At 61.4% G+C, this 57,671-nt stretch carries 50 protein-coding genes, 4 pseudogenes and 2 riboswitches (1 of these 56 running past the window's edge); of the genes and pseudogenes, 20 read left to right on the top strand and 34 right to left on the bottom strand.

All coding sequences use genetic code 11. The features are described from left to right. Window positions 1–35, bottom strand: partial view of a hypothetical protein gene (locus CXY74_RS17335; protein WP_146070133.1) — the 5' end (the start) only. 184 nt of this gene lie to the left of the window's left edge; the window shows 35 of its 219 coding nt (coding positions 1–35); its start codon is at window positions 33–35; its stop codon lies off the left edge, out of view. A gap of 22 nt (window positions 36–57) precedes the next feature. Then, window positions 58–360: pseudogene (locus CXY74_RS18405) on the bottom strand (hypothetical protein); the annotation flags it as partial. Between the two features lie 389 nt (window positions 361–749). Between CXY74_RS18405 and CXY74_RS11815 the strand changes: the two are divergent. After that, window positions 750–2,177 carry an amidase gene (locus CXY74_RS11815; protein ID WP_104200617.1) on the top strand — a complete coding sequence of 476 codons (1,428 nt, stop codon included), beginning with the start codon at window positions 750–752 and terminating at the stop codon, window positions 2,175–2,177. Between the two features lie 16 nt (window positions 2,178–2,193). Here the strand turns inward: CXY74_RS11815 and CXY74_RS11810 are convergent, their stop codons facing one another. Next, on the bottom strand, window positions 2,194–3,153 hold the full coding sequence (locus CXY74_RS11810) for an Lrp/AsnC family transcriptional regulator (protein ID WP_104200616.1): 960 nt from the start codon (window positions 3,151–3,153) through the stop codon (window positions 2,194–2,196). Between the two features lie 105 nt (window positions 3,154–3,258). Here CXY74_RS11810 and CXY74_RS11805 point away from each other — a divergent pair, with 105 nt between their 5' ends. The 8 genes from CXY74_RS11805 (at window position 3,259) to CXY74_RS11775 (ending at window position 10,470) form a co-directional block, all read left to right on the top strand. Next, on the top strand, window positions 3,259–4,014 hold the full coding sequence (locus CXY74_RS11805; protein WP_104200615.1) for a DUF5058 family protein: 756 nt from the start codon (window positions 3,259–3,261) through the stop codon (window positions 4,012–4,014). Between the two features lie 23 nt (window positions 4,015–4,037). After that, entirely contained in the window at window positions 4,038–4,763 is a 726-nt protein-coding gene (locus CXY74_RS11800; RefSeq protein ID WP_104200614.1) for a hypothetical protein, read from the top strand. Further along, window positions 4,760–5,998, top strand: a complete 1,239-nt coding sequence (locus CXY74_RS11795; protein ID WP_104200613.1) for an amidohydrolase — start codon at window positions 4,760–4,762, stop codon at window positions 5,996–5,998. The genes CXY74_RS11800 and CXY74_RS11795 overlap by 4 nt, the downstream gene beginning before the upstream one ends. Continuing rightward, a complete protein-coding gene (locus CXY74_RS11790; protein WP_104200612.1) occupies window positions 5,995–7,251 on the top strand; it encodes a Zn-dependent hydrolase in 1,257 nt (418 codons plus the stop codon). Before CXY74_RS11795 ends, CXY74_RS11790 begins: the two co-directional genes overlap by 4 nt. Window positions 7,252–7,355: 104 nt before the next feature. Beyond that, window positions 7,356–7,619, top strand: a complete 264-nt coding sequence (locus tag CXY74_RS17740) for a hypothetical protein (RefSeq protein ID WP_199183218.1) — start codon at window positions 7,356–7,358, stop codon at window positions 7,617–7,619. Window positions 7,620–7,670: 51 nt separating this feature from the next. Beyond that, a riboswitch (TPP riboswitch) is annotated at window positions 7,671–7,780 on the top strand. A gap of 39 nt (window positions 7,781–7,819) precedes the next feature. Beyond that, window positions 7,820–8,881, top strand: a complete 1,062-nt coding sequence (locus CXY74_RS11785; RefSeq protein WP_104200611.1) for an ABC transporter substrate-binding protein — start codon at window positions 7,820–7,822, stop codon at window positions 8,879–8,881. Continuing rightward, entirely contained in the window at window positions 8,871–9,683 is an 813-nt protein-coding gene (locus CXY74_RS11780; RefSeq protein ID WP_104200610.1) for an ABC transporter permease, read from the top strand. The genes CXY74_RS11785 and CXY74_RS11780 overlap by 11 nt, the downstream gene beginning before the upstream one ends. Further along, window positions 9,676–10,470 carry an ABC transporter ATP-binding protein gene (locus CXY74_RS11775; RefSeq protein ID WP_104200609.1) on the top strand — a complete coding sequence of 265 codons (795 nt, stop codon included), beginning with the start codon at window positions 9,676–9,678 and terminating at the stop codon, window positions 10,468–10,470. Before CXY74_RS11780 ends, CXY74_RS11775 begins: the two co-directional genes overlap by 8 nt. Here CXY74_RS11775 and CXY74_RS11770 read toward each other — a convergent pair. The 4 genes and pseudogenes from CXY74_RS11770 to CXY74_RS17595 all read right to left on the bottom strand — a co-directional run bounded on the left by CXY74_RS11770 (window position 10,467) and on the right by CXY74_RS17595 (window position 13,095). Then, entirely contained in the window at window positions 10,467–11,783 is a 1,317-nt protein-coding gene (locus CXY74_RS11770) for an LLM class flavin-dependent oxidoreductase (protein WP_104200608.1), read from the bottom strand. The genes CXY74_RS11775 and CXY74_RS11770 overlap by 4 nt on opposite strands. A gap of 13 nt (window positions 11,784–11,796) precedes the next feature. Further along, on the bottom strand, window positions 11,797–12,561 hold the full coding sequence (locus CXY74_RS11765) for a 3-oxoacyl-ACP reductase (RefSeq protein ID WP_104200824.1): 765 nt from the start codon (window positions 12,559–12,561) through the stop codon (window positions 11,797–11,799). 56 nt (window positions 12,562–12,617) lie between these two features. After that, window positions 12,618–12,718, bottom strand: a riboswitch (TPP riboswitch). 80 nt (window positions 12,719–12,798) lie between these two features. Further along, a pseudogene (locus CXY74_RS18400) lies at window positions 12,799–12,917 on the bottom strand (Tn3 family transposase); the annotation flags it as partial. A gap of 37 nt (window positions 12,918–12,954) precedes the next feature. Then, window positions 12,955–13,095, bottom strand: a complete 141-nt coding sequence (locus CXY74_RS17595; protein WP_158252358.1) for a hypothetical protein — start codon at window positions 13,093–13,095, stop codon at window positions 12,955–12,957. A gap of 294 nt (window positions 13,096–13,389) precedes the next feature. Between CXY74_RS17595 and CXY74_RS11760 the strand changes: the two genes are divergently transcribed. Next, window positions 13,390–14,424 (top strand): substrate-binding domain-containing protein, encoded by a 1,035-nt coding sequence (locus CXY74_RS11760; protein ID WP_304481669.1) that lies wholly within the window; start codon window positions 13,390–13,392, stop codon window positions 14,422–14,424. Window positions 14,425–14,504: 80 nt separating this feature from the next. On the opposite strand, the gene CXY74_RS11755 is transcribed toward CXY74_RS11760, so the two are convergent. The 8 genes and pseudogenes from CXY74_RS11755 to CXY74_RS11720 form a co-directional block, all read right to left on the bottom strand. Beyond that, a complete protein-coding gene (locus CXY74_RS11755; RefSeq protein ID WP_255409539.1) occupies window positions 14,505–14,867 on the bottom strand; it encodes an acetamidase/formamidase family protein in 363 nt (120 codons plus the stop codon). A gap of 57 nt (window positions 14,868–14,924) precedes the next feature. Next, window positions 14,925–16,181 carry a formamidase gene (gene fmdA, locus CXY74_RS11750; RefSeq protein WP_104126755.1) on the bottom strand — a complete coding sequence of 419 codons (1,257 nt, stop codon included), beginning with the start codon at window positions 16,179–16,181 and terminating at the stop codon, window positions 14,925–14,927. 36 nt (window positions 16,182–16,217) lie between these two features. After that, complete coding sequence (locus CXY74_RS11745) at window positions 16,218–16,451, bottom strand: zinc ribbon domain-containing protein (protein ID WP_233193384.1); 234 nt, start codon at window positions 16,449–16,451, stop codon at window positions 16,218–16,220. Window positions 16,452–16,517: 66 nt separating this feature from the next. Then, a complete protein-coding gene (locus tag CXY74_RS11740) occupies window positions 16,518–17,168 on the bottom strand; it encodes an AmiS/UreI family transporter (protein WP_104200605.1) in 651 nt (216 codons plus the stop codon). A gap of 432 nt (window positions 17,169–17,600) precedes the next feature. After that, window positions 17,601–18,512 (bottom strand): carbohydrate ABC transporter permease, encoded by a 912-nt coding sequence (locus CXY74_RS11735; protein ID WP_233193362.1) that lies wholly within the window; start codon window positions 18,510–18,512, stop codon window positions 17,601–17,603. 9 nt (window positions 18,513–18,521) lie between these two features. Next, window positions 18,522–19,463, bottom strand: a complete 942-nt coding sequence (locus CXY74_RS11730; protein WP_104200604.1) for a carbohydrate ABC transporter permease — start codon at window positions 19,461–19,463, stop codon at window positions 18,522–18,524. Next, window positions 19,463–20,767 carry a sugar ABC transporter substrate-binding protein gene (locus CXY74_RS11725; RefSeq protein ID WP_104200603.1) on the bottom strand — a complete coding sequence of 435 codons (1,305 nt, stop codon included), beginning with the start codon at window positions 20,765–20,767 and terminating at the stop codon, window positions 19,463–19,465. The genes CXY74_RS11730 and CXY74_RS11725 overlap by 1 nt, the downstream gene beginning before the upstream one ends. 331 nt (window positions 20,768–21,098) lie before the next feature. After that, a pseudogene (locus CXY74_RS11720) lies at window positions 21,099–22,497 on the bottom strand (IS3 family transposase). A gap of 350 nt (window positions 22,498–22,847) precedes the next feature. Between CXY74_RS11720 and CXY74_RS11715 the strand changes: the two are divergent. Next, on the top strand, window positions 22,848–24,077 hold the full coding sequence (locus CXY74_RS11715) for an IS110 family transposase (RefSeq protein WP_104200602.1): 1,230 nt from the start codon (window positions 22,848–22,850) through the stop codon (window positions 24,075–24,077). A 57-nt stretch (window positions 24,078–24,134) separates the two neighbouring features. Next, the gene (locus CXY74_RS11710; RefSeq protein ID WP_104200601.1) at window positions 24,135–24,482 is read left to right on the top strand and encodes a YnfA family protein; all 348 of its coding nucleotides are present in this window, start codon (window positions 24,135–24,137) and stop codon (window positions 24,480–24,482) included. A gap of 3 nt (window positions 24,483–24,485) precedes the next feature. On the opposite strand, the gene CXY74_RS17330 is transcribed toward CXY74_RS11710, so the two are convergent. Next, the gene (locus CXY74_RS17330) at window positions 24,486–24,845 is read right to left on the bottom strand and encodes a hypothetical protein (RefSeq protein WP_146070132.1); all 360 of its coding nucleotides are present in this window, start codon (window positions 24,843–24,845) and stop codon (window positions 24,486–24,488) included. Between the two features lie 313 nt (window positions 24,846–25,158). Further along, on the bottom strand, window positions 25,159–25,653 hold the full coding sequence (locus tag CXY74_RS11705) for a hypothetical protein (protein ID WP_146070131.1): 495 nt from the start codon (window positions 25,651–25,653) through the stop codon (window positions 25,159–25,161). Between the two features lie 534 nt (window positions 25,654–26,187). Between CXY74_RS11705 and CXY74_RS11700 the strand changes: the two genes are divergently transcribed. After that, complete coding sequence (locus CXY74_RS11700) at window positions 26,188–27,240, top strand: TerC family protein (protein ID WP_104200599.1); 1,053 nt, start codon at window positions 26,188–26,190, stop codon at window positions 27,238–27,240. A gap of 617 nt (window positions 27,241–27,857) precedes the next feature. On the opposite strand, the gene CXY74_RS11695 is transcribed toward CXY74_RS11700, so the two are convergent. Continuing rightward, on the bottom strand, window positions 27,858–28,931 hold the full coding sequence (locus tag CXY74_RS11695) for an aromatic acid exporter family protein (RefSeq protein ID WP_255409538.1): 1,074 nt from the start codon (window positions 28,929–28,931) through the stop codon (window positions 27,858–27,860). 409 nt (window positions 28,932–29,340) lie between these two features. On the opposite strand from CXY74_RS11695, the gene CXY74_RS11690 reads away from it, so the two are divergent. After that, the gene (locus CXY74_RS11690; protein ID WP_104200597.1) at window positions 29,341–29,673 is read left to right on the top strand and encodes a hypothetical protein; all 333 of its coding nucleotides are present in this window, start codon (window positions 29,341–29,343) and stop codon (window positions 29,671–29,673) included. A gap of 207 nt (window positions 29,674–29,880) precedes the next feature. Further along, window positions 29,881–30,024, top strand: a complete 144-nt coding sequence (locus tag CXY74_RS17735; RefSeq protein ID WP_199183216.1) for a GPGG-motif small membrane protein — start codon at window positions 29,881–29,883, stop codon at window positions 30,022–30,024. A 382-nt stretch (window positions 30,025–30,406) separates the two neighbouring features. Here the strand turns inward: CXY74_RS17735 and CXY74_RS11685 are convergent, their stop codons facing one another. After that, window positions 30,407–31,516, bottom strand: a complete 1,110-nt coding sequence (locus CXY74_RS11685; RefSeq protein ID WP_104200596.1) for a tartrate dehydrogenase — start codon at window positions 31,514–31,516, stop codon at window positions 30,407–30,409. 46 nt (window positions 31,517–31,562) lie between these two features. Here CXY74_RS11685 and CXY74_RS11680 point away from each other — a divergent pair, with 46 nt between their 5' ends. Beyond that, window positions 31,563–32,342, top strand: coding sequence for an IclR family transcriptional regulator (locus tag CXY74_RS11680; protein ID WP_104200595.1), 780 nt, complete (start codon window positions 31,563–31,565; stop codon window positions 32,340–32,342). On the opposite strand, the gene CXY74_RS11675 is transcribed toward CXY74_RS11680, so the two are convergent. Continuing rightward, window positions 32,326–33,750: a GntP family permease gene (locus CXY74_RS11675; RefSeq protein WP_104200594.1), complete on the bottom strand. Its 1,425-nt coding sequence runs from the start codon at window positions 33,748–33,750 to the stop codon at window positions 32,326–32,328. The two genes, CXY74_RS11680 and CXY74_RS11675, sit on opposite strands and share 17 nt — an antisense overlap. A 491-nt stretch (window positions 33,751–34,241) precedes the next feature. On the opposite strand from CXY74_RS11675, the gene CXY74_RS11670 reads away from it, so the two are divergent. Together CXY74_RS11670 and CXY74_RS11665 are read left to right on the top strand one after the other, a co-directional pair. After that, a complete protein-coding gene (locus CXY74_RS11670) occupies window positions 34,242–35,486 on the top strand; it encodes an amidohydrolase family protein (RefSeq protein WP_104200593.1) in 1,245 nt (414 codons plus the stop codon). 102 nt (window positions 35,487–35,588) lie between these two features. Further along, window positions 35,589–36,800: a hypothetical protein gene (locus tag CXY74_RS11665; RefSeq protein WP_199183215.1), complete on the top strand. Its 1,212-nt coding sequence runs from the start codon at window positions 35,589–35,591 to the stop codon at window positions 36,798–36,800. A 34-nt stretch (window positions 36,801–36,834) separates the two neighbouring features. Here CXY74_RS11665 and CXY74_RS18025 read toward each other — a convergent pair. The 4 genes and pseudogenes from CXY74_RS18025 to CXY74_RS11640 form a co-directional block, all read right to left on the bottom strand. Continuing rightward, window positions 36,835–37,347 (bottom strand): annotated as a pseudogene (locus CXY74_RS18025) (hypothetical protein); the annotation flags it as partial. A gap of 309 nt (window positions 37,348–37,656) precedes the next feature. Further along, window positions 37,657–38,658 carry an alcohol dehydrogenase catalytic domain-containing protein gene (locus CXY74_RS11655; RefSeq protein WP_104200590.1) on the bottom strand — a complete coding sequence of 334 codons (1,002 nt, stop codon included), beginning with the start codon at window positions 38,656–38,658 and terminating at the stop codon, window positions 37,657–37,659. Between the two features lie 650 nt (window positions 38,659–39,308). Then, entirely contained in the window at window positions 39,309–39,587 is a 279-nt protein-coding gene (locus tag CXY74_RS11650; RefSeq protein ID WP_104200589.1) for an AlpA family transcriptional regulator, read from the bottom strand. Between the two features lie 1,026 nt (window positions 39,588–40,613). After that, window positions 40,614–40,937: a hypothetical protein gene (locus CXY74_RS11640; protein WP_104200587.1), complete on the bottom strand. Its 324-nt coding sequence runs from the start codon at window positions 40,935–40,937 to the stop codon at window positions 40,614–40,616. Window positions 40,938–41,689: 752 nt separating this feature from the next. On the opposite strand from CXY74_RS11640, the gene CXY74_RS11635 reads away from it, so the two are divergent. Together CXY74_RS11635 and CXY74_RS11630 are read left to right on the top strand one after the other, a co-directional pair. Beyond that, complete coding sequence (locus tag CXY74_RS11635) at window positions 41,690–42,856, top strand: hypothetical protein (protein ID WP_104200586.1); 1,167 nt, start codon at window positions 41,690–41,692, stop codon at window positions 42,854–42,856. Between the two features lies 1 nt (window position 42,857). Next, entirely contained in the window at window positions 42,858–43,316 is a 459-nt protein-coding gene (locus tag CXY74_RS11630) for a hypothetical protein (RefSeq protein ID WP_104200585.1), read from the top strand. A 340-nt stretch (window positions 43,317–43,656) separates the two neighbouring features. On the opposite strand, the gene CXY74_RS17325 is transcribed toward CXY74_RS11630, so the two are convergent. From CXY74_RS17325 to CXY74_RS11580, 10 genes are all read right to left on the bottom strand, one after another. Beyond that, on the bottom strand, window positions 43,657–44,109 hold the full coding sequence (locus CXY74_RS17325; RefSeq protein WP_146070129.1) for a hypothetical protein: 453 nt from the start codon (window positions 44,107–44,109) through the stop codon (window positions 43,657–43,659). Further along, the gene (locus tag CXY74_RS11620; protein ID WP_146070128.1) at window positions 44,106–44,393 is read right to left on the bottom strand and encodes a hypothetical protein; all 288 of its coding nucleotides are present in this window, start codon (window positions 44,391–44,393) and stop codon (window positions 44,106–44,108) included. Before CXY74_RS11620 ends, CXY74_RS17325 begins: the two co-directional genes overlap by 4 nt. A 714-nt stretch (window positions 44,394–45,107) precedes the next feature. Next, a complete protein-coding gene (locus CXY74_RS11615) occupies window positions 45,108–47,612 on the bottom strand; it encodes a helicase C-terminal domain-containing protein (RefSeq protein ID WP_104200582.1) in 2,505 nt (834 codons plus the stop codon). Between the two features lie 1,954 nt (window positions 47,613–49,566). Then, the gene (locus CXY74_RS11605; RefSeq protein WP_158252357.1) at window positions 49,567–50,028 is read right to left on the bottom strand and encodes an SRPBCC domain-containing protein; all 462 of its coding nucleotides are present in this window, start codon (window positions 50,026–50,028) and stop codon (window positions 49,567–49,569) included. A 286-nt stretch (window positions 50,029–50,314) separates the two neighbouring features. Continuing rightward, window positions 50,315–51,541 carry a hypothetical protein gene (locus tag CXY74_RS11600; protein ID WP_104200579.1) on the bottom strand — a complete coding sequence of 409 codons (1,227 nt, stop codon included), beginning with the start codon at window positions 51,539–51,541 and terminating at the stop codon, window positions 50,315–50,317. An 8-nt stretch (window positions 51,542–51,549) separates the two neighbouring features. Continuing rightward, window positions 51,550–51,816 (bottom strand): hypothetical protein, encoded by a 267-nt coding sequence (locus CXY74_RS11595; protein ID WP_104200578.1) that lies wholly within the window; start codon window positions 51,814–51,816, stop codon window positions 51,550–51,552. 75 nt (window positions 51,817–51,891) lie between these two features. Beyond that, on the bottom strand, window positions 51,892–52,278 hold the full coding sequence (locus CXY74_RS11590) for a sulfate permease (RefSeq protein WP_104200577.1): 387 nt from the start codon (window positions 52,276–52,278) through the stop codon (window positions 51,892–51,894). A gap of 310 nt (window positions 52,279–52,588) precedes the next feature. Next, complete coding sequence (locus CXY74_RS17320; RefSeq protein ID WP_146070127.1) at window positions 52,589–52,837, bottom strand: hypothetical protein; 249 nt, start codon at window positions 52,835–52,837, stop codon at window positions 52,589–52,591. Between the two features lie 205 nt (window positions 52,838–53,042). Then, window positions 53,043–56,549, bottom strand: a complete 3,507-nt coding sequence (gene mobF, locus CXY74_RS11585; protein WP_104200822.1) for a MobF family relaxase — start codon at window positions 56,547–56,549, stop codon at window positions 53,043–53,045. A 765-nt stretch (window positions 56,550–57,314) separates the two neighbouring features. After that, window positions 57,315–57,581 (bottom strand): hypothetical protein, encoded by a 267-nt coding sequence (locus tag CXY74_RS11580; protein WP_104200576.1) that lies wholly within the window; start codon window positions 57,579–57,581, stop codon window positions 57,315–57,317. Window positions 57,582–57,671: the final 90 nt, after the last annotated feature.

Here is a 57,671-nt window from a genome sequence, read left to right as displayed (position 1 = left end):
TCGCCGGTGACCGGCCGTGACGATGACGATGCCAACGAGGAAGCAAGCGGCCAAGCTGGTGTGACCGCTCGGATAGCTGAGTCCGCCCGGTTCGAGCAGCAAGATGTGCGGGAGTGACGGGATATCGGGCCGCGCCCGGTGCACGAGCAACTTGATCACGTCGGCGCCCACGGTAGGAATTAGCACCACCAGCAGGAAGTAGATCACCGCGCCGGGTCGCCGGGTCGCGACCAGCACCGACAGGGCTGCCAGCAGAACAAGAACCGCTCCCACGGCCGGGCTGAACAGCCAGTCAAGACCGAGGGCCACCGCGTCCAGTGGCGCGGTGTGAACCGCATTCACGTGCCGGAGCGCATCCATCTCCACGACCGTCCACCCCCGCCGACACACTCAGCACCAGCCCGCTGATGATGACGGCGAGGATGACTCCGGCTGCGGGAATAGCGGTCCGGGCGAAGGCGGTGTGGTCGGAGATTCGTGCTCAGCCTCTAGAGTCACCCCTGGCGTCACAGGACCTTCTAAGAATCGTCCCTGCCGGAATTTTTCCGTCTGAGCGCCTCGACAAGATACAGCAGCGGGTGTTCCCCACCTGACCCGGCCGACCCCTCGATGACGAAATCGGTCAAAAACGTGGCTATCTCCATCTAATCGGCCGTATTCACGGACTTCCGTTCACTATTTCGGCTGCCGACCACGAGACTTCTACGCACCCGGGATATCCGGTCTACCGGCCAGGCAGGGGATAAACCGTGAACGACCAGATCACCGAGCTGTCAGCATCCGCGCTTGCACTGGCCATTCGCCGACGCGAGATCTCGGCCACCGAAGCCCTGGACGCGCACCTCGCCCAGATCGACCGGGTCAACCCTCGCATCAACGCCATCGTCACCCAGGACCGTGAGGCGGCCCGTCACCTCGCGGTGGCCGCCGACGCCCGCACCCTGAGCGGTGATGATCTGCCTCCACTGCACGGCGTTCCAATGACGCATAAGGACACTCATTCGACAGCCGGCCTGCGCACGACCTTCGGGTCGCCACTGTTCGCCGACCACGTTCCCGACCACGACGATCTGATTATCGAACGATTCAAGGCCGCTGGCGTCGTCACCACCGGTAAATCCAACGTGCCGGAGTTCGCAGCCGGGTCACACACCTTCAACGAGGTTTTCGGAACGACCACCAACCCGTACGACCCGTCGCTCAGCGCGGGCGGCAGCAGCGGAGGGGCCGCCGCCGCTCTGGCCGCGCGCATCCAGTCCATTAGCGACGGCAGCGACATGGGCGGCTCGCTACGCATTCCCGCCTCCTTCTGCAACGTGGTGGGATTCCGGCCGTCGCTCGGGGTGATCCCCCTGCAGCCGAGCCTCAACGCCTGGAGCTGGCTTTCTCGGAGCGGTCCGCTGGCCCGAGAGGTGACCGACATTGCCCTGGCTATGTCGGTGCTTTCCGGGCCAGACGCCGACGCACCGTACCCCAACCCGGTGCCGGCACGCCGGTTTCTGGAGCCGCTGCAGCGCGATCTCACCGGGCTCGTCATCGGCTGGTCCGACGATTTCGGTCTGGGTATCCCGGTTGAGAAAGAAGTTCTGCGCGTGCTGCACCAGCAACTGCAGGTGTTCGAAGACCTCGGCGCGACCGTGGAGCAGGCCGCGCCTGATCTGCGTGACGCCGACGAAGTGTTCAGCACAGTGCGCGCGTTCGACTTCGCCTTGTCCTATGGCGATCTCGTGGCCCGGCATAGCGACAAGATTAAACCCGAGGTGCGCTGGAATGTCGAGCGCGGCCTTGCTCTGAACGGAGCCGACGTCGTCTCGGCCGCGCTGGCCCGCACCCGCTTAGCGCAGAAGACCCGCGTCTTCTTCGCCCGCTACGACGTTTTCGCGAGTCCGGCTGCCCAGCTGCTTCCCTTCGATGCCGCCCTGCGGTATCCGACCGAGATCGACGGCGTGCCGTTTGACAACTACCTCGAGTGGATGCGCTCCGCCTGCGTCGTTTCTGCGACCGGGCTTCCCGCGCTTTGCGTACCAGCGGGCTTCAGCGAGTCCGGCCTGCCGGTCGGATTGCAGCTGGTCATGGACCACGGTCAGGACGTCGAGCTGTTGCGGGTGGGCTACTGCTTCGAACAGGTCACGCGGTATGCGTGGCAGGCTCCTGCTCTGCGGGACACCGGTAGCTGAGATGCGTCATAGGCGTTCAGATTCGCGCGGGCTGCAGCACTCGTCCGCCTCGTTTGAAAGCCTCGAGCAGCAGACTGACGTCAATCGATTTGGTGTGAGCAACCCAGGGCGCGGTCGTCACGCAGGCATAGAGGGCGGCTTGGTCCTTCGCGGTGACATTCGCTACGACCTGGTAGTCGCCGGCGACCGCGGCTGCGTACCTCACCAGCGGCGAGGCCGCGAGGTCTCGGCCGACCGCCTCGACGTTCTTCGGGTCGCTGCGGATCCACAAAAACGCTTCGACCGGAAGCCCGACACTCGCCGGTTCAACGACCGCCCGAATGTAAACATGGTTGTTCTGCAGCAGCCATTCCGTGCGGCGGCGCGCCGTGGCGTTGGACACACCAGTCAGGCGGGCCAACCGTTCGCAGGACACCCGACCGTCTTGGCAAAGCGCCTCCACGATCTCGTTGTCGACCCGGCTCAGCCGCTGCGGCTCCTGCAGACTCCACGTGTCCGTCGTTACACCGGCCCGCAAGGCATCCGCTTCGACCTCCGTCAGCAAGTCAGGCTGCCAACCGCGGATGGTGCGGAAATAGTGCATCACGGGGTAGCTGACTGCGCGCACCAAGCCGACCGTACCGGGGATCTCGTCCGTGAGCAGCGCTGGCATCAGCTCGGCCTCGGTCAGTACTTCGACGACACAATCCACGCCGCCGGTCATCGTGTACGAGAAGGTCGAATCCCGACGCTGCGCCAGTGCGTTCGCAGTCGCGCGAGTGGTGCCCGGAGCGGTCTGCACGCGGATGATCACCGATGTGGATTGTGGGCGAAGTCCGGCAACCTGCACCAGCCGGGCTTCGATCAGTTCACAGCCTCGGCGGGCGACAGTGCGCTCCGGTTCGCCGAGCACGTCGGCGATTTGGCTCCAAGATCTGCGCCCGTCGAACTGCAGCGCGGCCGCGATCCGCCGCTCCAGGGGATCCAGTAGCCGCACAATCCACCTTTGCTCGTACGCCGTTCCTTGACAATACAAGGAGTTCCTTAGCGCCGAACCTATCATCACGCACCGCCCCACCCGCATTCCAGCTCTGGAGCACTTATGATTCCGCCCCTGCCCGGTGACCCTGGCTCAACCGACATCCTCGCCATCGCCAACCTGCCAATCCTGTGGATTTTAGCTGTCGGCGTGTTCGCCGCCATCATCCTGCAAACGGTCGTGTACGTACGTGCGGCCCGGATCGCCGCGCCGGCGGCCGGCATCAGCTCGGCCGAGCTGAAAACCTCTTTTCGCGCCGGCGCCGTGGCCGCCATTGGCCCCTCCCTGGCGGTAGTGCTCGTCAGCGTGGCCCTACTCAGCCTGTTCGGAACCCCGGCTGTGCTGGTGCGCGTCGGTCTGGTCGGGTCGGCTGCCACTGAGACTGCCTCGGCCAGTATTGCCGCGACCACCATGGGAGCAGCCCTTGGCGACGCGAGTTACACCCAGAGCGTGTTCGCCGTCGCATTTATGGCGATGAGCCTCTCCGGCGCCATGTGGATGATCGCCACCCTGGTGCTGACCCCGCTGCTCAGACGCGGCGACTCTCGGCTGCGCAGCGTCAACCCCGCCCTGATGGCCATCATTCCCGCTGCGGCTCTCCTCGGAGCATTCGCGAGCCTCGGTATCGGAGAGCTCGGCAAAACTCCCGTGCACATCCTGACCGTTCTCACCTCCGCCGCGGTGATGGGGACGTGCCTGTTCCTAGCGCACCGTTTCAACGTGGCCTGGCTGCGCGAATGGGGGCTTGGCTTTTCCATCGTGATCGGGCTCTTCGTTGCGTACACCCTCCACACCACCGGCCTCATGTCGGGCGCCTGACTCCAACCTCAAGAAAGGCCAGCATGTCCTCCACAACAGTGATCTCCACGCCGTCCGCCGTTTTGGCGACCTTCGACCGCACGACGAGCCGCTGGGGTCGGCTCACCATGATCGCCGCACTGGTCATGTCGCTCGCCGCGCCGCTCTACCTGGTGCTGTTCGCCGACCTTGGCATCACGCAGACACAGGTCTGGATCGCCTTTCTGGCCGTTGCCGCGGTGTTCTCGGTGCTGTGGGTGGTCGAGCCGATCACCTACTACCCGATCCTTGGCCCGGCGGCGATGTACCAGGCGTTCATGATCGGTAACATCGCCAACAAGCTGCTTCCCTCTGCCCTGGTCGCCCAGGCGGCCATCGGCGCTAAGGCTGGCACCAAGCGCGGCGAATTCTCAGCCCTGATGGCCATCTGCGGCGCGGCAATGGTGCACGTGTTCTTCATGCTGGTGTTCGTCGGCCTACTGGGTTCCTGGCTTGTCACCATCGTGCCAGCCGACGTCACCGACGTTGCGCGCCTGTACATCTTCCCCAGCATCATCGGCGGGGTCATCGTGCAGCTCGTAGTGTCATTGAAACAACCGCGCGTCACGCTTATCGCCATCGGCACAGCCGGATTCGTCTTCTTCGTGCTCGTGCCCGCCATCCCCACCATCGCAAACCTCGCCACCGGAATCACCGTCGTCACCACCGCCGTGCTGGCCTGGTTCTTACGCAGCAAACCCCGTTCCGACTCCACGAAAGAGATCTCATGACCGTGACCCTCCTCCCGACTGATGACACCACGACCCGCACGATGCAGGAGCTGTACCGGCATCTACACGCGCATCCGGAACTGTCCATGCAGGAGACCGAGACCTGTGCGTTCCTCACGCGGCGCCTTGACGACCTCGGACTCGAGACCTTCCGCTGCGGCGGGACCGGCGTCGTCGGTATCCTGCGCAACGGCGCCGGTCCCACGGTCGCCTACCGCGCCGACACCGACGGCCTGCCGATCCAGGAAGAGACCGGACTCGACTACGCGAGCACCGCCCGCGCTACCCTAGCCGACGGCACCGACGTGCCCACGATGCACGGGTGTGGCCACGACACTCACATGACAGTCGCGCTGACACTGGCCGAGCACCTCGTCACCCACCCGTCCGCTTGGGCAGGCACCGTCGTGTTCATCTTCCAGCCAGGGGAAGAGACCGGGGCGGGAGCGGTAGCCATGCTCGCTGACGGACTGTGGGATCGCGCCCCCCGCCCCGAGATCGTTTACGGCCAGCACGTATGGCCCGGCCTTGCCGGCACCGTCGACATCAGCAGCGGCGTAGCGATGGCCATGGCCGATTCCTGGAAGGTGACCGTGCACGGCCGTCAGGCCCACGGCTCCCAGCCCGATCAGTCGATCGACCCGATCGTGCTCGGTGCTCACATGATTGTGCGTCTGCAGACCGTCGTGTCGCGAGAGGTGCACCCGATGAAAGCCGCCGTGGTCACGGTCGGCACCTTTCACGGCGGACTCAAGGAAAACATCATCCCCGCCACTGCCGAGTTCACTGTCAACGTGCGCACCTTTGACGTCGAGGTGCGCACCCGTGTACTGGACTCGCTGCGCCGCATCATCGCGGCCGAAGCACAGGCATCCGGAGCCCCCGAACCTGTGATCGAGGTGCTCTCCACATTTCCCCGCTGCTACAACGACCCGGCAGCGACCCAACAGCTGATCGCTGAGCTCGGCGGCGCCCTCGGAACGAACTGCGTCATCGAGGTGCCGCCGGTGATGGGAAGTGAGGACTTCGGACTGCTCGCCGAGGCCATTGGCGTGCCCTCGGTGTATTGGATGTTCGGCGGCTATTCCCAGCAGACCATCGACGCAACCGAATCGGTCGCCGGCAACCACTCCCCTCACTTCGCCCCGGACTCCGAGCCGGCCTTGGCAGCCGGGCTCACCGCCGCCCTCACCGCAGTCCTGTCGCGGGTCGGCACGCCGGGCGGCGCCGCATGAATACCGCAACAGCCCGACTCTCGGTCAACGGGCCCCGACTGGTCGCTGACCTCAAGGCCCTCGGCAACATCGGCCGCGGGCCGGGCGGTGGCCTGGATCGCACGTCCTTCTCGGCTGCGGATGGCGAGGCCCGCGCATGGTTGCTCGGGCGCTGCGCCGAGGCCGGTCTCAGCGTGAAAGTGGACGGCATCGGCAACATCGTCATCTCGCCCGACTATGACGACCACACCGAGGACCGGCCCGCCGTGTGGTCCGGGTCGCACATCGACACCGTGCCCAACGGGGGCGCCTTCGACGGGGCGCTCGGCGTGCTCGCCGCGCTGGAATGCCTGCGCCGCATCCAAGAGGAACGCCCAGCGCTGGACCGACCGGTGCGGGCGGTCATGTTCACCGACGAGGAGGGCAACTATGCCCATCTGTTCGGGTCGAGCGCACTCGCGCGAGGATTTTCCCGCACCGAGCTGGAGTCGCTCACCGGTCGAAACGGCGACCGGTTCGCCGACACATTCGCGGCCGCCGGCGGCAACCTCGATGCGGCCACGGCGACCAAGTTAGACCCCGCCGCGCTGCACGCTACGGTGGAGTTGCATATCGAGCAGGGTCCGACGCTCGAGCAGCTCGGGCACGACATCGGCGTGGTCACCGGCATCGTGGCGCTCGGCGGCGGCGTGGTGTCGTTCCGGGGCCGGGCCGACCATGCCGGGACCACCCCGATGGACCGGCGCCGCGACGCCCTCACTGCCGCCGGCGCGCTGCTCGTGGCGTTGCCTGAAGTGGCTTCACGCGTGAGCGAGCGCGCCGTCGTCACCTCGGGAATCGTGACGGTGGAGCCGGGGAGCGCCAACGTGATCCCCGGGCTGTCCCGGGTCACGGTGGATTTCCGGGAAGCGGAGGCGGATCTGGTGAAAACGCTGCAGACAACCATCGTGGATGTGGCCCGGGAGATTGCCCTGCACTACGAGCTCGCAGTGGAGTTCGATTTTGAGGTCACGATCCCGCCGGTTCGGCTCGACGCCAACATCCAGGCGACCATCGCGGCCGCGGCCGCGGCGCGTGGGTTGTTGTCTAGCTCGCTGCCATCTGGGGCCGGCCATGACTCGCAAAACATGGCTCAGCTGGCGCCGACGGGCATGATCTTCGTTCCAAGCATCGATGGACGCAGCCACTGCCCCGAGGAAAACACTGCCTGGATCGACGTGGAGAACGGTGCGAACGTGCTGCTCGAGACCCTGCTGAGCCTCGCCCGCGATTGACGGTCCCGCCCTCGCTCGCATCAGATATTGAAACCCACCTGACAGCGCCCTCCTGCCTGGCTCGGGAGGTCTGGAGGCAGTCTTGCCAGTTTTCGCCACTGGCAATGAAGGGTTTGAGCGAGGGCGACGCCTACGTGATCCGCAACGCCGGCGGGCGCGCCCCTGACAATGCCATCCGCTCGAACCGCGAAACATCCCGGTCCGGGCTATATCTACGACGTCGCATCCGGGCGCCTGATCGAGGTACCGGCGGCCACGGCAGCAGGATCGGCACAGTAGCGGACATCACTGCGCCTGATCGAAGTTCTGGTGGTGACCTCGTCGGAGTCGTGGTAGTCATGTTCGAAGGCTTGGTACGCACGCGTTAGGTGTGAACCGACACATGGTTCGTCCAGGCTTGGCTGTTTCTTGGTTACACTCATCTTGAACACGGGAGTCCGGTGAGCCGGGCTGAGAGGAAGATTATCAATCTTCGACCGTCGAACCTGATCTGGATCATGCCAGCGCAGGGAGGCAATTTTCTCACATCCCGTGCCCTGATATTTCTGCAATCAAGGAGGGCACGACAATGCAACTATCTCTATCCAAAAGTGCGCCGTCGCGGTGGGTGACGGTGGTCGCGCTGGCTCTTGCCGCGGCGACAGTTCTGAGCGGCTGCGCCTCAGGCTCGGCGACAGGCACCGACTCGTCTACCGCGTTGACTCCGGTAGCCTTCGCCTTGGACTGGACACCGAATACCAATCACACCGGGCTGTATGTCGCTCTTGAGAAGGGCTACTTCACGCAGGCGGGGCTTGAGGTGAGGGTGCTTCCCTACGGCCAGTCATCTCCCGACGCACTCATCAACGCCGGGTCAGCTGACTTCGGTATCAGCTTCCAGCACGCGGCCACCTTCGCGGCGGCAGCGGGTGTGCGTAACATCTCGGTGATGTCGGTGCTGCAGCACGACGCTACGGCGATCGGGGTCCTGGCCAGCCGCGACGACATTCGCAGCCCCAAGGACCTCGACGGCAAGACCCTCGGCATGGCAGATCCCAGCGCAATTTTTCCCACCGAAGCTTCGGACGTGATCAAGCACGATGGTGGAACGGGTGAGTTCAGGAAAATCACGCTGGGCACCTCCGCCTATGAGGCCCTCTATGCCGGCAAAGTTGACTTCACCTCGGCATTCATCACCTGGGAGGGTATCGATGCCGCTCTTCGTGGCACCCCGATGAAGTTCTTCGCTCTGCAGGATTATGGCGTACCGGACCAATACTCAGTGATCGTCGAGGCAAACCGGGCCTGGACGGCCAAGCACCCCGCCGCCACTGCTCAGTTCGTTCAGGCCCTGCAACAGGGCTACCAGTACGCCGCCGATAATCCAGATGCCGCGGCGAAGATTTTGATCGATGCCAATCCCGGCGTCTTCGAAAACACGGAACTCGTTTACCAAAGCCAGAAAAAACTGAGCGCTTCCTACCTCAAAGATGCCAACGGTAAAGTGGGCACTCAGTCGGCAGACACCTGGCAGCAGCTGGCCGATTTCCTCTACGGTGCCGGCCTCTTGGCCGACGAAGACGGCAAACCGCTCACGGCATCGCTAGACACGTCGACATTGTTCACCGAGCAATACCTCAGTGAAAAATAGCATCACCGTGAAGCCGGCTCCAGCGCCCCGCATAAGGTTACTCCCGGCGCTCGCGCCTCCCGCCGCGCTCCTGGCCGCGCTCGTGATCACCTGGCAGGTGGCGGTAACGGCAGGCGGAGTGCAACCGGCGATCTTGCCCTCCCCGCAGCGCATTTTTCAGCAGGGCTGGGAGGCCCGCACCGCGATCTGGGAGAATACGCTCCCCACCCTGCACGAAACGTTTCTCGGCTTCGCCGTCTCACTGACCGTCGCTTGGACGCTGGCGATCCTGATCGATTTTTCGCCCGGGCTGCGGCGAGCATTGGTACCACTGCTGGTGGCATCCCAAGCCATACCCCTCATCGCGATCGCGCCGCTGATGGTCATCTGGTTCGGGTTTGGAATGCTGCCCAAAGTCATCGTCATCGCCCTGGTGACATTCTTTCCGGTCGCGGTCGGACTGATTGACGGTTTCAACCGCACCGATCGAGACGCGATCAATCTGCTGCGCAGCATGGGGGCCAACCGGTGGAAGCAGTTCGTGTACGTGCGTCTTCCCTCGGCGCTTCCCTCGTTCTTCACAGCCCTCCGAATCGGAATCGCCTACGCCGTCACCGGTGCCATTTTTGCCGAGTATGTCGGCGCCGAGCGAGGCCTGGGCATTTATATGGCGATGATGAAGAACTCGTTTCGCACCGATCTTGTGTTGGCTGCCGTTGCGGTGACCGCGTTCGTGAGCGTGTGCCTGTTTCTGTTGACCTATGTCGCCGAACGGGCGATCATCCCCTGGCACTCGAAGGAACGTAGGAGCCGGCATGGTTGAGGCAACGCCCCCGAAGATCGAACTGCGCGGAATATGCAAGTCGTTTCCGCTCGGCCACGGGCAGGTACGGTCGGTCCTCGACGACGTCGCCTTCTCGGCGCAGCCGGGCGAATTCGTTGCCGTGATCGGTCCGAGCGGATGCGGCAAAAGCACCATGTTCAACATCATGGCCGGCCTAGAGACGGCCAGTTCCGGCGAGGTCTTAGTCGACGGGGATGTCGTCACCGGTCAACATGAACACTTCGCATACATGCCGCAGAAGGATTTGTTGTTCCCATGGCGCAGCATTCTGGAGAACACATCCCTCGGCCTCGAGGTGGCGGGGGAAACTAAGAAGATCGCCCGAGCACGGGCGGCCAGTCTCTTTGCGGCCTTCGGCCTGTCTGGTTTTGAAGATGCACATCCTTTCGAACTCTCCGGGGGCATGCGCCAGCGCGCGGCCTTGCTGCGCACCGTGGTGCAGGGCAGAGATGTCCTGCTGCTGGACGAACCCTTCGGGGCTCTGGACTCCCTCACCCGCACGGAGATGCAGTCCTGGTTGCAGGGGGTGTGGTCCCAAAACGCCTGGACTGCGGTGCTGATCACCCACGACATCCGTGAGGCGATCTACCTCGCCGACCGGGTGGTCGTTCTCAGTGCTCGGCCGGCATCCGTGCGGCTGAACCTGACCATCGACCTGCCACGGCCGCGCGCGCTGTCGATGACCACCTCCGCAGAGTTCGCCGGATACGAACGCACACTCCTGACGACCCTGCACGAGGAAACCCGCTCGTCCAAAGCACCCTAAACGTCAGCGCCGACCGTGGGGCGTTGTAGTCCCAGATGCCCACGCAAGGTATCGGCGGTATAGCGGGTGCGGAACAGACCGCGCCGTTGCAACACAGGGATCACCCGGTCCACGAACTCGTCCAAGGATTCCGGCAGCAGCGGCGGCATGACATTGAAGCCGTCTGCGGCACCGGAATGAAACCACAACTCGATTTGGTCGGCGATCTGCTCCGGCGTTCCGACCATGGTGCAATGCCCACCGCCGGCGGCAAGCCGGCCCAGTAACTGCCTGACCGTGGGCTGCTCAGCCTGAATAATTCGTAGGATGGTCGCATACCGGCCCTGCGGCCCGGTGAAGCCTGCCAGCGGCGGCAAAGGCGGCACCGGCGCATCCAAATCCCAGTTACTGCAATCCTGTTGCACGAACGTTCCCAGCTGCGCGAGCGACTGCTCGGTCGGCAGGAGGGCGTCGACCTCCGCCTGCTTCGCCTCCGCCTGCGCTCGTGTGGACCCGACATACGTGACGAGTCCGGGCATGATCAACACTGCATCCGGATCGCGGCCGGCTACGGCAATGCGCCTCTTCACGTCTTGGTAATACTCCTGCCCGCTGGTGAGGTCATAGGCCACCGCATAGATCCCTTCGGCATAACGGGCGGCGAGCGCCCGGCCAGGGTCGGAGGCGCCGGCCTGGAACAATACCGGTCGACCTTGCGGCGGGCGCGGCACCGTCAGCGGGCCGTCCACCCGGAAGTGTTCGCCGGAGTGGCCGATCGCTCGCACCCGGGTCGGGTCAGCATAGAGACCTCCGCGGTCCAGGACCAGAGCATCGTCCTCCCACGAATCCCACAATTTCAGTGCCACCTCGATGAACTCCCCTGCCCGGCTGTAGCGCTGATCATGGGAGGGCAGCACGTCCATTCCATGGTTGCGGGCTTCGGCGTCAAACATAGAGGTCACCACGTTCCAGCCAATGCGTCCTTTACTGATGTGATCCAACGATGCAAGCATGCGTGCCGCGTGGAAGGGCGTGTAAAAGGTCGCCGAGACGGTGCTGACCAGCCCGATGCGGCTCGTCGCCCGCGCCATCGCGGCCATCGCGGTCAACGGCTCAAGAAACCACCGCGGTCCGGTACTCAGATCGCCGACGGCGTGCCCGTCGGCGAAGAACACGGCGTCAAAGAAGCCACGTTCAGCGCTTTGGGCGAGCCGTTCATAGAAACTGATGTCTCCCAACTGGTCGGCGGGCGACTGCGGCCGCCGCCAGGCGGCACCGTGGTGGCCACAACCCATGAGGAATGCATTGAAGTGAAGCTGGCGCGGAGCTGGCATGACCGGCGCGCCCCTAGTTCATCACCAGGCCGCCGTCGACCACCAGGTTCTGCCCGGTGACCGACCGCGCCCAGGGGGAGGCAAAAAAAAGTACCGCATCGGCAAATTCGGCGGGGGTTGTCACCCTGCGCAGCGGGGTGGACGCGGCAATGAAGTCGAACACGTCCTCGGGGGTGGCTGCGCTGGCATCCGTGGTGCGCAACAGCCCGCCGGAGACCATGTTCACAGCGATGTTGTGCGGGCCAAGGTCTGAGGCAAGGGTGCGAGTCAATGAGAGCAGTGCAGCTTTGGAGGCCGTGTAGTCGTGATAGGGCACCACCGGGTTTTGGAACAGGTTCGTGCCGATGTTGATAATGCGGCCGAACCCGGCCTCGCGCATGCCGGCCAGCGCCTGCTGGGTCGTGTTCAGGGCACCGCGGACACTGCCAGAGAACTGCGCCTCGAACTCGCCCCAGCTGATGTCGGCAGCGCCGGAGCGGGCATCGCCGTTGAAGCGAAAATCGGCCAACGCGTTATTGACCACCGTCGTCACTGGGGACCCGAAATGTGCCTGAGCCTGCGTGAATATTGCCGCGACCTGGGCTCGGTCGGTGACGTCGGCCCGCACAGCAAAAGCGTGTTCAGGGCCATAGCTGGCAGCCAGGGCCTCCGCCGCTGCGGCACTGTTGCGATAGTTGATGACTACCCGAGCGCCCTGAGCCGCGAAAGCGTGCACGATGCTTGTACCCAAGCCGCGTGCACCGCCGGTGACCAGGACAATCTGTTCTGCTATTTGCATGATTTTCTTCACCTTAGGTAAGGCGAAAGGACGAGATCCGGCACCACTCTGGTACACGAAATTCACCGTGACATCCCTTCGCTAGTTCGAACTAGATCAGGTTCAACGGGTGTCATCTCAGCCGACCGTCATCCAGTCGGCACCCCGTGTCGCTGGGACTGAGTATACGCAACCGCCGGTACCGGTAAATTCGCGTACCGAGCCTGAACTCATCAACTGCCGCGCTGGCCGACCTTGTCGATAGCGCTTTTCCTCGAAGGACCGGTCGCGGATCTCTCCGAAGCGGTCGAAGAACACAGCTTGGGCTAAGTCTTTCGGGGCTCGCCCTTGTTCAGTCCCGCTGTGATTTTGCGGCGAAAGTTTGGGATGGCGGAAGCTAGTGAGAGGGCATCCCTAAATAGTTGGGCGGTTCTGGCCGTTTCCCTCGACGAGGTGCGCCAGCAGGCGGATGAGCTCTCGGTTCTCCTTCGATGACAGATGGGAGGTCACCTCGGCCATCGGCGACGCCGTGTGGTCGAAGAGATATGACAGCACGCGCCACTGGTTGAGGCTAATCCCGTGTCCTCGAAGTCGACGTTCAATGTGCCCTGTAAACAGCTGGTTTGCTTGAGAAACCAGCTGGATGTTCGGTCCGTCCACGGGTAGAGTCGCGCCGTCGGAGGGTGACGCTTGCACTTTCTTCCTTTCCGACCGGAACGAACAACGTTCAGTAGGCTACTTTTTACTCAATACCTAGTCGAAGTTATCCATTTGCACGCGAACAAGGGTGTTCCCTTGGCAAAGTAAAAGCGCCGACACCGACACAGCGCTCCGGTCCTCGATGACACGATACGAATCGGGTTGGCCGTTCCGCTGCAAGGGCCGGCTGGAATATTCGGGCCGTCGTGCGAGGCCATAGCCGAATTATGCGTTTCCCAGCTGAACAAGACGGGGCTGCTCGGCCGTCGAGTGGAGATCGAGACCATCGATGCGGGGGCGCCGCCCCCCGAGATCGCCCAGACCGTGGCGAAGCTGATCGATCGTGGGCGTATCCAAGCGCTGACGGGCTGGCACATCTCATCCGTGAGAAGTCATCTCGTTCCGGTTTTGGCGGGCCGTATCCCGTACGTCTACACCTCGTTGTACGAGGGCGGGGAGCGTCATCCCGGAGTCTTCTGCTCGGGAGAGACTCCCCCGATGCAGATCGCGCCCGCCCTGTCCTGGCTGCATGATCAGCTCGGAGTGCGTCGCTGGTTCATCGTGGGTGATGACTATGTGTGGCCGCGTCGTTCGGCGACCGCGGCGATGAGCTACGCGAGGGCGCTGGGCTTGCAGGTGGTCGGCTCGCAGTTCGTTCAATTGGGCACGGAGGACTTCGCACCCCTGGTCAGGCGGCTCAGCCGTTCCGGAGCAGACGGCGTGCTCATGTTTCTGGTCGGGCAAGATGCCGTTGCTTTCAATCGCGCCTTCGCACGCGAACACATGCAGCACCGCGTCATCCGCTTTTCACCGCTCATAGAGGAGAACATGCTGATCGCGTCCGGCCCCGGTGCGATCGACGAGATGTACGTCTCCGCTGGCTATTTTCGCTCGCTGTCAACGGCAGGCTCGCTCGATCTTGTCGGCGAGTACACCGACAACTTCGGAGCGGATGCGCCTCCGCTAAACAACCAAGCTGAGTCCTGCTACGAGGGCATCACCATTTTGGCGAGCCTGATTCGTGCCGCGCAGTGCCTCGACGTGTACTGCCTGACCGCGGTGTCGGAGGGGGTCGGTTACGACGGTCCACGGGGAGCCGTCGAGTTGAGGCGCGGCCATCTTCAGCAGAAGGTGCACTTGGCGCGGGCCACCGTGGCAGATTTCGACGTGATCACGACCCTCTGAGAGGGCCGCGATCACATCGAGCGGATGGTTCGGCGCCGATCCATCCGGTGTTGTGCGGGATCGGCCTTGCGTCGATTCGCTCAGGAGGAGGCGACGGCCACCTGTCCTCGGTCGGTGTAGATCGGTCCGTCACCGTTTGGACGCACATCGAAATCGAAGATCTCGGTCGGAAGGAACACCGAACAAGCCGCATTCGGTATGTCGACGACGCCACCGATGCGACCCTCGATGGGGGACGTGCCGAGGATCAGGTACGCCTGCTCTCCGGTGTAACCCCACTTGGTCAGGTATTCGATCGCGTTCAGACAGGCGTTGCGGTAGGCCTCGGCGGCGTCCATGTACAGGTTTGTGTTGTCACGGTGATCGACCGAGATTCCCACGAATGTCAGCCACTCAGAGTACAGCGGCGCGACGCGCCCAGGTCGACCGGGAGTCGAGCCGATACGGCTGAAGAGCGGCGTCAGCCTCCAGCTGCTGCTCGCCGGATCACCCGGCGCACCTCACCGGTTGGCCGCTCGCGGTGCACCGATTCCCGGATTGACCTGGAACGGCCCGGCGGCTGACGGCTGCACATCGAAATCGAAGATCGATGTGGGGATGTATACCGTCGAGCAGGAGTTCGGAATGTCGACCACGCCCGACAACCGGCCTTCAATGGGTGCGGCGCCGAGCAGCAGGTAGACCTGTTCTGGCGAGTACCCGAACTTAGTGAGGTAGTCGATGGCGTGCAGGCAGGCCCGCTGGTACGACAGGTGCGAGTCCAGATAGCGCTGTTCGCCGTCGAGCGTCACCGAGGTTCCGGAGAAGGCCAGCCACTGGCTGAACTGCGGTTCCACATTGCCCGGCATGAAGATGGCGTTCTCGCTCACCCCGTACGTCTCCATGCCGCCCTTGATGATGTCCACGCGCAGCTCGATGAAACCGCCCATCTCGATAGCCCCGCAGAATGTGATCTCACCGTCGCCTTGAGAGAAGTGCAGGTCACCGAGAGAAAGGTTGGCGCCGTCCACGAACACCGGGTAGAAAATCCGGCTGCCCTTGGACAGGTTCTTGATGTCCTGGTTGCCCCCGTTTTCGCGTGGTGGTGCGGTGCGGGCGGCCTCTCCGGCTACCCGTGCGAACTCCGAGGGAGCGAGGGACCCCAGAACGGCGTGCTCGGCCTCCGGCGGAAGCGCAAGGGGCGGCACGCGGTGCGGGTTGGTGGCGATCAGGTCACCTTCTCGCTTGTTCCAGGTGGCCAGCAGCTTCGCTGACGGTGCCGTACCCATCAGCCCGGGATGGATGAGCCCGGTGAACGACACATTCGGGATGTGTCGTGAAGTTGCGGTCTGACCGGTGAAATCCCAAATGGCCTTGTACGCGTCGGGAAACTGATCGGTGAGAAAACCGCCGCCGTTGTTCCGCGCGAAAATTCCGGTGTATCCCCAGCCCTGCCCTGCGAGCGGTCCGGTGTCTTCCATGGGGATGGGTCCCACATCGAGAATGTCCACTACCAGCAGGTCTCCCGGTTGGGCGCCTTCCACGGCGAACGGGCCGCTGAGCTTGTGCACGGTCAGCAGCGGCGCGTTGAGAATGTCGTCGGCCGAGTCATCGTTCACGATGGCGCCGTCGAACCATTCGCGGCAATCCACCCGAAACGACGTGCCAGGCTTCACTGTGGCGACCGGCGGGATTTCGGGATGCCAGCGGTTGTGCCCCACCTTCTCCTGGTCCTCAAATTTTTTCGAAGAATCTAGCGGAAACAGCAGCTCGGGCATCTTGTTCTCCTTCTTCGGGTGCGTGCGAACGTGTACTTACGGTCGGGGAAGCTTTTTATGTAGCGGGTTCAACGTGTATTTCTGCGCGGGACCAGAACGCCGTCCGGGGGCGGGAGAGTTCACGACCGCGGGCTCGTGCGCGCTGCGGTTGGTGTCGTCTATGAGTCGAAATGCAGCCGAACTGGCCGTCGAGATCCCGGGCGCGCTCATGCGGCGCCGGGCGGTGCAGGCGCACGTCGGGCAGCTCACCAAATCGGGCACAGAACGCATCTCAAAGACGAGGTCGAAGTCCGCGCAGTCGGGGCACCGGTACTCGTAGGTGGGCATGGTTCCCTTTCAGGTCACGATCAATGCGGGAGCAGATGCCGCAGGCGCCGCAGGCGCCGCAGGCGCCGCCGCGACTCTCGCCCACCGTCCGATGACCATCGCCATCACGAGCGCGATCCCGCCAAGGGCTGCCATGCCGAGGGCCAGGGCAGTGTTCGACTCGTAACGGCCCAGCAGCAGAAAAAAGGCCGGAATGGTGGCCGTGAGGTGGCTGATCAAAATCGCGAACCACCCAGTCGTACGGGCCAAGGACTCTTTTCCCAGACCGAGCAGCAGGAAAAAGAAGAACCACAACACGGCCCAGATCCACCAGATCACGCCGAAAACCGCGTCGCCGAGCGTGAACTGAATGACGCCGATCACCAGCGCGCACGCCGACACGAACAAGGAGAACCAACCGAGCCCTTCTCCGCTCACGCCGGTCACCTGCAGAATGCCGACGTAGAGATACGTGAACCCAAAAAGATAGAGCCCCGCAGCCCCGAGGACGATCGCCGGATCATTATTCGCTTGGATCAGAATGATCGTTGGAAGCACGACCTGCATGCCACCGACAAAAAAGTTGAGAATGGCAGCCGACTTGCCGGGAATCACGCCGATGAGCATGAGCCCGTTGATAAAAAGAATGACCCCCACGTACAGCAGCCCAACATTACTCATAATCGGCGCCCTCCAACCTCAGTCATCAACGGCTGCATGGCCCGAATGTAGCGGAACGGACAGGATGGTGTCAACGATCTTGGTGACGCACCCTGCTGCAGCGGCGCGCTGAATGCAGGCGACCAACCGTGTTCTTAGAGCGCTAAAGAAACCCGGACAGTAGGACCTCGGCCCCACAAAGAGGATGAGCCCGACGGCATAAAGAGAGGACACCAGAACTACAGCGTCTTTCGCCTCAGACGCAGCGGATGGCGGAGCCACAGACCCGGTAACAGCGCAACGACCGCAGCCAACACGACGAACGGCAGCGAACTACCGAATACCGGTTGACACGCGCACAGCGCAAGCGACGCAACCGTCACGATGCGTCTTTGCGCGGCAGGCACAGCCCATGGTGCAGCCAACGGGGCAGGGTGCAGAGATAGGTCAGCATCAACGAATACCGCTGCGGGCGAAGCCCTGCACGAAGTAACGCTGAAAGGACAGGAAAAGCACGACCATTGGAAGGACTGAGATCAGCGCCAGGGCCATTGTGGCATTGTAATTGGGCGCCGTCTGGTTTTGGAGGTACAGAAGTCCAATCGGGAGAGTGAATAGCTGATTGTCATTCAATGCGATCAGGGGCCACGCGAAGTCGTTCCAGCTTCCCATCAGGGTGAGCAGGATGAGAACCGCGATCAGCGGCTTACTCAATGGCAGCACCACCTGCAGGAAAATGCGGATTTGCCCGCTGCCATCTATTTTCGCAGCCTCGATGATCTCGTCCGGAATTCCGATGAAGAACTGTCTGGCGAGGAATATCCCGAATGCCGCTGCGGCCCCTGGCAGGATCACACCCCAGTAGCTGCCATAAATACCTAAGTCGGAAACCAGTCGGAATTGAGCAACCATGATCGCCTGGACGGGGATCATCATCGTGGCGAGGGTTAAGAGGAAGAGTACGTTTCGCCCGCGGAATCTCAATCGTGCGAATGCATAGCCGGCGAGCAAATTGACCACCACGGTGAGGAAGGTGATGAAAAGGCCGATGACCACTGAGTTGCCGAACCAGGTTGCTACCGGGTACAGCTCGAATACTCTCTGGAAGTTTTCGGTGGTCCAGGCACTTGGCCAGAACCGTAGTGTGGGTTCGAACGCCTCCCCACGTGGGGAGAACGCCACCACCACCATCCAATACAGCGGGAAGACCATGATGATCGCGACCACGATAGCGATGATACTTCGCCATACGATTCCCTTGCGATCGCCGATCACCGCGGCACTACTTCTGCTTTTCCGTCGAGGCTCGCGATCGCCGCTCATCGTTGTCGCCAATTTGTTTGGAATGGCTACCGTTTGTGTCATGGGATGTCCTTATCCGACCTGGTCGCGCGTGCGACTCGTTTTCCACTGCACAAAGGTAAAAAGGAGCGTGATAATAAGGATGACAATGCCGATCGCGGCACCGTAGCCCTGTTCCCTGATCTGAAAGCCGTTGCGGTAGGCGTAGGTCACCAGCACGGAGGTAGAATTGCCCGGCCCGCCCCCAGTCATCACGAAGATGAGGTCGAAAACCTGGAACGAGGCGATCACGTTCATGATCAGCAAGAAGAACGTACTCGGACCGACTAGGGGTACGGTGATAGAGCGAAGCTGCTGCCAGCGGCTGGCGCCGTCGATGCGTGCCGCCTCATAAAGTTGTGGCTCGATCCCCTGCAGACCGGCCAGATAGATGATCATGTTGAAGCCGATCCGCAGCCAGATCGCCACAATAACAACCGAGATCAACGCCGGCAAACCGTCGGACTGCCAAGCCACCGGATACAGGCCCACCGCGGAAAGCACCTTGTTGATGATGCCGTTTGATTGGTAGAAGATGATTCCCGCGATCATCCCCGAGGCAACCCCGGAAATAACCATCGGCAGTACGATAACCGTGCGAAAAACGCCACGCGCAGGCAGCACAGAATTCATCAGCACGGCCAGGCAGAGGCCACCAACCATCGTGATTGGCACGGTCAAAATGGTGAAGACAATAGTATTCCCGAAGCTCTGCCAGAAAACTGGGTCGCCGACGAGCTTGGCGTAGTTCTTCAGACCAACCCACTCCGGGGAGCCAAATCCCCGACTGTCCTGAAACGACAACTGCAAAGCCCACAGGATGGGTAGGAACAGAAAAATTGCCATGAGGGTGAGGTTGGGCGCCAGAAAGCCCCAGCCGATGAGAGACTCCCGTAGGCGTGAGGCGCGCCGCGCCGCGCGCGGACGTGGCGACAACGGAGCGCTGTCCCGTCCACGTGCGGTGAGCGACGTCATTACTTGCTGGCCTCTTCGATGGCACGGGTCAAGTTGCTCAGCGTGTCCCCCGTGGACTGGCCACCGACGAATGCAGCTTCAAGCTGATCCTGCAGGGCTGTTGAGATCGCCGCCATTGCGGGCGAAGTCAGCTGCGTGACATCGCTGGGTTCGATGGTGCTGGCTTGTTCAACGAAGACGGGCATCACGTCGGGTCGCACAATGAACGTAACTGCATCTGCTGCCAGGTCTGTTCGGGTCGGGAGTTCATTGGTGGCTGCGCAAAACGCCGACATACTATCGGCCTGCACCATGAACGCAAGGAACTTTGCGGCAAGTTCCGGATTTTTCGTATCCTTTGTCGCGACTAGCGCGTTACCCCCAAGATCTGTAGCTCCGCGCTCATCACGCGGCATCGGAATTGCAGTCCAATTGAACTTGGCGAGGGTTTCCATGTCCGGCACCAAGAATGAACCAGCGAAAACCATCGCAGCAGTGCCCTCTTGGAAGGTGGTGTCCGCGTACACGGACGACTTCGTTGAACTCGTCGGAGGGACCCACTGGTTGTCATAAAAGCTCTTCGTGTAGTCAAGAGCCTTCTTGCCGGCGGGCGAATCGATCGCCGGTGTCGTTCCATCCTTCTCGAAAAGGGCGCCGTTGGCCTGGAACACCCAACTCAACCATCGCGGAGCGCCTCCTAATTGCCAGTTATAGACGAACGGATATTTATCTGCTGGCAATGCAGTCCGAAGTTGCTTCGCAACATCCGAAAACTCGTTCCACGTCCACGCATCAGCCTGAGTCGTCGGCAACGAAGCGACATCGATTCCGGCTTCCGTCAACATGTCAGTGTTCACGAGAAGAGCAGAGACGTCGGTCTGATGAGGAACACCGTAAGGCTTATTCTCGAACGACACGGCCTGCCACATCGCAGGAATAAAGTTATTCTGCTCATCCGCCAGATACGGACTCAGGTCTAGCAACTGGTCCTGGCTTGAATAAACGCCCAGGTTCCCGTAGTCGACTCGAAAGATGTCGGGAGCGTTTCCGGACGAAAGCTTGGCGTCAATCCCCGAAAACATCTGAGCATAAGGAACGACATTCAACTTGACTGTCACGCCGTCGTTCTCGGTCTCGAACTGCTTGATCAAGGCTTTGAAAGCGACTGCTTCGCTGTCTCCCGCCCACGTGGTGAAGGTCAGCTCGTTAGAGCCTGCTTCTCCCCCACCGCCTCCACCGCTCCCGAAACCAACACACCCGGAAAGAACGGTGACCGCCACGACTACCGCCCCCACTGCAAGCGAACGTTTTCTGTTGAGTTTCACGCTGTAATCCTTCCGTCATTGCAAGGCCGAGCAGACAAGTTTTACTGTGCCTCAGTTTTTCACGAATATGCAGGACCATGACTTTTTTCATGAAGAACTTTCAATATCTGCCCGAATCTGCGAGTTTCATCCAGTGAATGGGATCGTCAAACTTCCGGTATCGAGCGTCGATACGTCATCACAGGGACTTGACCAAAGATCGTTCCGATCAACAGCACGTCGCCGGCGCGGTGTGAGTCTATGAGTTCTGCTGAAGAATTGAGGCGTTCTTTCGTCACAGAATGACGGCACCGTCGCGGAAGTTGTCAAGGTGGATGAGACCAGTGGGAGTTTAGGCGGCGAGTTCGAGGCGTTCCTTTTCGGTGGGTTTGTCGGCTGGTTTGTCGATCCATGCCGTCTCGGGAATGGAGAGAATCTGAGGCGCCTGGGTCGTGCTGAATCGCTCGGGGAAGCGTGCGCGGGCCGCGTCCAGCGTCGCTGCTCGTCGGATGGCTTTCGCTGCTGCGAGGCCGTAGTGGACGTCCGCTGGCGTGTTCAGGCCAATCCCGGAGTGGCGATGTTCGTGGTTGTAGCCGTCGACGAATGAGGCCATGAACGTCTTTGCGTCGGCGAGGGAGCCGAAGCGTTCGGGGAACGTCGGAGCGAATTTGAGGGTCGTGAACCACGCCTCGCTGTAGGGATTGTCGTTACTTACGCGCGGCCTCGAATGCGACTTGGTGACCTCTAGATCCGACAGCAACGCCGCGACGGTCTTGGACGTCATCGACGTGCCGCGGTCAGCGTGCACGACCTGCGGGACGCGGTGAATGCCGAAGATTTCCTTCATCATCTCCACCGCCAGCTCGTCCGATTCCGACGCGTGAACATACGCGCCGACAATGTAGCGGGAGTAAATATCGATCATCACGTAGGCATCGCAGTACTTCCCCTTGACCGGGCCAGCGAGTTTCGTAATATCCCAGCTGAGCACCTGGCCGGGTCCCGTGGCGGTCAGCTCCGGGATCGCCCGGGCCGGATGGCGTGCCAGACGGCGGCGGTCCTTGACCCGCTGGTTCTCGTCCAGCACCCGATACATCGTTGAAATGGAGCACAAGTACCTATCTGCGTCGAGCAGCTGCGCGTAGATCCGGATCGGCGGCAGGTCCACGAACGGCTTCGAGTTGACGACGTCGAGAATCTGCCGGCGGTCGACATCATCGATCTTGTTCGCCGGAATGGGCGCCGGCCCGACCACCGGACTGCGTGGTTTCCGGGTGGCGGTCGCTCGAGGGATCCCGACCAGGTCGGCCGCGACGCGAGTGGAGATCCCTCGGCTGGCCAGTTCGCGGTACGCGGTCATTACGGCAACGCACGCGGTGTTTCGTCCCGCGAGCTCTTCGAAAGACTTTCGAGTAGCTCGTGCATTTTTGACATGATCTCCAACGCCACCCCGTCGTTTCCAACCGCTGCTCGGTCTTGCTCAACTGGCGGCGCAGCCGGGCGATTTCAGCTTGCTCCGGCGTTAATCGGCCAATCTTCTCCCCGGGCTTTTTCCCCGCAAGGACACCCGCGTCACGAAGCTTGCGCCACTCCGTGATCTGCGAGGAGTACAACCCCTCGGTGCGCAGATACGCACCGCCCTCATAGTTCTTGATAGCCGTGTCATACGCGGCGAGGTGGGCAAGCTTCTGCGCTGGGGTGAACGACCTTCTCAAGGTCGGACCACCAGCTCGGGGTCCGGGACTACTCATATAACTATCGTCGCGCACGGCGATGAAAGACGGACTGAACATGGTGATGATTCCTGATTCTCGCCCTACGTCAAACGGCGGACTTGCTATTAGGCACTGGCCTCACCCAACCCTGACGGTAATGATGAGAAGAGTCTTGAGGCTGCGTGACCCTAACCCTGACTGACGTCCTTCCAAGGATTGCCTTTTACGTGATCTGTCCACGGTCTCAAGGCTGCTCACGGTGCGCTGACCAGGCGGACATGACTTTATAGGAGCCTGAAGCGAATTCCCATTACCGTCTTGTCTGCCCACCTGGCCAACGTGCCCATCTTTTACCCAGATGGACGCAACGGAAGGGCAACTTCATCATGGCAACAGACCCACCGAATGTCATCGTCGGCGTCGACACCCACTCCGATACTCACTTTGTCGCCATCATCGACGAGCACGGCAAACACATAGCTGCGGAAGAATTCCTGGCAGTCGATTCCGGATACCGGAAGATCCTCGCGTTCATCACCCGCTTCGGTCTGATCATCGGCGTGGGCGTCGAAGGAACCGGCAGTTACGGGGCGGAAGTGAGTCGAGTTCTGCGAACAGCAGGACTCCCTGTTCACGAAGTCAACCGACCCAACCGTCAAGCACGGCGTCTACATGGAAAATCGGATCCCTTAGACGCCTACCAAGCAGCGGAATCGGTCTTGGCCGAACGGGGCACGTCGACGCCGAAAACCAAAGACGGCCCCGTTGAATGCCTCCGCGTCCTCCGTGCCGCCCGCAGTTCAGCGATGAAGGCCCGCACAATTGCCATCAACCAGATCAAGGGGATACTCGTCTCCGCTCCGGAGCACGTGCGCAGTCGGTTCCGCCCGCTGACCACCGCGCAACTCATCTTGGCGTTGGAGCGTTCCCGTCCAATGGGAAACCTCACGGACCCTGAGATCGCAACGGCCCTCACTTTGAAGAAACTCGCTGCCCGATACCGATTTCTTGAGCAGGAGATTCTGGATACCGATCAAGCGCTGGCAGAGATCCTCCGGGACTGCGCGCCGCTGTTGCGGGACGTTCCCGGTGTTGGCATCGAAGTGGCCAGCCAACTCCTCGTCACCGTGGGCGACAACCCCGAACGCATCGCCACGGAAGCCCAGTTCGCAGCACTTGTCGGCGTCGCCCCCATCCCAGCGTCATCTGGCAAGACGAGCCGGCATCGCCTCAGCCGTGGCGGTGACAGAGCCGCCAACGCGGCAATCCACCACGTCGTCGTCTCACGCCTCGCGACCGACTCTCGGACGAGAGACTATGCGGCCCGACGAACGGCTCAAGGCAAGACCAAAAAGGAAATCATGCGCTGCCTGAAACGATACGTCGCCCGGGAGCTCTATCGTCAACTCACCAACCCACAAGCGGCGCCCTCGATCACCGACCTACGCACCGCGCGCGAAGACCTCCACATCACCCTCCGCGAAGCGGCCGGACACTTCAACACCTGGCCCGGCACCCTCTCCCGAATCGAACGAGGACTCAGCCGAGACGACAACCTCGCGAGCCAATTCCGGGACTGGCTCCACGAGCAAAAAGCCGTCCAAAATATCAATTGACAACTATAGGAGCATCACGTAGGGCAACGCCCCTCCAGCCTGTGAGACAGTGAGGGCATGACTGCACTGCGAATCGTTGTCCTGTTTCTTCTTGCAGCGATCGCCGAGATCGGTGGAGCCTGGCTAATCTGGCAGACCATTCGCGAATCCAAACCCTGGTGGTTCGCTGGGCTCGGAGTACTCGCGCTGGCCGGATACGGATTCGTCGCGGCCTTTCAACCCGACGCGAACTTCGGCCGTGTTCTCGCGGCGTACGGCGGCATCTTCGTGGCCGGATCCCTTGCTTGGGGAGTGTTCATCGACGGGTTCAAACCCACCGTGTGGGACTTCATCGGCTCAACCATCTGCCTGATCGGCGCGGCCATCATCATGGCCGCACCCGCAGCGTCAGCACCGACCGAATAACACTCACAGTTTTTGCCTACGAGCGAGGGGCGCCGCGTTCCGAGCGTGCTCGGCGATTTTGAAGCTTTTTCCTCTGCTGTGTTGAGGTAAAACTCCCCGCGGGTTTGCACGGGTTTGATGCGGTCTCCGCTGGTCCCCACCACGAGAATTCCGGCGATGGAAGCCGGGATCGAGTTGGTACCGGAGACGACGGCGTTCACGTAATCCAGCAGCATTGACGCTAATGAGGGTGATGAAGTCGCTCACGAGGCTGATGAGGAGTGTGCCGTAAGGAAATTCACCGACGGTACTCATAATCAGCTTGCGGATGGCACTTGCCCTGGCGACGATGATGACAACGAAGGTGATGACGACGGTAAGCATCGCGACAAAGACCCCGAACTATGTCGAAACGGCGGATGCAAACGAGGCGACCGCAGCTTCGAAACGATCGAATATGAAAACCTCTTGTGGCTCTTTAAGTTTCAGGACTTCAAAAGTCGAAGCACATTTCTCGATATAACCAAGAACCTTCGCTGGCGACCTCTCGTGGCATCGCCGATCGCCCACACGCCACTCGTGATCGGACAGATTGCGGACTTCAAGATCGTCAGCTGCGCACGGTGTCTGTTGGGGATACGACACAGAAGCCCCTTCATTGTTAGCGATGCGGACCGGCCACACCTCGCCCAATTTCTCAATGTTGCGAGTAGTGCTTGTCATCATGGCTCTTTTTCATTTGGAAGGTGGGGACTGCGCGCGGACCGCGGCCGGAACGGAGCGAAGCGGTCAGCTTTTCGTGATGAGCTCCATCCGGCCTGCAACCGGACGCTGCTGCCCCCTCTGCCTGGCTGTCAGAATCAGCACGACGGGCCGTGTCACCCAAAATCAGCACCGCACCGCCGATACCGACTGCGACAAATCGTGCCATCTGCACGGGAGCCCAATGCTTCCAACCCGTCGTAGCCACAGAAATACGTTCCTTCGGACCCTTCACTGTTGCAGCCGCACCGTTCAGCTCGACCGCACCCATGAGCGAACCACCGAACCAGGCGGCCAATTCGATGTCATGCAGGTTTCGAACGGGGGTATTACGTTGCGGCATGTGCCCCTCAGAATCGTCGGTGTGTAACGCAGTCACCAATGAGACGTTTCCTCGTCCACAAATGTCATGAAAATTCAGAAAAAACACCCCGAAGGTTTTCGCGGCGACACCATGGTGTGCACGTGGACTTCGCTGAGCGTCGAAGCACTGTCACAGAGCGCGCACTGTCGCCAGCGCGAGGGATGTGCCCGTACAGCATACGTACGCAGGACACCGGGACGGTTCAGGCGAGTGCATCACCCGCGGCCACTCGTTCGTGTAGCAGATGAGCGCCGATACTGTTTTCCGGGGGACGAGGCTCCGTCTCGGCGACGGTCACTGTGCGGGTTCGAACGATTGAATGATGCGTGTGGGCATGGCGCTCCCTAGACATGGTGAGTGAATCCGCTGACGGGGCCGAGGGCAGCATGTAGAACCGATGTGATTCGTCGTCGGTTGGTGGCAGAAAGTTCATTGACCTATCGACTTTGCTGCTGATGTCTGGTATACTACACCCAGGAGGGGAGTAATCCTCACAAGCTTCGTCGTCAATTCGATCCCGTCATCGGGGTTCGGCGGAGTTGGCCCGACCAGGCTGGACCAGACCTCCGAGTGAATATGCCTCGGAAGGCAGTGTCCGCAATGACTGTTCCTCTCTGGGCCTGGCTGACTGTTCTTGGTGTCATCATGGCCATGCTCGCCATCGACCTCATCGCCCATCGCTCGGCGCACATCATCGGTGTGAAGGAGGCCGCGGGGTGGTCGATCTTCTGGGTCGCGTCCGGCGTCACCTTCGGCGCAATCATTTGGTGGCTATTCGGCGCCGAATTTGGCCAGCAATACTTCGCTGGCTTCGTGATCGAGAAGTCACTCGCGGTTGACAACGTATTCATCTGGGCGATCATCTTCACCGCATTCGCCGTACCACCGCAGTTTCAACACCGCGTCTTGTTTCTCGGCGTGCTCGGAGCGCTGGTCTTCCGCGGGATCTTCATCGCAGCAGGCGCCGCCCTGATCGAGAACTTCAGCTGGGTGCTCTACATCTTCGGCGCGTTCCTGGTCTTCACCGGCATTCAGATGCTCCGCCACCGGAATCAAAACTTCGACCCCGAGAAATCACGCACCTACACCTGGTTCCGCGGGCACGTGCCGATGACCGATGTCTTTTACGAACAGCGACTCCTCATTAGGAAAGGCGGGATTCTTCTGGCGACCCCGTTGCTCGCCGTACTCGTGCTCGTCGAGGTCACCGACATCGTCTTCGCTGTCGACTCTATTCCCGCGATATTCGCCGTGACCTCCGAACCGTTCCTCGTCTTCACCGCCAACGCGTTCGCGATCCTCGGGCTCCGGGCGATGTACTTTCTCCTCGCCGACCTGATGCACCGCTTCGTCTATCTGAAGATCGGTCTCGCCGTACTCCTCGTCTGGGTTGGGGTGAAAATGCTGCTGCTTGAAGTCTTTTACATCCCCACCACGGTATCGCTTCTCGTCATAGCCTCCATCTTGACCGTGTCGATCGTCGCCAGCCTTGTCGCTACCCGCGGTCAATCCCGGCGTTCGGTCGAGGTGACAAGCGCCGGACCGTTTCGGATGGCAACTGACGACGAACTCGCCCGCGTCGAGTCCGTGTGGCGCAAATCGCGCGTCAGAACCAGTAATGAAAGCGGCGCCGATCGTGACCGACGAAAGTAAGAGCCTTTTGTCACCAGTTGCATGTGCTCCTTGCCGACGACGTCCCGGACGCGAAGAGGAAGATGCACCCACACTCCGCCGCTACCCCGCGCGAAAACGGGCAGGTTGGTATCGCGTTTTGTGGCAACGAATGGGGTTCACTACCGACGCGGCCATCGTGCACCGGTAGGCCCTTCACCGCTAGGCGGCGATCAACGAGCTGAACAGTCTCGCCGCGTCACTATCCCGCACGACGGGACGCACTCACACCAGGCCGAACTCTTTTATCGGTGGTCACGGCATCGCGCTCACCGCGAAAAATGCATTGCTGCAGCCTTGGACAGGGTGTGGGCCGCTATGTCCTCTTGGAAGCCATGCCCGCATTCCTTACCGAGGCTTGATGATCGAATTCGCCCGATTGGAAGGTTCGATCTTCACCGCTCCGCAGTAACGCTTCGAGACGGATGTCCCGGTAGCTGCGCAGGCAGTCGGCCTGGCTGTGGCCTGGGACTGCCCGACACGCTTGGATACGCAGCGGGTGAGCGCCCACGAACGTGCGCTCACCTAAATTCTGCTAACCAGCCTCGCGAAGCAATCATGGGTAGGTGTCCACTCGACGGGGTCAGGGCCAGGACGGGCTAAACGACGGGCGAGGGAGGCTCTTCAGAATCCCTTTCGGTCCCAGGGCGAAGCGCGACCAAAATGCGCTTCAGATCGATGACGATCGCGGCCGTGGGGCTGAGCGATGTCGCCCCGGCACCCAACTCTTGCATGCCGCGCAGAATCGCCTCGACTGCCGCTTCGGCGGCATCAAAGGGTGCGGTATCACGCGGGCCGTCGTCCGTGGCACGCAAAGTATCCGCGACCGCGTGCAGGGCATCGCTCAGAACCGGACGCAGCTCGGGTGGCAGCTCAAGGGGAATCGGTTTACCCCAGATCATGCCCGCAAAAACCTCAGTCAGGTTGCGCACGTGAAAAGTGACGTTCTCTAGAGCCGCGAGGTCCTCATAATCGACGACAAGATTTCTGCGGTTAAACCGAGCGCGGGGGTTACCCTTACGACTCTCGTCGGCGTATTGCACAGCTGACCTGACATCTCGGGCCGCGTCGGTAAGTGCGTTGCCCTTGGTCGCCCAGAGTTCACGCTCCGGAGGCCAACTCTCGACCAAGGCCACGCCGATATCGCTGAGGTGCGTGGCGAGGGTGCCTCGAAAATTAGTCAACCGCTCGACAGCCGTGCCGATAGCAAGCGGCGGTAATATGAGCAGGTTGACCAGAAGTCCCACCATTATTCCCAGACAGACTTGGGCGAGATAACCGGCCGAGTAATCATCGGCTTCCGGGCCGCCGATGATGAGAACGAAAAGAGCAGTCAGGGGTACTTGTTCGCCGCCGACACCAAGCCATCGCATTCCTCCGATAAGAGAGCCGAGGCCGATGACCAGCGAAATCGTCCACACGCTGGGCTCGCTCAGGAGGAGCACGGCCCCGGCGAGGGCGATTCCGACGGCCAGCCCAGCGAGGGTTTGTAGAGCGCTGCGGAGCGAACGCATAAGTGTGGGGTGCATGCTCAAAAGTGCGCCCAGCGGCGCGTAGTACCGCAATTCCTGAGCGTCCCCAGGGAGAAAAGGGGACAGCGTCCAGGCAATCGCCACAGCAACAGCAATCTTGGTGACCTGGAGGAATCGCGGAGGTTGAAGACGACGGACCAACGCCAGCCGTGATGCGTTCCGCGGAAAAATCGTTCTCGGCATCGTCTACGTCTCTTCCGCGGCGACGGAGAGTTGGGATCCGCTCGCCCCGCAGGTTAAGCGCGAATGCTGGCGAGGCGCTGGGAAACATCCGACAAGAAAACCACTCCCGGAGTAGCCGGTACGGAGCTCAGAATTTTCGGAGAGGATGTCCACCTCCGTTCATGCCGTGTCCGACAACGCGCCGGCGATGTCGAATCGATGCGGATCTTGCTCGCGGAACGCGCTTTAGCCACCAAGGCACGCACCGCGACCAGCATTCTCCGGAACACGGCAGCGCTCCCGTCTCTCTCGCGGTGGTGACCGGTAGGCCAACGCGGCCTTGCACCGCATCGTGCTGCTTCGCAAACGCCACAAGAAACCCCGGACTATGGCCTACATCGCCCGGCGGACCGCCGAAGGCCTCTCCGACCGCGACATCGTCCGCTGCCTCAAACGCCACGTCGCCAACGAAATATTCGCATTGCTCACCCAGAATCCCACCATCGCGCTACCTATCGGACCGCGGCTTCAACAACGCCGTCAAACCCTCGGAATCGTCCTCACTGAGGCGGCCAAACAACTCGACGTTCCCTACCAACGCCCACGCCTACTTGATATTACACAACGTGCTGACACCAATCTGGAAGTCGCCTTCAGCGCATGGCTCGGCGACAAAACTCAACAACCCAATCCAGCACAAAAAGTTGCTCGACATCAGTAGGGGCATTCCCTCGGGGGACGTGACCCTGCTTGGGTTCTCTTGATCGTTTCGCATGGCCTTTAACACATGATGACGGCGTCTCACCGCCACGACATTCTGGATAAAACACAGTGGTCAGAGACCGAGCAAGGAGTACGTTCGATTCAACAGATCGAAAACCGCTACGGGCGTACGGCCCGTCGGCGCTGAATGAAATGGAGCAGCACCATGGCAACAATTCTCTGGATCATTGCAGTAATCCTCGTCATTGCAGGCATTGTCGCTTTATTTCGACGCCAGATTCTCTGGGGTATTGTGCTCATCGTCGTAGGACTGTTGGTTGGTCCAGGTGGCGTGAGCCTCTTCACTTGAGCCTGCGGATCGAGTAGCCGTTTCGGGGCATGGCGGAACTCCGGAACGGTTTCGGCGTGAAAGATCCACTGGCGCTCTTCGTTGTTGAGCACTGCATGACGTCGAAGAGGCCATAGCTTTTCCTGACACTTTCGATCGTCGCGCGGATCGGAATGGACGGGTCCAACCGAGCCTTCACCAAACGCAGGGTTCGACAAAGCTGCATGGACGAGCAGGCGGGAGGAACTGCACTCGCGAGTGCGGTCTTTCCCGCCTACTTAGTCGTTGTGTCGATCGCGGCGCCCTCGCCGGTGAGCACCTCAAGGCCGATACCGCGGTCGTCAGCAGTGAAGGCACGAACGACCGCGAGATTTCGACAAGCTCAATCCGGCGGCCGCGCTGGTCAGAGGGCGGCGGCGACCTGGGCGGCGACAGTGTCGGTGGTGCCGGTGCCCCCGCAGTCGGGGGTGAGCCGCTCGGGCGTGGCCGTGACGGTGCCAAGCGCGCGCAGCAGGTCGGCTGCGGCCGCCTTCTCCCCCAGGTGCTGCAGCATCTGCGAGACGCTCCAAATGGTAGCGATCGGGTTGGCGATGCCTTGGCCCGCGATATCGGGCGCCGATCCGTGCACAGGTTCGAACATCGACGGAAAACCGCCGTCAGGGTTGATGTTTGCTGACGCGGCGAACCCGAGTCCACCCTGAATGGCCGCTCCGATATCGGAGAGAATGTCGCCAAACAGGTTGGACGCCACGACAACGTCCAGGGTCTCCGGGTGGGTCACAAATCGAGCCGCGATGGCATCGATGTGGTACCGCGTGACGGCCACGTCTGGATACTCGGCGGCGAGTTCGTCGGTCACGTCGTCCCAGAACACCATCGTGTGCTTCTGCGCGTTCGATTTGGTGACCGAAGCGAGTCGACCCGAGCGCGAGCGCGCCTGCTCGAACCCATAGCGAAGGATGCGCTCGACTGCGGCCCTCGTAAAAATCGCCGTCTCAACCGCGACCTCAATCTTGGTGCCTTGATGCACGCGTCCGCCCGCACCGGAGTATTCGCCCTCGGTATTCTCTCGAATCACCAAAATATCGAACTCAGATTTGCGCAACGGCCCCGTAATACCGGGAAGCAACAGGTGCGGGCGCATATTCACGAAGAGATCGAATCCTTGCCGGATGGGCAGCAGCAGCCCATGCAACGATACCGAGTCCGGCACCTGTGCGGGCCACCCCACCGCCCCGAGAAGAACCGCATCGTGCCCACTCAGCTGCTCGAGCCCGTCGTCGGGCATCATCGATCCGGTCTCGAGGTAGCGCGCGCATGACCAGTCGAAGGTCGATGGCCGTACCGCGAAACCATGCTTGTCAGCTACCGCCTGCAACGGCACGAGGGCGGCCGCCACGACGTCGACGCCGATGCCGTCACCGGGAATGAGTGCGAGCGAATACGTAGCCTCCGATACGGTCCCATTGTCGGCGAGGGACACAGTGCTGTCCTGTTGTGATGCATCGAACATGGGTTCTCCTTTGATGAGGGGTTGGGGATACCGATAAACTCGCGGAATGGCAGGCAAAGTAGCGTCGAACAGTCCGTTGCTCGTGCTGGCGAAAATCAGTACCATCCTCGACGCGTTCACGTTTTCGACTCCGGAGCGCTCGCTGGCCGATCTGCGCATCGCGACCGGGCTGCCGGCGTCGACGGTGCAACGTCTGGTCGCCAATCTCGTGCAGAGCGGGTTTCTCGACCGCCACGGCGACCAATTTCGCATCGGTCTGCGCATGGCGACCTGGGCGGCATCCGCTTTCCACGGTCTCGATGTGGGTGAGTTGGCACAGCCCGTGCTCGCCGCCCTGCGAGATGAGACCGGTGAAACCGCGTGCCTGTTCATCTCCACGCGCGAGCTGCGCGTGTGCGTCGCGATGGCCGAGAGTCGGCACAGTGTACGACGGGTGATCGCCCTCGGCGAGGTATCACCCGTAAACGTCGGATCCTCGGGCCGGGTGCTGCTGGCGTGGAACGACGAGCTCGCGGCCCGGGTATTCAGGCATCCGCTAACTGCCCTGACCGAAGAAACGGTCGTCGACGTCGATGAGTTGCGCCGATCCCTGATCACGGTGCGCGAGCGCGGCTGCGCGTATACGGTCGGGGAACGCACGTCGTCGGTAAGCAGCGTGGCGGCGCCGGTGTTCCAACACGGCGGCTCGCTGTTCGGGGCCCTGAGCCTGCTCGGCCCGAGTTCGCGAATGACACCGGATGTCGTCACCCGCCTCACTCCGTCGGTGGTTGCGGCCGGCGCCCGTCTGAGCCAAGCACTCGGTTCGGCGATCACAGCACCAAACTGAGCAGCATCGTGAAGCCGAGTGCGATCACGGAAGCGACGGATACCGCGAGCGTGCAGGTTTTGAACGTGCCGCGGGTGGACTGGTTGAGCGAGCTCTGAAGCAGCCAGAACGTATTCGAGGTGACGTGCACGGCGAAGAGGGACCCGGCGGCGGCGGCCAGGGCCACGAGCACCGGGGCAACGTCGATCTCGCTCATCACTGAGGCGAGCAACCCCGCGGCAGTGATGGCCGAAATCGACACCGATCCGATAGCCATGTGAAGCACTGCGGCGACGACCCAAACAATCAGCAACGGGGCGACGGTCGTAGTGGTGAACAGCGAGCCCAGAATCTCGCCGATGCCCGTTGACGCAACGGCCGCCGCAAGGGAACCGCCCGCACCGGTGAGAATGAGGATCTGACCCGACTCCCGAAAGCCGCGGGAAACGGCCTTCTCGACTCGTTCGCCGCCGATGGTGAGCCGGGCAACGAGGCTTGTGCCGAGCAACCCGACCAGCAGTGCGAAGACCGGCTCGAAGAGGATGCCGATCGGGCCGAGGTCAGCATCCGTCGCCTGCAAAATCGCACCGGTGGCAACGAACAACAGCGACACGATCATGGGCCCAAAAAGCAGCGCAAGAGCGGGCTCGCGGGTCGACTGCTGCACGCGGGTCCGCGCGCGGGGCGGGGCGCCGATCGTTGCGATGACTGAGGTGTAGCCTGTCGCCGGCCGGGGGGCATACTCATCGACGGCGTCTTCGTCTGCCTCCGCGTCGATGATGGTCACGGATTCATCGCGCTCCGGATTCCAGAAACCGCGGTCGTAGGCGAAATACATCACGAAGAGTGTCAGGAGGATGGTCGGCACGGTGACCACCACGCCGACAAGCAGCATCACGCCAAGCGGCACGCCGAGAAGCCCGGCCAGGGCGAGGGCACCCACGCCCGGCACGATCATCACGATGCCGCATTCGAGTCCCACGGCGATGGCGGTGGCAACCCGCGCGGTGCCGGTGCGACCGAGGCGTGCCGCCATCCGTCGCCCTAAGGGTGCGCTCATGACAAGCAAAACGTCGATATAGATCGAGGGCAGCGCCACAGCGAGAGTCGTCGCGAACGCATAGGGCGCGCGACGGGCCCCGAAGACCCGCAAAAGCCCTTCCACCAGGCGCTGGATGGCCCCGGCTTCGCTCAAAATGGAGCCGATGAGCACGCCCCACGCAATGAGCAGGCCGATCTCGGCCATGATCTCGCCGAACCCGCCGGTGACGATACTGGCCGATTGCGCCACATTTCCGCTGGCGACGAGAGCAATCGCACCGGCACCGATGACCAACGCCACAGCCGGGTTCAGGTGCACTTTCACGATCAACACAACCATCGCGACGATCACCCCAGCGGTAACCGCGATTACTGCCCAGTCGTCCATTGCGTTTCTCCTCATCATTGAGAACTCAGTATGTGAGTTGATAACCCATATTATGGCTTTGGCGCCATGCCGTCAAAGCCGCCTGAGGACGAATGTCCCACTCAGGTGAAACCGACCGCTGCGCAGTCGCCATCGACGTTGAAAGCGAAATTCTGCTGCCCCTCGATGTCAATTTCCAAGCGAGAACTCGTCATCTGGTTTTCACTCACGGATTTACGACGCCGGACACTGGCATTCGCTTGAAAGATCATTCCCGATGAAGTGGGCATCCGCCTTGCTGTGGGTACCCCGTTTACTTTGAGCGCTGGATACGAAACAATCACGTGTGGGCAAGGAGGGGGTTCTCATGCGCCAGACGGCGATCGTCAGCACTGATGCTGCCGAGAAACTCCCCTCTCGCCTCGTTCTCCGTCCGCAGATTACTTAGCCTCTGCGTTCGACATGCTCCGGGCTCGAAGGCTCGTTCTGTCGGCATTCAATGAAAGGTCACGATGACTGTTCCCTCCACCGTTTTTCGAAACGCCCATGTCTTCAACGGCGAACGCTTCCTCGCCGAACCAACAGATGTTGTTTTCACCGGAAATATCATCGCCGCCGTTGGCGCGCACGCCGGATCCGACCCGGAGTTCGCAAACGCCACCGTGATCGACTGCAGCGGCAGGACAGTGCTGCCGGGCCTGATCGACCTGCACATTCACGCCACCACCTCGAATCCGGGCTCGCTTCAGGCATTCACCGAACCGTTCTCCCTGCAGTTTTACGAATCAGTTCGAAACCTCGAATCCACCCTGCGGGCTGGAATCACCTCGGCCCGCGACGCAGGCGGCGCCGACCTGGGCACGAAACTCGCCGTCGACAGCGGACTGATCAAGGGTCCACGACTGCGCCTGGCCATCAGCATCATGTCCCAGACCGGCGGGCACGCGGACTTTTGGCAGCCTTCCGGCGTGGAATCGCCGACCATGGGCCCTCATCCAGGCCGTCCAAGCGGTATCGCCGACGGGGTCGAAGAGGTACGCAAGGTGACCCGACGGATGCTGCGCGCCGGCGCGGATCAAATCAAGATCTGCTCAACCGGCGGAGTGCTCTCCCCCACCGATGACCCACGACACTCCCAGTTCACCGAAGCTGAAATTCGCGTCATCGTGGAAGAGGCCGAGGCGCAGGGCAAATATGTGATGGCCCACGCCCAGGGAGCGGCCGGCATCAAGAACGCGCTGCGCATGGGCGTACGCACCATTGAGCACGGCATCTATCTCGACGACGAAGCCATCGCGCTCTTTCTCGAGAAAAAGGCGTACCTCGTTCCCACTCTCGCCGCGCCGGAGGCCGTCATTCGCAAAGCGGCAACGGGAACCAGCGGCCTCTCGCCGCAGGTGATCGCAAAAGCGCACCAAGTCATCGATATTCATCGGGAATCTATCAGGCGGGCAGTCAGCGCCGGCGTTCGCATCGCCATGGGCACCGATTCGGGGGTTGGCGTGCACGGTGAAAACCTCGACGAACTGGCCTTGCTCGCTAATGCGGGCATGACCCTCGAACAGGTACTTTCTGCCACGACCTCGGTAGCGGGAGAACTCATCACCCCGGTAGGGTCCATCGGACGCTTGGCGCCCACCTACCTCGCAGACGCCGTAGTTTTGGACGCTCAACTCGTCTCCGTCGATCAACTGACCTCACTTCGCAGCATGATCAGCCAGGTATGGAAAGACGGCCGAAACCAGTTCCCTGCATAGCCAATTCGGCACCGTTGCTCGTCGGCGGGTTTTGCTCAGCGTAGAGAAGAAAGAAATGGTTGCATGCTAGATCAACCCATATATGTCGCTACGATAATTATTTTGCTCCTCGCTGTCGGCGAGGTAATTTCCATTCTTTCCAGGGCGTGGATACCATCCCTGCTGATCATCTTTGTCGGATATCTCGTGCTGATCTGGACGGGCGTGCTGCCAGCCGATCTGGTTCCGAACTCTGCGTTGGCGGCAGTGGGTTCGCTCTTAGTAGCGGCAGTTATCACGCACATGGGCACACTGATCCCGATCAAACAACTCCGGTCGCAGTATAAAGCGGTCCTGATCGCACTCTTCGGAATCGTCCTCGGCGCTGGGCTCATTCTGCTGGTCGTATCGCCGATTCTCGGCTACGCCACGGCGGTGGCCGGAGCTGGGCCTGTGACAGGGGGCATCCTTGCCTACATCATCACAGCGGAGCGACTGACTGAATTGAACTTGAATTACCTCGTGGTCATTCCCGCCCTTATCCTGGGCGTGCAGAGCCTCATTGGGATGCCGCTCGCTAACATTCTCCTGCGCAAGTACGCGGTGAAGCTCCGCGACGGCGGCCATCTCAACACGACCTCCGTACAAAAACCGAGCTCAGCGAATGTCAGCGATGAATTCAACAGCGCAGGCCTCGTCGGAAAGGGACCCGCAATCGCCACCGACATACAGGCGCGCACGGCGACAGTCACCCAGACGAAGAGATTCCAGCTGCTCTCGGAACGCTTTCAAGAGCCGACCATCATCTTGATGCTTTTGCTGGCGTCGGGAAGCCTGGCCACCTGGCTGGGTTCCCTCACCGGCGTCAATTACGGAATCTGGGCACTTCTGATTGGGATTATCGGCCACGTGCTCGGCATTTTCCCGGCAAAAGCGATGCAACGAGCAAATGCATTCGGTCTCGCGATGGCCACAGTCATTGTCGTCGTCCTTGCGAGTATGAGCTCGGTCACATGGAACGACATGGTTCAGGGACTTTGGCCCGTGCTCCTCATCCTCGGTGTCGGCGGAACTGGCATTATCGGAGGGGGATGGATTGCGTCGAAAATATTGAAATGGGATCCGCTCAAAGGCATCCCCGTCGCTTTGACGGCATTGTTTGGCTTTCCAGGCGATTACATTCTCTGTCAGGAAATAAGTCGGTCCGTGGGTCGAGACGAACACGAACAAAAAGCGATTTTCGATGAGCTGATCACACCCATGCTTGTCGGCGGCTTCACCACAGTCACGACGGCGTCGATCGTGGTGGCATCCATTCTGGTGCAGACCATCTAACGTAAAAACAGTGATTGGATAATGCCTCACCCAGTCATTGTGCAAGGTTCCAGAACGACGGCGACGCCGAGGAATTCGAGGCGGATGGCGCGGGCTTGTTGATCCACGCCGCGGTGGGGCGGCGAGGATCTGCGGGTCGGAGTGCATGCTAAAGCGTTCCGGGTTTCGGGCGCGGGCTGCGGCCAGCGTGCTGCGGGCTGCGGGCTAGACCGTTCGCGGGCTTTGGCGGCGGCGAGTCAGTAGTGGACATCGGCGGGGTGTTCAGGCCGATACCGGTATGCCGTTGGGAGTGGTTGCGGCCCTCGACGAAGGTGTCCATGAGCTGGGGGGCGTCGCCCATGGTGCCAAAATTTTCGGGGAATACCGGGGGAAACTTCGACGTCTTGAAGCATGCCTCTGAGTACGGATTGTCGTTGCTCACCCGGGGCCGGGAGTGCGATTTGGTCACTTCTAGTTCAGAGCGGAGTGCGGCGACGGTCTTGCTCGTCATAGACGTGCCCCGATCTGCGCGGACGACCTGCGGGATGCCATGGATGGAGAATGTTTCCGTACATACACGCCCGCATCGAGCAGCTGCGCGTAACTCTGGATCGGCGGCAAGTCCACGAACGAAGCCGAGTTCACCACCGCCAGGATCCGGGCCCGCTCGAGGACATCGAGTCGGTTTGCCGGCACCACTATAGGTCGGGCGGCCCGGATGCGAGGCAGCGCCGGATAATCTACGAATCCACACGCCACCCATATCCTTCGCCCACATCAACGGCTATTTCACCTTTGATCAGTCAGCTCTGGGTATCACCAAAAAAAAGACGGTGCCGCCTCGCTGAGGCCGATGGCATAAGCGGCTGCGAGTTCGTCAATCTGCGGTTAGGACCACTCGGAATCGGGCGTCACCGGACATCATGCGATCAAAGCCTTCAGCCGCCTTTTCAAGCGGATAGGTCTCGATCATCGGACGAACACCGGTCAGGGCGGCAAAACGGAGAGTGTCCTCTGAATCCTTCGCTGTTCCCGAGGCATGCCCGGCTACGGAACGACTACCGATCACCAAGTCCACGGCACTCACAGCGAGGGGCTCCTGCGGGACGCCGACGACGATTAGTTGTCCCCTCGGTTCGAGTCCGGGGACGGTTACAGACATGGCGTGGGCATCGGTAACGGTGGCCAAGACGACGCGCGCGCCGCCAAGCTTCATCAGTTCCGCCGCGACGTCGTTGATGGTGCTGTCGATGTAGTGGTGGGCACCAAGGTCGCGGGCGAATGCTTCCTTCTCGGCACCGCGTGCGATCGCAACCGTCTCGAAGCCCATCTTGGCCGCGAACTGCACCCCGAGGTGGCCCAGACCGCCCAGTCCAAGGACAGCGACGACATCCCCGGACTGAGCACCACTGCGGCGCAGAGCATTGAACGTGGTCACTCCGGCGCACATCAGCGGAGCCGCATCCGTGAATGCGAGAGCGTCCGGTACGGCCGCGAGGGCATCGGCGGGGGCGAGCAGGTATTCAGCGTAGCCGCCGTCCGTGGTCAGCCCGGTGACCTTCCCCACAATGCAGGAAACAAAATCCCCGCGCCTGCATGGGGTGCATGTGAAGCAGGCTCCGCCAAACCATCCCACCCCCACACGCTGGCCCGCTGACCACTGCGAGACGCCCTCCCCAAGGGTTTCGACGGTCCCGGCAACCTCATGTCCGGGAACACGGGGATAGGAAGAAGCCAGGCCTGCGGCAGGCATGACATCGCTGTGGCACACACCACTGGCCGCGACCTTCACGAGCACGTGTCCGGGCAGAACGTCGGGAAGATCGTACTCGGCGAACTCCAAGGCAGTATTGGGGGCGGAAAATCGTACAACTTTCATAATGACGAATCCTTTCATGATGACCGTTGGGGCAAACGACTTTGTTCAAACGCAGTATGACGGCCCTTCCTGACGAACGGATGATATCGCCGGTATTCCGGGAGATCTTTCACAGGACGGAGGGCCCTAGTCCAGAATGCAACATTGGAGTAGGTGACGTCCTCAAAAACACCTCACGCTTAACCTCGACACGGGCAACTGCACTGTCTGCGAACCGACACCGTTTTCTTATGCGCAAGCGGTGTTCCGCTTGTGCAGACAACCTCGCTGAGGATTCCCCGGCGACCGTCGCCCAGGCCATCATGGATTACCGGGCAGATGAGCCGGCACACGGCTACCCCTGCAGAACCTGCCGGTCGGGATCGGTCCCACACGACGCAACCGCTCAGCGGTGGCCTGCGCCACAACACCGTCAGCCGTGCGTCCTCCTGCTGCCCCGCCTGAGTAGCCCGACTTTTGAAGGGACCTCAATGATGTTCTCAACGGAGATGTGCCGGTCGAGTCTCGCGAACGGTCGTGACCGGGACACCGAGGAGTTCTTTTACTACTTCAGCAGGGGACGGACCACCGGTCCTTCCTCCTCTGGAAATCGGTGGCCGTGGCGGGAGGATTTCCGTACCAATCCTTTAAAGACCCCGTCACCTAGTGTTTCAGTCAGTGAATCTTGTGGCGATACGTCCGAGAGGCCCAAAGTCTGCGACAATTCGCCCGACCGCTAACGGCTGGTGCTGGCTCGTGGAGCCCGTCCAGCCACCGACCACGTCGGAAACGCGGAAGCGGATCTCCCGGCCGACTCGAATGCTGGAGGGCGCACGGCCGTCGGTGCGGAGGTTGTAGATCGCCTGCGCCTGCACGCCGACATATTCGGCAAGCTCACTTGTCGCTAGGACTGGCTCCAGGCCGAGCCCATAATGTCGTTCATTATCCATAACCCGTAAGTACCGAGGTCACTCCAGACGACTCGAACTGGGTCGTGCACCTTCACTACCAAGAACCGAAGATGGTGGAAAATTTTGAATAAACGTTGGGTGCGTCAAGTCTTGGCCTTTCGGTACAGACAAGAAACCCTGATCAGAATTAATTTGCAGTAGCGCGGCCGGGACTTGAACCCGGGACCGACGGTTTGCGCCGGGGCTATTTCGGCTGATACTTGGCCCGGATTTTTACCTCGGTTGATCTCGACTTATCTCGCTCTGATCAGGACGTTCTTGCGAGAGATGTCAACAACATTATCTCAACACCTCGGCCTATCTCGGAGTGTCTCGAGGTAATAAACGTTGAATAAGCGTGCGCGCATCAAGTCTTGAAAGACAGCTCCTTCCTCCATGTCGCAGACCCCGGGCGACCACAGCAATAGGTACGCCTGTTCAACCACCAGATCGTACGCGAAGTCGTCGAGGATCACCAGGTCGACAGCGGTGATCGTGACTCGCCCGGCGTCGCGCAACTGAGCGGTTCCCCCGTTACCTTGTTCGTAAAACCTCATGAGACAACTAGGGCGGCTCACGGAGCGGGCCAGTTGACGATTTGCACAAGATCCCGACTGAGCTAGGCACTGAAGCGTTCTTGGTGCACGATCCTGCTGGCGGATCCGCGAACGTGCTGGAGCGTTAGCTCCGTTCAGCCCGTGACCGCGTTCGCATTCTCCGCGAGGCCCTGAAGTCCAGAGTGAATCCCTCGCCAAGGGTTCCAGGAATCATCCAGGATGCTCGAATGGACTGAACTTGCCTGTCGTCCACCATCACACCGTTCGGACCCGTCGCGGCGTCAAGGAGCGGTTCGAGCCCGCTGTCGAGGTCCGTAACTACGCGCGATTGATAGCGACGTCGTGAACAGCTACCTTCCTGGTGCCGCCACGATCGTCAGGAAGATGGTCAAGAAGAAGGCCGCAAATTGGTTCTTCGCGGATTCGGACCGCATCGTGCGAGACAGGGTATGGACTGCTGACGAGAACCCTACTCGTTCTTCTTGGCTTCGTAGTATGCGCGACTGTAGTCAATGACCTCGGGGTGCTTGCCGAACATCTCCCTGAGGTATCCGTACTTCTGGAAGAAGATGGTCTTCTCTTCGTCGGTCTTGAAGCGGTCCTCAGTTCGCTTCCCTGGCGTTCTGATATTTTCCTTGCCATCGAAGAACCGGGTGCTTTTCCCCTGCCGGTACTTCACAGGAGTGCCGTTTTCGATGTAGTAGCCGGATGAAACGCCGTGGATTTCGCTACCCGTACGTTCGCCATCATAAGCACCGTTGGCCAGCGCTCGTAGAATGTCCGCGATTCCCATCAGCCTTGTCTTCCCGTCCGGTTGACTCCCGCGGCGTGCCGGGAGAGCGTGTTGCTGGTGTCAGCCCGCTCGGTCGAGGGGGGTTGGTTAGAGCGTAGTCGACCTGCTCGACCTCAAGTCGTCGAGCGAGCCGTGCATGCGTTCGGTGTTGAACCAGCGCGCTCACGGGCGGTGCCGATCGCGACGTGGGAGACGCGCAAGGGCTCGAGAGCCTTGCCGATAAATCAAAATGTGAATATTCTTTGCCCTTATAGACAGTCGGCACCCACCCGCCGGGGCTACTGACGCTCACTACGCGCCCCACGGGTTGCTTCCCTGTTGTGGTGTGAGAATTGGACCGCCTTGCTCATGAGCGCCGTCCACCCGAAGAGGGCCTTCCAGCCGCCACCTTTCCTACGACAGAATACAGCCGGCGATTAGGGCGAGGTCGTCTCAATTTTTCGTCGTAATCCTCCGGAAAAGAGAATCAAGCAAAGGAGCTCAACTGTCCACGAAATCGTCCGGATATGCCGACGCGGTCATCCCGGGAGAGAGTTTCCGCTCTCGTGAATCTCGCGCCTCCAGCGAAGCAACGTTAGGCGAGCAACTCGCGCGACTGGCAGCTGATGCCGATTCACACATCCGCGACATCGTTGCGGGCAACCGATCTGCCCCAGGACGCACGCTTATACAACTGGGAAGTGACCCCAGTGCGGACGTTAGGTGCTCTGTCGCCTACATACCCTTCAACGCCGGGCGTTTTCCTCTCGAAAATGGCGCGGGAAGAAGTCGAGCGGGTTCGGCAATGGGTGGCGTTGAACCCTGCCACCCCGGGGGAGCTCCTGCGCAAGATGTCGCAGGATGTAGCGCTCGACGCCCGAGCGTGCGTTGCGAAAAACGCCTCTTCGCCAACTGACGGCCTCCGGCAACTTGCATACGACGATGCATGGGACGTTCGTCGCCACTTATCAGAAAACCCCTCCGCTCCCGTCGAAGTACTTCGCGAGCTATCCCGCGACAAAAGCCAAAATGTCCGCGTCCAAGTGGCCGAGCACTCAGCCACGCCTGACGACGCGCTCCGCAATCTAGCTAGGGATCCCGGACCGCTTGTACGCGCCGCCGTTGCGGGCAATCCTTCAGCAACTGCGCTCACCCTCCACATCCCGTGCAAAGACAGGGACGATGCTGTCGCCCTACGCGTTGTTGGTAATCCCTCCTCTCCCTTGGACATGCTCCGAGGATTTGCCCACGATGAGCGACAGCTGACTCGCGCGCGGCTGTGCGAAAACGTGTCGACGCCGGTCGACACACTTCGCGAGCTTGCTCGGGATCACGACCCTCACATTCCTGTTTGCGCGGGTCTGAGCCCTCGAATGCCGGTGGAAACTCTTCGCGAACTCCTGCTGGATGAAGTTTCTTGTGAGTCACCTGCCACGGTCACCGCGGGCGGTGCCTACCTCGTCCCCGGGATGTTTATTTGCCCAGTCCGCACTTTTGTCGCCCGGAACGCTGCGGTCCCCGCGAGCGATCTCAACCAGCTGTCCCAAGATGGGGACTTCCGGATGCGTGAATCCGACGCGGCTAATACGTCCACTCCAGTTGAGATTCTTCGAAAACTCGAACGAGACGAAGACAACAGCGTGCGGGCCGCGACAGCAGGAAATCCGTCCGCGACGACCGAAATTCTGCAGGATCTTGCCGGAGATACATCCGCTCATTGCGCCATTATGAACAATCCATCAACACCGGCTGCTTTGTTTGAGACGGTCGAGTCGCTTATGTGGGAGGAAAACGCTTTTGATATGGACTGGATAGCTCCCCCGGATCACATCTTGGACGCGTGGGCGATGGACCCAGACCCGTACTTCCGGCAGCTTGCTGCCGCAAATGACGCAACATCCATCGACATCCTGACTCGTCTCGCGCGCGACGCGGCGTGACGTGCGCCTCATCGTCGCGCAGACCAAATCAACCCCTGCGGTCGTACTCGCCATCCTCGCCAGCGACGCGAATCCAGAGGTTCGCAATGCTGTATTGGTCCGGATTTCATACGACAGCGACCCTGCAGAGGACCTGCTCGACGTCCTCGCCAACCACGCGAACCCCGAATTCCGAAGTGATGTCGCGGACCACGTTTGGACGACGGCTGACGTCCTCCGGAGGCTGGCAAGGGACACGACAACGTCAATACGGCTGAGCGTCGCCTGTCACACCTCGACACCGATTAATGCCCTTCAGGAGTTGTCGGGAGACAAGGAAGCTGAGGTACGGGAATTCGTTCGGCTGGCCGTCGCCGAGAACTTGGCCGCACCAGCAGAGTTGCTAACTCTGCTCCAGGCTGATTCTGATCCCGCGGTGAGTACAGCTGCCAAATTCCATCTGAACGCGACGCGCATATAATTCCGCAGGAATCGCTCGATAATGGACAAGGAGGCGGACCAGATCCGCGCGTTCCGCGTCGGACAGGCCCCCTCACTATGCTCCTGCCGACCCGTGAAGGCTTTGACCCACCGGCCCCAGGATTGCTCCTTGATACTGAGCCCGCGGGCGACGACAGCGACAGCCCGACGGGTGTTGATCACGAGCTTCACGGCCCCGTTTCAGCACTCAGGGGTGAAAGTCCCGATGTGAACTTGCCATAGTGAACAGTCTCTCTTGTGAGGTGTCCACACAACGGGGTCAAGGCCACAAGCTCGTCGTTGACACTCAAGACCGCCTGCTCCACTTCACGCGGGTGCCGTCACCAGGTGTAGTGCTGCTTTGGCAGCGCGGATCGTTGCCGTGCAACCTTCCAAGTTCCGCCAACCGAGGCGCCAGAGACTGTTTTCAGCACAACTTCGACCGGCTGTGTTCCAAACTTCGTGATGCCGCTAGTCACGTGAATTACTCTGAGTCCATTAGGGGTTTGAATCGCCCAGGATCCTAGGACCTCTCGGGCACTTCCTGCGAAGTTTGTCGCTTTTTTCAACTCATCGTCGGGATCAGTACCCTCCACGGGATCGCGGGCCGATCTGCCAATGAATTCCAGAGTGGTCAACGCATCTGACGGAGTTTCTGAAGGGGTACCCACCGGTTCGGTGGCCGCTTCCATAGGCGTACCGGCGAGTTCAGCAATCCAGTCGTCGACAGGCTTCCCCCGACGCTTCCCGATCGCAACTTGGACTCGTGCTGCGGCTATTTCAGAACGCTTCACTTTGCCGCTCCCTGCTCAGTGGGGAGCGCAGCGGATGAGATGTCGTCGAGCAGCTTCTCGTCGAACGCACTCACTCTGAACCCCGATTTCTTCATCTCATCCTCGTCCAAAAGACGCTCCATTGCGAGTAGGCCGGCCATTTTTTTGTCGTCATCGGTATCAAAAGCATTGTCGATGGCCCAAACCATGCGGTTCCAGAGCTGATCACTTCGGTCACTTTTGTGCTGCTGGTATACGTTGATCCCCACGCCACTCAAAGCAAGAACCGCGATGAGCACAGACACCAAGATCCCCAATGAAGGCGCCCAAGGATCGCTATTTGACTCATACGCCGAGATGCATCGGCCCAACTCATCAAGGGCCGCTCGGATCGCCAACGGACTCACGTCACAAGAAGTACTAAGCAGCATGTGGCCAAGCTACCCTATTTGGGTAGCAGTACGGCCTGCGGTTTCCCCGGCTTTCGCAGCCTCGGGTTCAAGCCACTCCACCAATCTAAACTCCAATGGATTCTTGCCCCGCGGTTCAATCTCTAGCGCCGTTTCATAGCCACCGAGCCATCCCCTCGGTCCTGAGCGTTGTTACAGCGGGAGCGGTCGACTCAATGTCGGTGGGCGTGGTTGACGTCGACACGATCCTCCTTCCACCTCTAGCACCACCAGCGCTAGCACCCAGTCAGAGATGAATTTCGACGGGTTCCACGCTAACCTCTCGGGTAGAGCGTCGATGGTGCGATTCGAGGACGGCAACAATCAAGACCGCCAACTGGCCATGACTGCGGCGCCGCCCGATCTTTGATCACGCAATTCGTCACGGGAGGACCGAATCAGCTCACCAACTATCTGCCGTCTTGCGACTTCCGCAATAGGAGTCGTCAAGATGCGCGCCTCTCTACCGCGCTAACCGAGAACGGCCGATCCAGATCTGGTTTCTAACTATTCTGCGCCCGGGACTCTGTGGCTCCCGCGGCGCGTATGAAGCGCGCGGTCGATTGACATTTAGTTAGCCGCGTAGCTTGCCAAATAGCTGTCGAGATCCTGAACCGACAATTGATGAGCACGAAGAAGCGCTGTGACCACGCTTGCAGATTGCCAACCGTCGGTGGCTAGTGCAGCCGCAAAGGCTCGGACATTGGAAATCAGCTCGCCCAGCTTGCGTGGTGTGAGAACGCGCATTCCCGGTACGGCTGTGGAGCCGGGGCCCAACGCACGCGCAGGATGCACGGTTACCGGAACGGGAGTTTCACCATTGACGTAGTGCTCGCCGAACCAATTGATTGAACCCGCCAGCTGATTGACATCCTTTTTGGCGATGAAGTTTGTAGTCACTCCTGTCTTTGCCTCCACCACCCAATATCTTGTTCCGTCCAGTGCCCACAGATTATCGGGACCGTCGCCGAGGTCCTTCTCCGGACGAGAGGCATTGAGCCCGAGGAGCAGTCCCAGCTCCAGGAAGGATGCCTCGAACTCCTCGGTCCGCTCGCCGAAAGCGAGATCGCCCAGCACAGTCTCAAACCCGAGCACGAGATTCGTCGGCGACTGGAAGTTCCCTGACAGCACTCCCGATGCTCGTTGGCCTTGCATATCGGACGACGGTAGCGGAACATAGGGAGCTGTCACGATCGGCCGCAGCACATCTGCATTCAGCGCGCGGGCTCGGCCCAAAATCTGCTGCGCCTCGTGGGGGTTACGGTGATCCACATACATCGCCAGCTGCTCGAGCAGCCAGCCGGTGGTTCGTGGATCATCCATCGCTTCGGCCGCCGCCCGAATAATGCTCTCCGCTGCTGGCATATTCCCGGCCAACGCGGCGTCAAATGCACCGCGCCGCGCAATCGCCTCCGGGCCGACGTAACCGGGTTTCGGCGTTAGACCACTCAACGCATTCTTCGCCAACTGTATCCAGCTCGGGTCGCGGGTGAGCGCCTGGTTGGCAACCTGCAAAATACGTGCCAAAGGCATGTCGGCCAGATTCCGCGCAATGTCATTTGAAAGGTTAAGCTGGGCCTGGGTAGCCGGGCTGAACCGAGCCACCGTGTCCGGGTGCGCAATTAGCTGGCTGAGGCGCGGACCGAGTAGAACCACGAGGCAGTGGTCCTCGTTACTTCGCACGCCACGGCCCATGCCTTGCTCAATGCGCTGAATCTGACGGTCATCCGTCCCAATCGTCCGTGACGTCAGTTGTGATTCAAGACGTTCCTCAGGGTTGAAAGCCTCAGGAAGCCCATCCAAAACGAGAATCCGGCATGCATCCCCCGGAAGGTCGATCCCATCGTACTTATTGACCAGGACGACGAGCGTGGTGCTTTTCTCGCTGACCAACTTCTTCATGACGGGTCCAATTTCCCGTGCACCGACAACATCATCGGCAAGCCCGTCCCACTGCGCGGCCGCACGCCAACTAGGCGACAGCACAACAACATTGTGCCTCTGCGACAGCTCTTTGAGGGCATTTCGAACGTCGGTGGCTTCGATGGTCGGGTTAATTTCCTGAGGAGCAAGTATCATGCGCTCACCAATATCACCAGCCGTCTCGGGCGTAATCGGGTCGGCGACGCTATCCGGGTCGGCATCGAAGTCGGTCACCAACACTCCGTCGTCTGCCAGCGTCGCCGTCAGATAGATACGGTGATGCGCGCCCAGGAAATTAGAAACATGCTGGATGGGCGGACAAGGGGGCGTGATAGTGAGTTCGATGCCTGAGAATACGGCCCGGCAAAACGGAAGCGATTCCTGCACGGCCGGCCACTCGTAATCGATGTCACTGGAATTTGCGTGTTGGCGCAGGATCCGCCGCACGGCGTTGATCTTCTCACGCCACGTCCAGAACGGCACCCGCGCGAGAGCGCCGTAAACCCTCTCGGTCACGTCCAAGAAGGCATTAGGACTGTAGCTCTCCAGATCACTTGCGAAGAGGTTTAGGAGAGCCTGAAAGGCGGGATTCTCTGCCGGGATCGACAGTGACAATTTCCTCCGTGTCGTGGCGATCGCCGCGTGGGCGTCATCAATTACAACGGAGCCGATTGGCGCTGGAGTCCGAGGGCTGCGGGATGCAGAAAAGACCGTTCTCCCGTTGACGAGTTTATGAGCATTTACGACGCAGATCGCCTCGCTGCGCAGGTAACGGGCGTCATCCGGATCGGTCACGGTCGCCAATCCGAGCTTCTCCGCTTCGGCAATCACTTGCCCCACGAGGTAAGGATCGGGTGCCACGTACAAAGCTGGTCCTTGCTTCTCATTGAGCAAGCTCTGCAAAATGATCAGCCCGTCGATAGTCTTGCCACCACCTGTATTGACCTTAATAACTAGATCTCGTGTGTCCCGGCGTTCATGCCATTGTTCAAGAACCTGCCCTTGGACAAGCCGAAGATAGCCATACCCAGCGGCCTTATTCGGCAACGCCTCGTAGAGTTCGCTCGGCCTAATCGGTACCGCCGCGGTCCGACTGGCCAACAGCCTGCCGAAGTCGAGGCCACCACCCGGCGAGCTGTCTGGTATCAACATGTTCGCAAACCTACAGGATCAGGCATCGCCGGAGCGACGATGCGTGAGGTAGTCCGCCGGCGAACCGCTCGCGGGCAAGAGACCATGAAGGCTTCGGCGAATTCGACCGGTCGTCGCCACAATGAGTATTTCAGGCCCTGGCACTAGTCGTTGCATGGCTTGAGTAGATGTAAGCCAGCCGAGGGTTTTGCGGGATCGATGGTTGAGATCGGTCGCGACGTCGGGCAGCGGCTCGGGCGAACGAACGGATAAGTCGTTGCCTATGGGGAAATATTGGCGCAGCAGCCCGTTGGTGTTCTCGGTGGCGCCCCGATGCCGCGGCGAATTCGGATCACAGAAGGAGATTGCAATCTTGGTGGCATCGTGATCTGCGGGTGCTGATGGTGACCCGCCCGGGTGTCGCAACTGCCCGGTTCAACCACCCAATACACGAAGGATCCCCAATCATTGTTGCGAGGTACCGCCTACACGGAGCCCATACCGCCACCCGTCGCAACCCGTAGCCGTGCCGAACGGCACAGCGCTAACTCTTTCCATTATCGACACTTACGACCCCACAGGAGTCGCCGCGTTCAATTCCAAGGGTCCTCCGCCGATCTGTGCCGAACGCGAGCTGCCGATGGAGGAAGTCATGCACGGCCGCGTCAACAAGTGGGCCTAGGTGCGTGATACCTGCCCCAAGCGTATCCACCCCACGTTTGAGGAGCTCATCGACCCCGAGATGCTCATCGTCAGTGGCAGGCCGGACTGCTACCGCTGCCACCAGCGCCGCGACATGACGCGTGTCGGGAACCTCGTGCGCTTCGAGTGCTCGAACCCGAAATGCAACAAATTGTTGCTCCTGATGAGCGCCAAGAACAAGCGCGTCCGTGCCCTCGCTGCGCAAGGCGCGGCAGCCACCCCTCGTCCTGGCGACCCCGGCATCACAGCAAGAGTCTCCAGCACGACGGCCACCCCGCAATCGACGGTCGCTTCTGCAGGCCGCCCCGCCGCTCGACGCCCGTCGACTGGATCGCCAAGATAGCCGCACTGCGCGACCACACGAGCTGGCCGCCGAGTCGGCGCACTCGATGAGTTCTGTCGTTTACAGACACTCTGGTCGAATTGGGCAAAATCGGGGCGCCTGGCCGGGTGGCGTCACCGACTTGTAACCATGGGTTACAAGACGGAAAGCCTGCAGCCACCCCGCCTTGACAAATTCGGCAGTCGTGAAAGCCCAAGTCGTCAAGCCGCGAGACGTCCCGCTCTCGTAGATGTCATTCTCGGACTCGTCCAGTGGAAACTTTTCAACGACCTTGGCCCAGAGCACCGGCCGAGGCAATGGCTCAGCAGCGGATGAGAAACTCGAGTGCTGCACGGGCTCGCGCCGCCTCTCTATTTGTCGTGATCACAAGAATCTCCTCAGAATAACGATTCCAAGCCCCGACGCACTCCGGCGGTCTACCTCAGCACCGTTCGAGTCTGTTCGTCCAGCCTAAGCCGCGAATTGGGCAACTCACCGCCCGACTGACCCGAGCGCGGTGTGCGAAACTAGCGGCCGCAACCGCAGCGCCCAGCATGAATAGAACGTGCCTAGCAGCTTCCCAGATTCTGGCCGTCCGACGAGCAATTCGATCACAAACGAGTCACAAAGAATTTGACGAACGCGTCTTCTCTGACCCAGCAGGCAATCCGCTGGCTCAAGCACAGCGGCACGACGCGGGACGTGACCCCGGCAAGGCAGCCTAGTCGGTCACCGGCTGGGTATTTGAGGGTGGGGGCCGTCCAACATGGGCGTAACAAATCTTCTGATCGAGGGTAAAAAAACAGCGGGCTGTTCCTAGAACTCACGGGCGGCGGAATCCCTGAGCAGACTTTGGTCGCTCTCTTGCACATCTCCTGCGCTCCACCAAATAGTCCTCTACCGGCCGAGCAACGTGGCCAACTCGTCGAGCGACTCCCCCGTAATCGTGAACTACTCCGTGTCACCCTCAAATAGGGTCGCGAGCTCGTCGAGTTCGACGTCCCAGCCCTCTCGGTTCTGCTCGAGACGTTCGCGACGGTAGCGGGTTCCGCCGGGGAGTGTGTCGAAGCCCGATTCGATCACCGTGACATCCGTCCCGGAACCAGCATCGGCGATGGTGAAGCGCACGTGCGTCGAGTACTCGTCTAGCTGTTCGGCGGGGATTCCCGACCAACGGAATCCGAACGAGCCGTCGGGCACGACCTCGGTGATTTCGATCGGGAAGCTGCCGTAGTCATCCCAGTCGATGCTGCCAGTTGCGCCGGGCTCGAGCGCGGCGAACCTCACACCGTCGCCAAACCACTTGACCATCACCTCGGGGTCGGTCAGCGCCTTCCAGACTTGCCCACGTGAGGCTTCGATGTGCACGGTGCGGGTCACGGTGTGCCCCTTGATTCTTGCGTGATCAGACACGATGTTTCCTTCACGTTCAAGCCGAGCGCAACGGGACATTGCCCGTCGAGCGGCACATCAACAAGTTCTGCAAACGCACCTCATCGAGCCTACCCATGATTGCGTATCTGTTCACGGCCGAGCGAGCGCCGTGAACGCAAGGGGCAACGCATCAGAGGTCGGTCATTGGGAGCCCAGAGCGCATGGACGCCTCACGAGGTCAATCAGTCGCCTAGTGTGGTTCCTGCCTAGTCCAGCACCGGCATTCGGAAGAGCCAGGTTTGCTCGGTCCTTTCGTCGCCATCGACTACGAGAGCGCCCGTCGATGAACCGATTGGTCTACCACGTCGTGAGATTCGAGCGAGGCCGCGATGTGGAGGCCCGCGATGCGGACGGCGGTCCGAGCATCCGCTTTGGTCAACCTGCTCGTGGGCACGCGTTCGATGACGTCCTGCAGCGCGAGCTGCACCACCAACGACTCGGCCGGCACCCGCGGCATCCCCCGATGTGCCCGCGCTCGATTCTCCATCTCTGCCTTGGCGTTCAACCGCCCATTGTCTTGGTGCAAACGCACCAAGATGGCCTTCATAAGCTCATCCATCTGCTGATGCCGCTCTTCCCGCCGCACCTCAGCTTTCGTACTGCGCACTGCCGCTGCGACGTCGCGACCCGTCAGGAGGTCGACCCGGCGCATCCGCTCTGCAACTACCTCGACGGCTCGGGCGTACACGACGTCCTCCACCGACACCGGTGGAAGCCCAACGCGCGCCCGTGACGACACGTAGGCCTCGGCGAACTCGCGCATGCGGGCACCATTCTTCAGCATGTGCTCGGTCAAGGATTCAGCGAACACCGTGAACTGGCGCAGGTGTTCGGGCCGCGACGGGTCATTGAAATACGCGTCGGCCTCGCGCTCGTTGGCCCGGCGCTCAGCCGCAGTCGCCGCGTGTAGAAGTTTCGGCGGGAGCCCGGCCCGGCTCAGGCTGCGCTTCAGTCGTCTCGCTGCCGCGTTGGCCTCCAGCTCTGACTGGTAGACCTCCGGATCACTGCGCCGGTTGCGCTGCAGCTCGGCCCGGCGTTCCTTGTTGCGCTCGGCCCACTGCCGGGTGATCTGCTTGGTACGCTCGGGGTCAGCATCCCGCATGGCCGCAGCCCGGGCATTGACCTCGGCGCGACGGGCCTCGTAGTAGCGGTTGTAATACTCGCGTACCTTCTCGCGATTCTCCGCCACCCACTGCTGCTGATACTCACGCTTGCGCTCCGGATGCTCCTCCCGCCAGCGCTTCGCACGCTCCCTCCCCCGCGCCCGCACCTCCGCCTCACGATGCCGGCGAGCCGCGGCCCGACGCATCGAGTCCCGATTCAGCTCCCGGGCTCGGTCAAGATGTTGCGAACGCCAGAGCCGATTCAGCTCGCGGATCCGGTCGCGGTTCGCCGCCACGTACTGGCGCCGCTTCTCGGCCTCTTCATCAACAGACGGATGCTCCGCCAGCGCCTTCCGCGCCGCGGCGGCTTCTTCAGATGGGTCGTTCATGATCGCGTCTACTCGGCTGGCGGCGGGGCCAGCTCGATGACTAAAGCAAGCAGTTCAGAGCGATGCGCCGTCGGATTTGTGATCACACGCCCGACCACGACACCGAGCCGCTCGGCATCCTCGTCTCCGATCCCGGCGACGGGCTCCAAGCAGTACACGATGTCATTCTGCAGGTTACGGCCGTCATCGTCGACAGCGACCTCCGGATAGTAGAACAAAGCAGCCAAGGCGGTGCGGCTGAGCAGGTCGTCGAACTGCTCCTGCGGGATCGTCATACTGAAACCTCCTGTTGCGGCCCTGTGTGAGCCAATCATGCCGCTACCAGGAGGTACGCAGGCCGAGACTTGCCGTCAGCCGCACCCCGACACGAGCGTCGGCCCGTCGAAGTACTCGACGCCGTCGGCGAGCAGCGCCCGCGTCATGCGACGGCGGGCCACGGCTTCACGAACGTGCACCGCGATCAACTTCAGCAGGCTGATGGGCCCGATCAAAAGAAACTTAAGGGTGTTCCAGAGACACAAGATCACGAGCAGGTTCAGCCAACCTGGCCCACCGGCGTCGACCCGCGATCGGCAATAGATAGCTGCAAGCGCATACGGAACTGCGAGCAGCATCGCCGGCACGCCCCACTTCAGCCCGCGCCGCGTGTTGATCGCGTCGATCACAACGGCGGTCGGCATGAACCGGCGCAAGAAAGAGTAGCTGCGGGCGGTGGCGGCCAAAATGAATTCGAACATGGCGCGGCCTTTCAGATGTTCGGCAACAAGAACCTGAAAGGACTGAAAGTCATGCCATCGCAACGAGCGACCGCGCGTAAAATAGGTTGCCTAGAAACACTGTAGGTCTGGATGCCCGAGGGCGAAAGTGGCGCTCGCACATTTCAACTGGAAGACCGTCAAGATGTGTGACAAAAGCAGCCTGTGACCGAACACGATTCACCTTTAGATGGTGCGGTACATCGTTACTCGCACAAGGTGGAACCGTCACACAATAGGCACTCTTTGAGGGCCACGTCAATGGTTTGGGTTCGTGTGAAGCATGCAAGTACTACCTGGAAAAGACCGGAAAAGCAATCACGTTTCCCCGCCTGTCAGCGGTGACTGCCCAAGACTGCAACTTCCAACCGATGGATACGACTGCACTCAACTCGCCAGTCCACTCAGCAATCCCCGAGCTGTTGCCAGAGTTCATGCTCGGATAATTTAGAAGGGCTGAGAATATTGCGGCCCCTTCATTCCAAGCTTCATTGGCATCTTCGGTAATAGTGCTCTTTTTCGGACTGACCATGAATCCCATTAATTTCTCCTTCAGAAAGTTTCGTCGTAGTCCTCACACGCTAGCGTCTCGGGCGTTTCCGTTGTGTTCATTGTCCCAGTGCAGGCAGCCCACGTTACGGCCAGCAATCAGGGAAGTATTCGGGTGACGCATCAAGTCTCCGCGGATCTCGTACCCGAGATCGGGTACGGTGCCTCAAGCGGTGTCGTCGCCGTGCAGTTCGGACTCACCGTGTGGTGAACTCCCTCGTCAATCCTGCGGCGAGGGGCGACCGGGGAGCGATGTGGGTCAAACTCGCTGCCACGCGCTGCGCTGTTTCAAGTGCGGCATGCGCACAGGCGGCGTCGAGCTTCTGTGCCGTCGATTCCGGTGCCGCGCCGAGCGGACGGCCGCCGACGATGCCATAGCGGTCCCGGTAGGCCGCGACGGAGCATCCGTTTTGGCGCCAGGCTACGGCCGCCGACCCACGAGGCGCGGTCCCGAGGGCTCGAGTCCACTGCTCCCCCGCGAGCAACGCCTGATCGAGCACGGCGCTCGCACGCGACTCGATCAGGTCCGCGCGCTCGACCAGCGCCCGATGCATCGAAGCATCCATCGGCCCGATCGCACGCGGGATGAGCCCAGCAACGAGACGTGGCGTTTGGCGGGTTCGGCCTGCGCCCGTATCCCGCGACACGACTGCAGCGACCCTGGCTTGCAGCACCGCCGCAATGTCCTGCGCATCCTCGAACCCCCGGGCCGCGACCACGCGCGGCAGCAGGCTCCCAACGTCGACAAAGTGCGCCTCGGCCCGCCGCAACTCCGCGGTCAACGGCCCGAAGGCATCCGACGCAACCACCATCTCAGCCTGACCCGGCGAGAGACCGCTCGCGCGCACCACCGCCACCCACCGGTCGTGCTGCGCGGCCGCCGCGAGGGTCTCGTATTCCGCCGCGAGTTGCGCCACCGATCCCCAGGTGTCCTGCTCGGCCGTCAGCGTCTCGTGGGCGGACAGTTCGGCGCCGACGTGATGCAAAATGCCACAGAGGATGCTGCGCGCCGTCGCGTCCGCAGCGTCACCCGGCCGCGGCCCCACGTGAGCAACATCGGGCCGATCAATAGCGACATAGGCGGTGTTCGCCTCGCGACCCCGCGTCATCGCCACGTACAGGTTCTCGCGCGGCATGCTCGGCGCGACGACGACGTGCGCGGTGTCGGTCGTGATCCCCTGCGCCCGGTGCGAGGTGACCGCGTAGCCCAGCTCGACGTGCTGAGCGACGTACGACGCGGGCAGCAGCACCGTGCTCCCCCACCGGCGTCCTTGCCGTCGTACTTCGACCGAACCGTTCCGATGCACGCCGATCACATTCCACCGATCGCCGTTGCGCACCCAGCTGCGCGACGCATACAGCCGCCGATCGTTCCGGCGGGTGATGACCGTGTCACCGACGGCGGCGCGGGTTCCGTCGTGCAGGGCGACTTCGTGCAGCGCGTCGACACGACCCTCCAGAATCAGCTCGGTGCGAGCGCGCACGTTTAGCGCCGCGACGGCCTCGTTCGAGTCGCTGATCAGCACGGTCGACTTTTCCGAGCGGATGTCGGCGCGCCACGCCTCGTAGGCAGCATCCGCCATGGCCTCGGTGCTGCCATCGCGCAGGCGGTCGTGCGCGGCATACAGGTCGATCGAGTTGGCGTTACCCTGGCGCAGTCCGAGGGATGCCGTCTTTTCCCATTCGTGCACGAAACGGTGCACGTCGATGAGTTCGGGTGCATCCGCTCGATCGTGCACGAGCAGCGAGAACGCACCGCCCGCATCGACCGACTGCAGCTGCGCGTAGTCACCGACCAGCAGCACCTTCGCACCCGCATCCACAGCCAGAGCAGTGACCCGATCCAGTGGCATGGTGCCCGCCAAGGATGCCTCGTCGATGATCACGAGCTGACCGGCCCGAAACGACGAACCCTGGTCAAGATGGGTCTGCCACCACTTCGCCAAATTCTCCGTGGCAATGCCAAGGTCCGTGGCCAGCACCGTCGCGGCAGCGGCCGACGGTGCCAGCCCGACGACCGAGCCCGCTCCGTGCGCAGATTCCCACGCCCGCCGAAGCGCCTTCATCGCCGTCGTTTTGCCCGCGCCGGCCGGCCCCACCAGAACATCGATCACGCGGCCCGACCCGGCGATCGAAGAAAGCGCCGCGAGCTGGTCCTCGGCGAGCCGCCCGCCACCCGACAGCCGAGAATGCACAGCCGAACCGAGCGTCACACATGGTGCGGTCAGAAGAGCGGCGCGCTCCAGCAACCGAGTCTCGGCGTCGAGCAGCTCAGTCGATGTGAACACAACCGAGTGCTTCGGTCGAAACACCGACGTCCCGTCATCCCGCTGAAACTCCGCAGGGCTCACGGCGAGCTCTGGCGGGGTGAGGCGCAGGGACGCGCGCTCGGCAGCATCCACTATGAGCCCGACGACCGCTTCCCGATCGGAGGCCGATGCGAACCGATACGTCATCGTTTGGCGCGCGGCCTCGGCCGTGAGATTCCAGTGTCGCCAGGTGGCGCGCTTCTCGCTGACGGCCGTCATCACACTCACCCCGAGCGCATCCACAGCCTCGCGCGGCAGGTCCTCCGCCCGCAGCAACACCGGTGACGACACGGCGACCGGCAACACGTCGTCCGCGAGCACGCGTGCAGCGCGGTCCCGCCACTCCGCCGTGAGATCTGACAGCGAGTGCACCTGCTTCGCCGGCCGGGTGGCGAGCGTGGCCTGCGCGCGCAGCTTCATGATCGTCACCGGCGTCGGACGCCGCCCGTGAATGACCAAATACTCCTCGATCAGCCGGTCGGTCTCAACATCGATGTGCCGGGCCCGCGTCGAGAATTCCGCAACGAGCACCTCAGGGACGCCCGTCAGAGCCCACGCGGGGTGGCGGTCTCGCCCCCGCTCCCGCTGCTGCCACTGCACGCCGAGCGATCGGGTGAGCTCGTCGGCAAACAGAGTCTCGTGCAGTTCGGAGAGCGCCACCACGGCCTCGTGCATCGGCCGGCCGTCGAGCGAGCGCCATTTGTCGTCGAGCACGGTCTGCACCTTGTTGCTGATCACAACGTGCGTGTGCAGGTGCGGGTCGCCGGCCCGGCTGTCGAAATGATCGAACGCCGTCGCGATCAGCCCGGTCACACCGACCTGCGCCACGGCACCGCCCTGCGCCGTCGTGCCCGTGCGCGTCGCCGCCACCTCGCGCTCCATGTACGCCAGCACCTCGGCAACCGCCGCATGGTGCGCCGCCGCGATACGCTCCTGCGTAGCCGCATCCCCCACACCCCAAAGGATGCTCGCCGACTTCGGAATCGAAAACGTGAAGTCATAGCCAGCGACGGCGCGACGCCGCTTCTCGTCGGGCTCTTCCACAGCGGATGCCGCGGCCCGCTCGGCAGGTCCGCCACCGTCGTCGCGTGGCCCGTCCAGGGCGTGCGCGGCGGCGGTGCGATAGACCGGGTAGGCGCGACCGAGGGGCTCGCCGGTGACCGGATCGCGGCCCAACCCGATTAGCAGTTGCAACTGTGCCTCGGTGACGACATCGCCTTCAACGATGAAACCCTCACCGAGGCCGGGCAGGCCACCGCCCATCCACCGGCCTGGCGGCGTGCCTTCCTCGGTGTAGTACCGAGTGAGTGGGGTAGACAGCAGGCGTTTGCCGTCACCAGCGGCTACCGTGCGCAGCAGGTATTTGTACCCGTCCCCGGCACTCATCACCCGCATCGATACCGTCACCGCGCGCACCTCTACCTTCGTTACGAAGGTGCGCCGCGACCCTCAAATGGATTCCATGGACGCTTCTGCGTCACGGGAACTTGAACAGAGCGGTGCGAATATATTGTCCCTGAGTGGGCGTCCCATCCCTTGCGTGACGATGCCGGAAAAGTACGACGCCCCCGACTCCGAGCCGATCGAACATAGACTTTCTCGTCTTCGGTTCAACTATGTCTTCCCAGATTCGTTGTTTCCTCCGCGAGCCCCCCTCACGCTACAGGGACTAACTAGGTCTAACCCTTCGAGGGTCTGGCGACCAAAAGCAGTCTGTCAACTAAGCGAACAGTATTTTCGTGCATCAAAACTGCTCCGCCCACTTAGCTCTTGTGGAGTGTACAAGTTCACGCACGAGTGATGATCGATGATGCTCGAGTTTTATCAGGAGCTGCTCAGTTCCACCGGAGGGCCCCAGATGAACTAGGACTCCCGCCACTCGAGCAGCCAAACGAATTCCGGGTCTCTGGAGCATGCTCCCCAACAAATTGAATACTCGTGGATCGCTCTTCCCTTGAGCTATCCATTTCACTAGACCCGTTGCGACAGAGTCTCTTACCTTGGAGTTCTCGCCATGCCCCAAGACAAGGAGCGTAGCGAGCACTGTCTCGTCACCCTGATCGATCATGATGCCGACCGCAGCAACAACCTGCTCGCTTGAGCCAGCAAGCAACTCAAAGAGGCTCGTTTCGTCAAATTCGTCTGGATATAGTGAGGCAATCAGGAGAGCCGCGTCTCCTTGAACGCCCTTTCCCGGAGCAACGAGTCGGCAAAGCGCGCATCAGCTGGGGTCCCAGCAATCCGTTTCAGATCGTCGCGGATGCGCCGTGCGACCTCAAGTGGAATGCGATCCGCGTATGCATTCATCGTGAGCAGCCCCGGGGAGAGGTCCGCGGCGCCAATTTCGGGTTCCCCGATTGCCTCAATACATCGTTCCCATTCGGCGGCGTCTGGGAACCATACGTTGAGAAGGACCAGGCCGTTCATCGGGCTCACCCCGGAATTTGTCAAGGTGAATGAGGCCAGTGGGAGTTTAGGCGGCTAGTTCGAGTCGGTCATTCTCGGTGGGTTTGTCGG

This window comes from Cryobacterium sp. Y29 (assembly GCF_002929825.1).
GTDB lineage: Bacteria > Actinomycetota > Actinomycetes > Actinomycetales > Microbacteriaceae > Cryobacterium.
The sequence above is the reverse complement of the archived record's forward strand: the minus strand, read 5'-3'. Positions and strand labels throughout refer to the sequence as shown.

Coding starts and splice junctions, on each gene's coding strand:
- CXY74_RS11745 (WP_233193384.1), bottom strand. CDS start 16,451: ATGCGTTCTGTGCCCGATTTGGTGAGCTGCCCGACGTGCGCCTGCACC.
- CXY74_RS11590 (WP_104200577.1), bottom strand. CDS start 52,278: ATGTTCGAATTCATTTTGGCCGCCACCGCCCGCAGCTACTCTTTCTTG.
- CXY74_RS11650 (WP_104200589.1), bottom strand. CDS start 39,587: ATGGATAATGAACGACATTATGGGCTCGGCCTGGAGCCAGTCCTAGCG.
- CXY74_RS11765 (WP_104200824.1), bottom strand. CDS start 12,561: ATGCAAATAGCAGAACAGATTGTCCTGGTCACCGGCGGTGCACGCGGC.
- CXY74_RS11730 (WP_104200604.1), bottom strand. CDS start 19,463: ATGACGTCGCTCACCGCACGTGGACGGGACAGCGCTCCGTTGTCGCCA.
- CXY74_RS17320 (WP_146070127.1), bottom strand. CDS start 52,837: ATGGGATTCATGGTCAGTCCGAAAAAGAGCACTATTACCGAAGATGCC.
- CXY74_RS11635 (WP_104200586.1), top strand. CDS start 41,690: ATGGCGCGGGAAGAAGTCGAGCGGGTTCGGCAATGGGTGGCGTTGAAC.
- CXY74_RS17735 (WP_199183216.1), top strand. CDS start 29,881: ATGGCAACAATTCTCTGGATCATTGCAGTAATCCTCGTCATTGCAGGC.
- CXY74_RS11710 (WP_104200601.1), top strand. CDS start 24,135: ATGACTGCACTGCGAATCGTTGTCCTGTTTCTTCTTGCAGCGATCGCC.
- CXY74_RS11680 (WP_104200595.1), top strand. CDS start 31,563: ATGGCAGGCAAAGTAGCGTCGAACAGTCCGTTGCTCGTGCTGGCGAAA.
- CXY74_RS11690 (WP_104200597.1), top strand. CDS start 29,341: ATGGCCTACATCGCCCGGCGGACCGCCGAAGGCCTCTCCGACCGCGAC.
- CXY74_RS11700 (WP_104200599.1), top strand. CDS start 26,188: ATGACTGTTCCTCTCTGGGCCTGGCTGACTGTTCTTGGTGTCATCATG.
- CXY74_RS11770 (WP_104200608.1), bottom strand. CDS start 11,783: ATGCCAGCTCCGCGCCAGCTTCACTTCAATGCATTCCTCATGGGTTGT.
- fmdA (WP_104126755.1), bottom strand. CDS start 16,181: ATGCCCGAGCTGCTGTTTCCGCTAGATTCTTCGAAAAAATTTGAGGAC.
- CXY74_RS11735 (WP_233193362.1), bottom strand. CDS start 18,512: ATGACACAAACGGTAGCCATTCCAAACAAATTGGCGACAACGATGAGC.
- CXY74_RS11685 (WP_104200596.1), bottom strand. CDS start 31,516: ATGTTCGATGCATCACAACAGGACAGCACTGTGTCCCTCGCCGACAAT.
- CXY74_RS11595 (WP_104200578.1), bottom strand. CDS start 51,816: ATGACGATCCCGCAGGAGCAGTTCGACGACCTGCTCAGCCGCACCGCC.
- CXY74_RS17740 (WP_199183218.1), top strand. CDS start 7,356: ATGAAGGGTTTGAGCGAGGGCGACGCCTACGTGATCCGCAACGCCGGC.
- CXY74_RS11800 (WP_104200614.1), top strand. CDS start 4,038: ATGTCCTCCACAACAGTGATCTCCACGCCGTCCGCCGTTTTGGCGACC.
- CXY74_RS11675 (WP_104200594.1), bottom strand. CDS start 33,750: ATGGACGACTGGGCAGTAATCGCGGTTACCGCTGGGGTGATCGTCGCG.
- mobF (WP_104200822.1), bottom strand. CDS start 56,549: ATGCGGGTGATGAGTGCCGGGGACGGGTACAAATACCTGCTGCGCACG.
- CXY74_RS17330 (WP_146070132.1), bottom strand. CDS start 24,845: ATGCTTACCGTCGTCATCACCTTCGTTGTCATCATCGTCGCCAGGGCA.
- CXY74_RS11775 (WP_104200609.1), top strand. CDS start 9,676: ATGGTTGAGGCAACGCCCCCGAAGATCGAACTGCGCGGAATATGCAAG.
- CXY74_RS11615 (WP_104200582.1), bottom strand. CDS start 47,612: ATGTTGATACCAGACAGCTCGCCGGGTGGTGGCCTCGACTTCGGCAGG.
- CXY74_RS11715 (WP_104200602.1), top strand. CDS start 22,848: ATGGCAACAGACCCACCGAATGTCATCGTCGGCGTCGACACCCACTCC.
- CXY74_RS11795 (WP_104200613.1), top strand. CDS start 4,760: ATGACCGTGACCCTCCTCCCGACTGATGACACCACGACCCGCACGATG.
- CXY74_RS11740 (WP_104200605.1), bottom strand. CDS start 17,168: ATGAGTAATGTTGGGCTGCTGTACGTGGGGGTCATTCTTTTTATCAAC.
- CXY74_RS11785 (WP_104200611.1), top strand. CDS start 7,820: ATGCAACTATCTCTATCCAAAAGTGCGCCGTCGCGGTGGGTGACGGTG.
- CXY74_RS11805 (WP_104200615.1), top strand. CDS start 3,259: ATGATTCCGCCCCTGCCCGGTGACCCTGGCTCAACCGACATCCTCGCC.
- CXY74_RS11670 (WP_104200593.1), top strand. CDS start 34,242: ATGACTGTTCCCTCCACCGTTTTTCGAAACGCCCATGTCTTCAACGGC.
- CXY74_RS11640 (WP_104200587.1), bottom strand. CDS start 40,937: ATGGGAATCGCGGACATTCTACGAGCGCTGGCCAACGGTGCTTATGAT.
- CXY74_RS11790 (WP_104200612.1), top strand. CDS start 5,995: ATGAATACCGCAACAGCCCGACTCTCGGTCAACGGGCCCCGACTGGTC.
- CXY74_RS11580 (WP_104200576.1), bottom strand. CDS start 57,581: ATGAACGGCCTGGTCCTTCTCAACGTATGGTTCCCAGACGCCGCCGAA.
- CXY74_RS11655 (WP_104200590.1), bottom strand. CDS start 38,658: ATGAAAGTTGTACGATTTTCCGCCCCCAATACTGCCTTGGAGTTCGCC.
- CXY74_RS11600 (WP_104200579.1), bottom strand. CDS start 51,541: ATGAACGACCCATCTGAAGAAGCCGCCGCGGCGCGGAAGGCGCTGGCG.